Here is a 56,144-nt window from a genome sequence, read left to right on the forward strand (position 1 = left end):
CGGCAGCCCCCTGGCGGGGTCGAAGGGGCAGAGCCCCTGGAGGACGGGACGGGTAGGGGCGGCGGGGGCGAAAAAACTCACGAAGCGAACAACCGCACCCCCCACCCCGCATGCACCTCCGCCCCAATCTCCAACAACGGCGCCGAAGCCGCAGGCAGCACATCAACCCCCGCATCCACGACCCCCCGCGCCACCTCCACCGCCCGATCCGCGACACGATCCATCTCCGGCGCCAACCGCGCCAGCACCCCCGTCGCATCAAACGGATCCAGACTCAGCAACCGCACCGTCGCACTCGCCGCCCCACTCACACTCTCGTACGCCGCACAGTAAGCGGCATCAACAGCCCCCAACCCCGCGGCCCGCGCCGCGACCCCCAGCACCACCGGCTGATGCGCCCCCTTCGGAAACTCCCGCGCCACGGCGTCCAGCTCATCCGACGGCCAGGTGGCCCGAGCGGCCCGCAGCAGCTGCCGCCCCAGCTTGCGCGCAGCGAGCCGCAGCGCCGGAGACGGCGTCCGCGCATCCGCCGCCGCGTCCAGCTCCCCCGGATCGACGCCGAGCGCCGCCGCCGCGGCGAGGGCGGCCGACACCAGCCCCGCCGTGTGCAACCGCCCCCGGCAGAAGTCCTCCAGGCTCGCCGCGCCCGTGACCCGCCCCGCCTTCACCGCGGCCTCGGCCCCACCGGAGTGCGCGTGCCCTCCTGCGGGGAAGCGGCCGTCGGCCAGGACGAGAAGTGCTGCTCGTGACATCACAGACCGCGCCTCAGAAGAGGAAGTACCGCTGAGCCATGGGCAGTTCGGCGGCCGGAGTCGCCTCGACGAGCTCCCCGTCGATGTGCACGGCGAAGCTGTCGGGGTCAATCCGTACGTCGGGCCGGGCGTCGTTCTCCCGCATGTCCGCCTTGGTCACCCCACGCGTCGACTCGATGGCGACGAACCGCTTCCCGAGCCCGAGCCGCTCCGGCAGCCCGTCCTCTATGGCGAGCGGCGCCACGAAATTGAACGAGTTCGAGCCCGGCGCCCGCCCGATCGCCCCGTACATCGGCCGGGGCAGGATCGGCTGCGGCGTCGGAATGGAGGCGTTGGCGTCGCCCATCTGCGCGTACGCGATCTGCCCGCCCTTGAGCACGAGCTGCGGCTTGACGCCGAAGAACGCGGGCTCCCAGAGCACCAGGTCGGCGAGTTTCCCGGTCTCCACGGAACCGACCTCGCGCGCGAGGCCCTGCGCGAGCGCCGGGTTGATTGTGTACTTGGCGACATAGCGACGTACTCGGCGATTGTCCGCCCGCCCGTCGCCGGGCAGCGTGCCGCGTCGCCGTTTCATCACATGCGCGGTCTGCCAGGTCCGCATGACGACCTCGCCGACCCGGCCCATGGCCTGCGCGTCCGACGAGATGATCGAGATCGCGCCCAAGTCGTGCAGGATGTCCTCGGCCCCGATGGTGGACGGCCGGATCCGCGACTCGGCGAAGGCCAGATCCTCCGGCACCGCGGGGTTGAGGTGGTGGCACACCATCAGCATGTCGAGGTGTTCCTCGGCGGTGTTGACGGTGAACGGCCGCGTCGGGTTCGTGGAGCTGGGCAGTACGTGCGGCTCGGAGACCACGGTCATGATGTCGGGCGCGTGCCCGCCGCCCGCGCCCTCCGTGTGGTACGCGTGAATCCCCCGCCCGCCGATCGCGGCCAGCGTGTCGCCGACGAAACCGGCCTCGTTCAGCGTGTCGGTGTGGATGGCGACCTGGATGCCGGTCTGCTCGGCGACGGTCAGCGAGGCGTCGATGACGGCCGGGGTGGAACCCCAGTCCTCGTGCAGCTTCAGACCGAGGGCGCCACCGCGGATCTGGGACAGCATCGCCTCGTGGGAGACGGTGTTGCCCTTGCCGAGGAAGCCGATGTTGAGCGGGTACTGCTCCATCGCCTCCAGCATCCGGGCCAGATGCCAGGGGCCGGGTGTGACGGTGGTCGCCTTGGAGCCCTCGGCCGGTCCGGTGCCGCCGCCGACGAGGGTCGTGATGCCCGCGGCCAGCGCCTCGTCGGCGATCTGCGGGCAGATGAAGTGGACGTGCGCGTCGATGGCCCCGGCCGTCAGGATCCACCCGTTGCCCGCGATGACCTCGGTCTCCGGGCCGATGACCAGGTCGGGATGCACCCCGTCCATGGTGTCCGGGTTGCCCGCCTTGCCGATCCCGGTGATCCGGCCGTCGCGGATACCGACGTCGGCCTTGACGATGCCCCAGTGGTCGACGATCACGGCACCGGTGATGACGGTGTCGGGCGTGCCCTCCGCGCGCGTGGCACGTGCCTGTCCCATGGACTCGCGGATGACCTTGCCGCCGCCGAACACCGCCTCGTCCCCGGCGAGTCCCGGCCCGCCGCTGCGGTCCTCCTCGATCTCGATCAGCAGATCGGTGTCGGCGAGCCGGATGCGGTCACCGGTCGTCGGGCCGAACAGGTCGGCGTACGCGGCACGCGATATCTCAGGCATCGAGGGCACCTCCGGTCTCCCCGCGCAGTCCGGGCACCACGCGGGCGCCGGCGATCGGGACGAGTTCGACGTCGACGGGGATACCGGGCTCGAAGCGTACGGCCGTACCGGCGGCGACGTTGAGCCGCTTGCCGCGCGCGGCCGCGCGGTCGAACTCCAGGCCGGGGTTGGCCTCGGCGAAGTGGTAGTGGGAGCCGACCTGGACGGGCCGGTCGGCGGCGTTGAGCACGGTGAGGCGGGTGACCTCGCGGCCCTGGTTGTAGGCAATCGGGCCGTCGGCGAACAGGATCTCTCCGGGGATCATCGAGGCCCCCTCAGACGATCGGGTCGTGGACGGTGACGAGCTTGGTGCCGTCCGGGAAGGTCGCCTCGACCTGGACGTCGTGGATCATCTCGGGGATGCCCTCCATGACGTCGTCCCGGGTGAGCAGCTTGCGTCCCGATGCCATGAGTTCGGCGACGCTGCGGCCGTCCCGGGCGCCTTCGAGGATGTGCGACGTGATGAGGGCGACGGCCTCGGGGTGGTTCAGTTTCAGCCCGCGGGCGCGTCGCTTCTCGGCCACGTCGGCCGCCACGTGGATCAGCAGCCTCTCCTGCTCGTGCGGGGTCAGTTGCACGTCCCACCTCACATCCTCGCTCCGGGCCGTGCGGGGCCCGGTTGCCGCGGCCACCGGCAAAGTCCCTGGTGGCGTGGAGGGGCAGGCTAGTTGTCACGAGTTTCAAGCAAGTTAACCAAGCTGTGATCCATGACTCGCGGTGCGCTCGTCGCTCATGCTCATCAGCGCCCGCAGACCGTCGCGGAGCACCTCGACCGGGATGGGCCCGAAGAGGGAATGCTGTACGAGGAAGCCCATCACGGCGGCGATCATCGTGCGGGCCACGTGGTCCGGGGCGACGTCCGGGCGCATCATCCCGGCGTCCTGGTAGGCCTCGACGATCCGCGACCAGATCGCGCGCACCGAGGCGTACCCCTCGCGCAGGAGGGCCGCCAGTTCCTCGTTGCGCAGCGTCTCCGTCCAGACCTGGATGACGAGCCGCGGAAAGGCGGGCCGCCCGTCGACGGTCAGGTTCTCCCGGGCGGCGAGTGTCCGGCCGAGGACCGGGACGACGAGTTCGTCCGGCGGCGGGGGCGGGCTCTGCCGTGCGGCATCCTCGAAGGCCTCGCGGACCGATCCGAGCACCTCGCCGACGATCGCGGCGATCAGCTCCTCCTTGCCGCTGAAGTAGCGGTAGACGGCACCCGCGGAGAGGTCCACCTCCTTCAGCACGTCCTGCATGGACGTGGCATGGAACCCGTTGCGGGCGAAGCAGACGGCGGCGCCGTCGAGGATCTGCCGACGGCGGGCGTCGAGGTGTTCCTGGGATACGCGAGCCATGCCTCGAATGTAGAACGAACATTCTTTCTTGACAACGGGCACGCGCAGGCGCACGGTGGTGCGGAGCTTAAAACGAACGATCCTTCTTTTTAGCTCCCAACGGAGGGGGACCCATGTCCACGCCACCCGGCACGCACCACACCCACCCCGACCCCCGTCACCTGATCGCGGTCGTCGTCCTCGTCCCGCTCCTCGCGGCGCTGGCGCTGTGGGCCTTCGCCTGGCCCGCCGCCCGCACCGCGCCGCGCGACCTACCGCTCGGCGTCGCGGGTCCGGCCGCCGCCACGGCGCAGGTCGAGCAGCGGCTGGCGCGACAGCAGGGCGCGTTCGAGATCCACCGTTACGCCGACGAGGCCGCCGCCCGGCAGGCCATCGAGGACCGGACGGTGTACGGCGCGGTCGTCGTCACGGACCAGGGACCGGCGTTGCTGACCGCGTCGGCCGCGAGCCCGACGGTCGCGCAGCTGCTGCAACAGGCGCTCGCGGCCGAGGGTGCCCAGCCGCGCACGGTGGACGTCGTGGCCGCCCCCGAGAACGATCCGCGGGGCGCCGCCCTCACCGCGAGTGTGCTGCCGCTGGCGCTGGCCGGGATCGCGGCGGGGGCGGCCGTTTCCCTGTTCGGGTTGCGCGGCGTGCGGGCGGTGACCGCGCTGGTGGGCGCGTCGGCGCTGGTGGGTGTGACCGCCGCCGCGATCGCGCACAGCTGGCTGGAGGTCCTCACCGGCGACTGGTGGGCGGAGGCCGCCACCCTCGGCCTGTCCACGCTGGCCGTGAGCAGCGCGGTCGCCGGTCTCGCCGCGCTCATGGGCAGGGCCGGGCTCGGCCTCGGCGCGGGTGTGCTGATGCTGCTCGGCAACCCGTTCTCGGGGGCGGGCTCGGCGCCGCAGATGCTGCCCGAGCCGGCCGGGGCGCTCGGCCAGTGGCTGCCGCCGGGCGCGGGGACGACGCTGCTGCGCTCGGTGTCGTACTTCGACGGCGCGGCGGCGCTGGGCCCGGCGATGACGCTGACGTGGTGGGTCGTGGTGGGGCTGGGGGCGGTGCTGCTGGGCGGCGCGCTGAAGTCCCGTACGGCCACCAGCGGAGAATCCGCAGCCGACCGGAGGCCCGCACTGGCGGGCTGACCGACACATACAGCACGTACAGGCCGTGCGCCCCGCGGTAAGGGACGGGGCGCACGGCTCTTGCCTGTTCTACGAGGGGCTGGGCCCGCGTCTTACGAGGGGTTGGGCCCGCGATGTTCCGCCGCGATGCCGAACCGCTGCCGCTCACGACGTGGGGACGCGGCCTCGCGGACGGTGGAGAGGGAGCTGACCACCTGTTCCTCGCCGGGCTGCGGAGTCTCCTCCAGCGCGTCGAGGCGTTCGAGATCGGCGGCGGAGACGAGGGCGACCAAGGGTTTGCCGTGCCGTGTCACGACGACGCGCTCACCGCCGTACACCACCCGGTTGATCAGGTCGGCGAGCTCAGCCCTGGCTTGCGTCACCGGAATCTCGTAGGCCATGCAGCCATTCTAACGTCACGTACGTCCTGTACATTTCTTACAGAGGGCTCCGCGCCCTGGAGCCGGTTTCCGCCGCGAGGAGGGGTTCGCCATGACCCGACCGACCGCTCGTTACGTGCTGCCCGAGTTCACCGAACGCACGAGCTCCGGGCTCAAAACGATGGATCCGTACTCGAAGCTGCTTGAGGAGCGGATCGTCTTTCTGGGCACGCCGATCGACGACACGTCGGCGAACGACGTGATGGCGCAGTTCATGCACCTGGAGCACCAGGCCCCGGACCGGGACATCTCGCTGTACATCAACTCCCCCGGCGGCTCGTTCAGCGCAATGTCCGCGGTGTACGACACAATCCGGTACGTCGGCTGCGACGTGGAGACGATCTGCCTCGGGCAGGCCGGATCGACCGCCGCGGTACTGCTCGCCGCCGGCACCCCGGGCAAGCGATTCGCCCTGCCCGGCGCCCGGGTGGTGATCCGTCAGCCGGCGCTGCCCGAGCCCGTCGAGGGCCAGGCCAGTGATCTCGTCATCCAGGCGGAGGAGTTGACCCGGGTACGCACCCTGCTTGAGGAGATGCTCGTACGACACACCGGGCGCACGCACGCGCAGGTCAGCGCGGACATCGAGCGGGACAAGGTGCTCACCGCCCAGGAGGCTCTGGAGTACGGCCTGATCGATCGGATCGTCCCCAGCCGCAAGGCCACCCGCCCCGCACCCGGCGCGAGGTGAGCCGCGGATGCTGCCACCGGAGCTTCCTCCGCTGCCCGCCCTCACCCGCGCCGAGGGCGAGTTGATCGACCGTTACCTGGAGGTGGCGGACCTGCTGGGGCGTATCAACCCGGCGTACGACGGGGACACGTACCGTGGACTGCGCGCCGCCCAGGCGCTGGTGCGCAAGGCAGCCGAACTGCGCGACGCGCTCGCGCTGATGCACCAGCGGGGTGAGACCGAACTCCACGCCCGAACGCTCGCGCGGGCGCTGCGCGTGCTGGACGGTGAACGACGCACGGCGCGTGTCACCGTTCCGCCGCGCTCCGACAGTTGAGGCACGGTCGGTTCAGCCGCCGTCGACCCGGACCGCGAGGCGACGCGACGGGACGTCCGGGCCGGAGGTGAAACGGACCAAAAGGGCTACCCCCGTCCGGTGGATCCTCAGGTCCTTTTCCGGGGCCCTTGCGGTTGCGCAACGAGGGCTGCCTCTCGGCGGAATGAGACGTTCCGCTGCTGGTCCGAGGTGGCGTGGCGCCCTTGACACCCGTTCGAACATCAGGCTGTCCACCCGAACGGGCGAGTGGTGAGTAACGCCACAAATCCCCGGTTGCGTTGGGATTTTCGGACTTACGTGAGTCAAGATCCGTGACTGACGACAAGCCCCCGCCGCCGCGGCGGGGCGGTCCGGGCGGACGCCGAGTCCTGCCGCCGCCCGGATGACCGGTCGACAGGAGTGGATCGGCAGGAGTGGAGGACCCGAGCACGACGGGTCGCCGGAACGCTTGTTCAGGTTCCGAGCAGCCCTTGGGGTGAAGCCGTGACAACGCGGCCGGGCAACTTCGCCAGCCCGAATCCGACAGGTCATCCTTCACAGGCGGCTGACGAAGGGTTGCGCATGACCGCGCTCAATCGTGTCCCGTCGCTCATGGCCCGGGCCGGTACGGCCTCCGCCCTCACCCTCGCCGCGGTGGGCGGCACCATCGTGGCTCCGGGCTTCGCCTCGGAGGCCGAGGCCGCCACGCCGGCGAAGAAGGCGCTCCAGGTCGCCGCTTCGAAGAAGGGCTCCCCGTACAGGTGGGGCGCCACCGGACCGCGCAGGTTCGACTGCTCCGGGCTGACGCTGTACTCGTACAAGAAGGCGGGCAAGAAGCTGCCTCGTACGGCCGCCCAGCAGTACAACAAGACCCGCCACATCTCGGCCAAGAGCCGCAAGGCCGGCGACCTCGTGTTCTTCCACTCGGGGTCGAACGTGTACCACGTCGGCATCTACGCCGGGAAGGGAAAGATCTGGCACGCCCCGAAGTCCGGGGACGTGGTGCGGCTGCAGAAGATCTGGACGAAGAGCGTCTGGTACGGCCGGGTCAAGTGACCCTCGGGCGGGGCGGTGGCGGCGCCCCGACGGGCCGCCACCGCCCCGCCCGTGACGCAGGCTCAGCCCGCTTCCAGCAGCAGGGTCGCGCCGAGGACCGTCAGCGCGGCGCCCGTGACGCCCTCCAGGGTGCGGGCGGCGCGCGGCCTGCGCAGCCATCGGCCGAGCCGGTCCACCAGTAGGGCCACCGCCGGGAACCACACCAGGGCGAGGGCCACGACGATGAGGGCCAGCAGCAGGGTGCGGGGCAGTGCCGGGGCGCCCGCCGGGACGAACTGCGGCAGCAGACTGAGGAAGGTCACCGGCGCCTTCGGGTTCAGGGCGTTGGTGACGAAGCCCTGGCGCAGCGGGTGCGGCGTGCGCGGCGTCGGCTCCTCGCCGGTGGCGGTACGGGGTCGTCGTACCGACCACAGGGTCCGGATCCCGAGATAGAGCACGTAGGCGCCGCCGGCCAATTGCAGCGCCCGGAACAGCGCGGGTACGGCGGCCAGGACCGCCGCGATACCGGCCACGGCCAGCGCGGTGTGCAGCAGCAGCCCGCCCGTGATCCCCAGCGCGCATGCCACGCCCGCCCGGCGGGAGATCAGGGCGTTGCGCACGACGACGGTGAAGTCCGCGCCCGGCATGGCGACCATGCCTGCGGCGACTCCGGTGAAGGCGATGAGCTGTGCGTCCATGACGTCAGGCTGCCGGAAAAGGGCCTTCAGCAGGTATTTCGAGTAATCTGGGTGAGCCTAAAGCAATGCTTTCATCTTCCCTCCTGTGATCCACCCCGGAGAGACATGTACGACCCGACGCGGCTTGCCGCGCTGGTGGCGGTCGCCGAGGCCGGGTCGATCACCCGGGCCGCCGAGCGGCTCGGCTACACCCCGCCTGCGCTCTCCCAGCAGCTGGCGAAGCTGGAGCGGGAGGCGGGCGCCGCGCTGCTCGTACGGCACCACCGGGGGGCACGGCTGACGGCTGCGGGCGAGTTGCTGGCGGCGCGGGCCCGTACGGTGCTCGACGAGCTGGAACGGGCGCGTCACGAACTGGCGCGACTGACCGGGCTCGCCGGTGGCACACTCCGGTCGGCACCTTCCAGACCGCGGGGATCCATCTGCTGCCGCCGGTGCTCAGCGCGTTCCGCCGGGCGCATCCGGACGTGGAGCTGACCGTCGCGGACTACGAACCGCCGGCCGGGGTCGCGGCGGTGGCCGCGGGCGAGGTGGATCTGGCGCTGACGCACACCTACGAGCCGGCCGATCCGGTGCCGCTGCCCTCGTCGGTCGGTGTGGAGCCGCTGCTCGTCGAGGAGCTGGTGCTGGTGACGGCGCCGGGGCACGCCCTCGGCGGCGGTGGCTCCCGGCTGCCGCTGGCCGAGCTCGCCGGGCAGCCACTGATCAGCATGGCGCCGGACCATCCGGCCCGGCAGGGGGTGGAGGCGGCGCTGGCCCGCGCCGGGGCGGCGCCCTCGGTACTGGTCGCCACGCCGGGGTACGCCCTGGTGTGCGCGCTGGTCAGTGCGGGGCTCGGGGTGGCGGTCGTACCGGAGATGGTGGCGCGCACGTCGGCCACGCCGGTCGGAATGCGACCACTGTCGGAGGGCGAGCTACGCCGCACAATCTCCCTCGCCCACCGCACCGGCGAGACGTCCCCCGCGGCGGACGCCTTCCGCGCCCTACTACGCGGCGCGTTCGGCCGAGCTCAGCAGCCTGGGCGGCCCTGAGGCCTCCGCCTCCGCGCCACTCCCGGCCCGGCAGACCGAACCACCCGGAGCGCGGCCCTGACGTCTTCGCCCCCGCCACGCCATGCCCGGCCCGACAGACCTAACCACCCGGAGCACGGGCCCGAGCTCTCCGCCTCCGCCGCACCTCCCCCGGCCCGACAGACCAAACCACCCGGAGCACCGGCCTGAGGCCTCCGCCCCTGCTGCACCACTCCCAGCCCCGCAGACCAGACGGCCCGGGGCGCGGGCCTGACGTCTCTGCCCCCGCCGCGCCACTCCCAGCCCCGCAGACCAGACGGCCCGGGCCGGGCCACGGCCCAGAGGCCTCCGCCCCCGCCACGCCACCCCGGCCCCGCAGACCTAACCACCCGGGCCATGGCCCAGAGGCCTCCGCCCCGCCACCCCCGGCCCCGGCCCCGCAGACCAAACCACCCGGGCCACGGCCCAGAGGCCTCCGCCGCACCGCCCCCGACCGGCAGACCGACCCACCCGGAGCCCGGCCCTAACGCCTCCGCCTCCGCGGCTCCACTCCCGGCCCGGCAGACCGAACGGCCGGGAGCCCGGGCCTGAGGTCACCACCTCTTCCGCGCCGCTCCCGCCCGGCATACCGGACACCCGTGGCCCGGGCCTGAGGCCTCCGCCTCCGCCGCACCGCCCCCGACCCAGTAGACCGAACGGCCGGGACCGGGCCTAACGCCTCGTCCTCCCGCGCACCGCCTCCGACCCGGCAGACCAAACCACCCCGCCCAAGACCGACGACTCCAGCTGCGCAACGCGCCACGCGGCCCGCCCCGGTGACTCCCGCCCCCTCGCCCCGCAACACGCCCGTGGCCATGAGCGCGAGGGAGCGCCCCGCAGCGCGCCCCACCGCCGCGTGCCCGTCCCGAAAGCTACGGCTCCTGCTTGCCCGCCGTCGGTACCGGCCCCGCCCGCACCGTCCACGGCAGTTCGATGGAGACCGTCTTGCCGCCCTCGCGGGTCGGGCGGACTCTCAGGCGGCCGCCGCACTCGGCGGTCAGCCAGCGGATGATGACCAGGCCGCGGCCGTTGTCCTGCTGGACGGCGGCCGGCAGCCGCTTGGGCAGGCGCGGGTGACTGTCGGTCACCCCGATGCGGAGCTGCTCGTCGCGGTCGAGCTCCATGGCGACGGTGAAGGTGGGTGACTGGCCGGACGTGTGCAGAACGGCGTTGGTGGCGAGTTCGGAGACGATGAGCCGGATCGTGTCGGCCAGCTCCGTCTCCGGTGGCAGGCCCCACTCCGCCAGCGTGCTGACCACGTAGGTGCGGGCGGCGGCGACCGAGGCGGGATCGCTCGGCAGAGTGACGGATGCTTCCAGGTGGTCTGCCATGGCGACGTCGTCCCTTTCCCACGGGACCGCAGTCCGACACGGAGCGGATGGTTCGAGTACGGTCCCGGACTGGTGCTTCGTCGCCAGACTGCCACTCATAGCCCGGTAGCGGCGGCGATCCACCAAGATATGCATATATCTGTCGCTCGAAGCGGTGAACTCTGCGACGGCAGAGCGTATTTGGGCGGCTCGGAAGGAGTAAGGAGTAGCCCATGCAGCACGGTCCCGCGGTCCGCCGCCGGAAACTGGGCGCCGAATTACGCACACTGCGAGGCCGCGCGGGCCTCACCAGCGGTGAGGCGGCCCGTCTGGTGGGCTGGCACCAGTCGAAAGTGAGCCGGATCGAGACCGGCGCCAGCGGCGTGAAACCGGCCGATGTGCGGTTACTCCTGGATGCCTACGGGGTGGACGACGCCCAACTTCGGGACCTCCTCCTGGCGTTGGCGGGCTCCGGCGGCGCCCACGGCCGGGACCACTGGTGGCACGCCTACAAGGGGGTGCTGCCGCCCACCTACCGCGACTTCATCAGCCTGGAGTCGCAGGCCGGCGCCATGCGCACGCTGGAGACCTCCGTCGTCCCGGGCCTGCTCCAGACCCCCGAGTACGCCCGCGCCGTGACCCGCGCCGCGGTGGAGGGCCTGGACGAGGACCGCCTGGACGCCCTGGTGGAGGTACGTCTGGCCAGGCAGGACGTGCTGCGTTCGCACCCCCCGCTGGTGCTGAGCGCGGTGCTCGACGAGGCGGTGCTGCGCCGCGAGGTCGGCGGCCCCGAGGTGATGGCGCGGCAGCTGGAGCGGCTCATGGACGCGGCCCGGCTGCCCCAAGTGCGCCTCCAAGTGCTGCCCTTCGCGGCGGGGGCGCACATCGGCATCACCGGGCCTTTCGTTATCTTCTCATTTTCGAGCACTTCCGATCTGGACGTTGTCGTTCTCGACCACTTGACGAGTAGCCTCTACCTCGAACGGAAAGAAGACGTAGAGGCCTACACCGAGGCCTTCAACGCCCTTCAGTTCTACGCCCTTTCGCCCAAGGAATCGTTGGACTACATCGCCGTGATAGGTGACGGCGTGTAAGGAGGCACCATGACCGCTCTGCCTCGGAACGTACCTTCCAGCACTCAACTGCTCGCTGTGCACTGGCTGCGCAGCAGCTACAGCACCGGCGCGAACAACTGCGTCGAGACGGCCCGGCCGGCCCTTGGCCCGTGGGCCGGACTGCTCGCCGTACGCGACTCCAAGGCCCCGTCCGGACCCGCGCTGCTCTTCTCCCCCGAGAGCTGGGCGGGGTTCACGGCCCACCTCTGAGAAGTCAGTCCCGTAGCGCGCGATGCACGGCCGTGGTTCGCCGACTCATGGTCGCGTGTCGCCGATGACACGTACAGCGCGTTCGATCTGGTCCCCGGAGAGGTCCGCGCGGGCCGTCAGCCGCAGCCGGGAGATGCCGTCGGGTACGGAAGGAGGTCGGAAGCAGCCCACGGCGAGCCCCTCGGCGCGGCAGTCGGCCGCCCAGCGCACGGCGCTCTCCGGGGACGGCGCGCGTACGGAGACGACCGCGGCGTCCGGTCGTACCGCCTGAAGGCCCAGGGCCGTCAGCCGGGTGTGCAACTCGCCCGCCACCGCGCGGGCCCGCGCCGCCCGCTCCGGCTCACCGCGCAGCAGCCGCAGGGCCGCGAGCGCCGCGCCCGCGGCGGCCGGAGCCAGACCGGTGTCGAAGATGAACGTCCGCGCCGCGTTGACCAGATGGTCGATCACCCGCGCCGGGCCGAGCACGGCGCCGCCCTGGCTGCCCAGTGACTTGGACAGCGTGACCGTGACGACCAGGTCGTCCGCGCCCGCTAGCCCCGCCGCGTACGGGGCGCCCCGGCCGCCGTCGCCGAGCACGCCGAGGCCATGGGCGTCGTCCACGACCAGTCCTGCGCCCTGCTCCCGGCACACCTGGGCCAGGGCCGCGAGCGGAGCGGCGTCGCCGTCGACCGAGAAGACCGTGTCGGACACGGCGACGGCGGTGCCGTCGTGCGTCTGCAGTGCCTTGCGCACCGCGTCGGGGTCGGCGTGCGCGACGACCTGCGTGGTGCCGCGCGCCAGCCGGCAGCCGTCGATCAGCGAGGCGTGGTTGCCCGCGTCGGAGACGATCAGCGAGCCGTGCGGCGCCAGCGCGGTGACCGCGGCGAGGTTGGCGGCGTAACCGGAGGAGAAGACCAGCGCCGCCTCGAAGCCGCAGAAGCCGGCCAGCTCGCGTTCGAGTTCCGCGTGCAGTTCGGTGGTGCCGGTGACGAGCCGGGAGCCGGTCGCCCCGCCGCCCCACCTCCGCGCAGCCCGCGCGGCGCCCTCGGTGACCTCGGGGTGCCGGGCCAGCCCCAGGTAGTCGTTGCTCGCCAGGTCCAGCAGCGGCGAGTCGGCCGGGCGGGGACGCAGAGTCCGTACGAGTCCGGCGTTGCGGCGCAGCTCTGCCTGCTCGTCGATCCAGCCGAACGCCATGGGTTTTCGTCCTCCGGTGATTTTGTAGGCAGTGAACAGACCCTAGCGGTACCCATCGCAGCTCAGGGTGTGGCAATACCCACACGTCGAACACCCAGTGTTGTGTGAAGTCTCCTCTTGGCCACAAGCGGTGCGTTAGGACAGGATCAGCTTCCATGGACCTGCTGAACACGCTGGTGGACAAGGGGCTTCGGCGCGAGACGCCGACCCGCGAGGAAGCGCTGGCCGTCCTCGCCACTTCCGACGACGACGTGCTCGATGTGGTGGCCGCGGCCGGAAAGGTGCGCCGCCACTGGTTCGGCCGACGGGTGAAGCTGAACTACCTCGTCAACCTCAAGTCGGGGCTGTGCCCCGAGGACTGCTCGTACTGCTCCCAACGACTCGGCTCCAAGGCCGAGATCCTCAAGTACACCTGGCTGAAGCCCGACCAGGCCTCGCAGGCCGCGGCCGCGGGGCTCGCGGGCGGCGCCAAGCGGGTCTGTCTGGTGGCCAGCGGGCGCGGGCCGACCGACCGGGACGTCGACCGGGTCTCCGAGACGATCCGGACGATCAAGGAGCAGAACGAGGGCGTCGAGGTGTGCGCCTGCCTCGGGCTGCTCTCCGACGGCCAGGCGGAGCGGCTGCGCGACGCCGGCGCGGACGCCTACAACCACAACCTCAACACGTCCGAGGGCACGTACGCGGACATCACGACCACGCACACGTACGCCGATCGGGTGGACACGGTCCAGAAGGCGCACGCGGCCGGGCTGTCCGCCTGCTCCGGTCTGATCGCCGGGATGGGCGAGAGCGACGAGGACCTGGTCGACGTGGTGTTCGCGCTGCGTGAGCTGGACCCGGACTCGGTGCCGGTCAACTTCCTGATCCCGTTCGAGGGCACCCCGCTCGCCAAGGAGTGGCACCTCACCCCGCAGCGCTGTCTGCGGATCCTGGCGATGGTGCGGTTCGTGTGCCCGGACGTCGAGGTGCGCATCGCCGGCGGCCGCGAGGTCCATCTGCGCTCGATGCAGCCCCTCGCCCTGCACCTGGCCAACTCCATCTTCCTCGGCGACTACCTCACCAGCGAGGGCCAGGCGGGCAAGGCCGACCTGGAGATGATCGCGGACGCCGGGTTCGAGGTGGAGGGCACCGACCAGGTGACGCTGCCGGAGCACCGGGCGGGCGGCGGGTGCGGGTCGCACGGCAGCGCCGAGGGTGCCGGGTGCGGGTCGCACGAGGGAGGCGGAGTCTGCGGTTCCGCATCCGTCCCGCAGGCCTCCGAGCCGCGTACGGACCTGGTCGCCGTACGCCGCCGGGGTGCCGGAACGGACCTCGCGCCCAATGCTTGACCTGACCCTGCACGAGCTGCTGGACCTCGACCGGCGGCACGTCTGGCATCCGTACGGCCCCATGCCCGGCCGGCAGGAACCGCTCGTCGTGGAGTCGGCGAGCGGGGTGCGGCTGCGGCTCGCGGACGGCTCGGGCGAGCTGGTCGACGGAATGTCGTCCTGGTGGTCGGCGATCCACGGCTACAACCACCCGGTGCTGAACGAGGCCGCGCGCGAGCAGTTGTCGCGGATGAGCCATGTGATGTTCGGCGGGCTCACGCACGAGCCCGCCGTACGGCTGGCGAAGCTCCTTGTCGAAATGTCGCCCGACGGTCTGGAGCATGTGTTCCTCGCCGACTCCGGGTCGGTGTCGGTCGAGGTCGCGATCAAGATGTGCCTGCAGTACTGGCGTTCGCTCGGCCGCCCCGAGAAGCGACGCCTGCTCACCTGGCGGGGCGGCTACCACGGCGACACCTGGCAGCCGATGTCGGTGTGCGACCCCGAGGGGGGCATGCACGAACTGTGGACCGGGGTGCTGCCGCGCCAGGTGTTCGCGGACCCGCCGCCGGCCACGTACGAGGAGTCGTACGCCGACCAGTTGCGCGAGCTGATCGAGCGGCACGCGGGCGAACTGGCCGCCGTCATCGTGGAGCCGGTGGTGCAGGGCGCGGGCGGGATGCGGTTCCACTCCCCCGCGTATCTGCGGGTGCTGCGCGAGGTGTGCGACGCGCACGACGTGCTGCTGGTGTTCGACGAGATCGCGACCGGGTTCGGGCGGACGGGTGCGCTGTTCGCGGCGGAGCACGCGGCCGTGACGCCGGACGTGATGTGCGTGGGCAAGGCCCTGACCGGCGGCTATCTGACGATGGCGGCGACGCTGTGCACGTCGCGGGTGGCCGACGGCATCTCCCGGGGGGAGGTGCCGGTGCTGGCGCACGGGCCGACGTTCATGGGCAATCCGCTGGCGGCGGCCGTGGCCTGCGCCTCGATCGAACTGCTGCTCGGCCAGGACTGGCGTGCCGAGGTCAAGCGGATCGAGGCGGGACTCCGGGAGGGGCTGGCACCGGCCGCGGACTTCCCGGGGGTGCGGGAGGTACGGGTCCTGGGCGCCATCGGGGTCGTCCAGCTCGACCACGCCGTGGACATGGCGGCGGCGACGCGGGCCGCCGTGCGCGAGGGCGTGTGGCTGCGGCCGTTCCGCGACCTCGTCTACACCATGCCGCCGTACGTCACGGGCGACGCGGACCTGGCACGGATCGGGCGCGCGGTGTGCGCGGCCGCGCGGGAGGGATGACATGCCGATCCTGGTGATCACGGGGACGGGCACGGAGGTCGGCAAGACCGTCACGACGGCCGCGGTCGCCGCGTCGGCGCTGGCGGCGGGGCGCTCGGTCGCCGTCCTGAAGGCCGCGCAGACGGGCGTACGGCCGGATGAGCGCGGGGACGCCGAGGAGGTGGCGCGGCTGGCAGGACCGGTCACGGCTCGCGAACTCGACCGATATCCAGAGCCGTTGGCGCCGGGTACGGCGGCGCGGCGGGCCGGGCGGGCGCCGGTGCATCCGCAGGAGATCGCCGAGGCCGCGGCCAAGCTGGCCACCGAGCACGATCTGGTGCTGGTGGAGGGCGCGGGCGGGCTGCTGGTGCGCTTCGACCCGGCGGGCGGGACGCTGGCGGACGCGGCCGAACTGCTGGCGGCACCGGTGCTCGTGGTGGCCGCGGCAGGACTGGGAACGCTGAACACCACCGAGCTGACGGCACGTGAAGTACGCCGTCGGCGGCTCGATTTGGTGGGGGTCGTGATCGGCAGCTGGCCCACCGAGCCGGACCTGGCCTCGCGCTGCAATCTGGCGGATCTGCCCGAGGTGGCGGACGCGCCGCTGCTGGGCGCCCCTCCGGCCGGGGCGGGGGCGTTGGCGCCGGAGGTCTTCCGGGCGGCGGCGCCCGGGTGGCTGGCGCCGCGGCTGGACGGGACGTGGGACGCGGAGGCGTTCCGGGTGCGGGAGAGGCCTGTGCCATTGAAGGACGCCGGTACGGCGACGTAGGGAGGCTCACGAGCGCGCGGTGCGCGTGGGTGCGAAGTCGCGGGGTGCACGGGGCGCTTTCTGGGGACAATCCCCGTATGGCCCGTCCTGCCCGGGAGGTTTCCATGCCGCTACGGTCCACCGGCACCGGCAAGGTGGCGCGGGATCCCGTGCACCACCCGCTGTTCGCCCGCTACTACGCCCGCCTCAGCGTGGCCGCCGAGACCCGGATGGGAATGGCCGGGGTGCGTGACCGGCTGCTCGCCGGGCTGTCCGGGCGGGTGATCGAGATCGGCGCGGGCAACGGCCTGAACTTCGCGCACTATCCGGGGACAGTCGCGGAGGTCGTCGCCATCGAACCGGAGCGCAGCCTGCGGCAGCTGGCGGTTGAGGCCGCGCTGCGCGCCGAGATGCCCGTCGACGTCGTGCCGGGCGCGGCGGAGGCGCTGCCGGTCAAGAGCGAGGGCTTCGACGCGGTGGTGCTGTCGCTGGTGCTGTGCAGTGTGCGGGACGTGCCGCGCGCCCTCGGTGAGGTACGGCGGGTGCTGCGGCCCGGCGGTCAGGTGCGGTTCTTCGAGCACGGCCGGGGCGGCGGCCGCGCGATGGGCTTCACGCAGCGGGCGCTGGACCGCACGGTGTGGCCGGTGCTGAACGGCGGCTGCCATCTGTCCCGGGATCCGGTCGGCGCGCTCCGGGACGCCGGGTTCGAACTGGGGCCGTACCGGCGGATGCTGATGCCGGAGAAGGGGCCGGTGCTGCCCACGTCGTTCTGCGTGCTCGGCACCGCGTGGCGGCCGCAGCAGTAGACCGGCGCCTCACAGGCTCCACTGGCGCAGCTCGCGCGCGATGTCGCCCACCGACGCATCGCCGCTCTTGACCAGCCGGGCCAGATCGCGCACCTGCTCGGGCGAGGTGACGACCTTGGCGCCGCTGGCGACGAGATAGGCGTACGCGACGGCGGAGGCGAACAGGGCGTTGGAACGCTCCAGTGACGGGATGTGGATCAGCAGCTGGAGCAGGGCCGCGGCGCGGGCGTGGGGCGTGTCGTAGACGGGGACGTCGAAGATCTCGGCCTGGTGGCGCGCGACGGCCGCGACGAGGGCTCCCCAGTCGGTGACCTGGGGGTCGCCCGGCGTCTTCTGTTCGGCGAGCATCAGGAGCCAGGCGAGGTCGATGGTGAGGTCGCTCAAGGGATCAGCGGCGACCTTCGCGCGTGCCCTCACGGTCGGTGCCGAACTCCTCGGCGAACACCGACTCGTACTGCTTCATGAAGTCGGCGGCGGCCTCCACGAAGGTGTGACCGACCTCGCCGGTGTCCTGCTTGACGAGTTCCTCGATGTAGCGGTTGACGCTCATCCCGCGCGCGAGGGCGCGTTCGCGGGCCGCGCGAGCGGTGTCCTCGTCGACGCGGACGTTCAGCTGGGTCTTGGCCATACCTCGAAGCTAGCGCTCGGGCGCTAGCAGGGCAAGGGCGCCTGCACGGCCGGGTGCGTGCCCCTTACACCCGCATCCGGTGCTCGACCTGGGCAGGAGACCGTCTGGGACCTCCGGAGGATACCGGGTGTGCCGCGGATCACATTATTGTCGCGAGGAGCGACCGAGGAGGCACCCTTGTCCACACCTGCTGCGGAGCACGCCCCAGGGCTCGCCTCGGCCGACGGGGTCGCGGCCCGCGCCCGCGGTCTGACCAAGGCGTACGGCTCGGGCGAGACGGCGGTGCTCGCCCTGGACTCGGTGGACGTCGACATCGCGCGCGGGCGGTTCACCGCCGTGATGGGCCCCTCGGGGTCCGGCAAGTCCACCCTCATGCACTGCCTGGCCGGGCTCGACAGCGTCTCGTCGGGCCAGGTGTGGCTCGGCGACACAGAGATCACCGGCCTGAAGGAGCGCGAGCTGACCCGGCTGCGCCGGGACCGGATCGGGTTCATGTTCCAGTCGTTCAACCTCATCCCGACGCTGAACGCGCTGGAGAACATCACCCTGCCCATGGACATCGCGGGCCAGCGGCCCGACCAGAAGTGGCTCGACCAGGTGATCGACACCCTCGGGCTGCGGGACCGGCTCAGGCACCGCCCCTCGCAGCTGTCCGGCGGTCAGCAGCAGCGCGTCGCCTGCGCCCGCGCCCTCGCCTCCCGGCCGGAGCTGATCTTCGCGGACGAGCCGACGGGCAACCTCGACTCGCGCGCGGGCCTGGAGGTCCTCGGCTTTCTGCGCGAGGCCGTCGACGGGCTCGGGCAGACCGTCGTCATGGTCACCCACGACCCGGGCGCCGCCGCCCACTCCGACCTGGTGCTCTTCCTCGGCGACGGACGGCTCGTCGACGAGATGGCGCGGCCGACGGCGGAGGCGGTGCTGGAACGGATGAAGCGATTCGACGTGATCCGCCGTCAGCACGACGACGGCGCCCCCGCCCAGGGAGACTGAAGGACGTGCTGAAGGCGACGCTCAGAAGCTTCCTCGCGCACAAGGGGCGGCTGCTGCTCTCGGCGCTGGCCGTGCTGCTGTCCGTCGCGTTCGTCGCGGGCAGTCTGATCTTCTCCGACACCGTCAGCCGCACCTTCGACCGGCTCTTCGCCTCGACGGCGGCCGACGTCACCGTCAGCCCCAAGAAGACCCTCGACGAGTCGGTGCCGTCCGGCGCGACGGCCACCCTGTCGGCCGACCTCGCCGAACGCGTCGCCCGGGTCGACGGGGTGGCCGCCGCCCGCGCGGAGGTCGAGGTCCAGAACATCACCGTCGTCGACGACCGCAACGAGTCGGTCAGCCCGACGACCGGCGCCCCCACGCTCGGCACCAACTGGAACCCGACCGAGCGCAGCCCCGTGGAACTGACCTCCGGTCACGCCCCGCGCGGGCCGACCCAGGCGCTGCTCGACTCCGAGACCGCCGAGCGCCGTAACGTACGGGTCGGGGACGCCCTGACGGTGATCGCGGCGCCCGGCTCGTTCAAGGTCGAGGTCGTCGGCATCGTCACCTTCACCACCACCAACCCCGGTGCCGCGCTGCTGTTCCTGGACACGCCGACCGCGCAGACCAAGCTTCTCGGCGACCCGGAGGGCGCCACCGCCATCACCGTGGACGCGGCACCGGGCGTCAGCGACGAGACGCTCAAGGAGCGGGTGGCGGCCACGCTCGGCGCCGACCGCTACGACTTCCGCACCGCAGGCGAACAGGCCCAGTCGGACGTCGAACAGCTCGGCGGCTTCCTCGACATCATCAAGTGGGTGATGCTCGGCTTCGCCGGGATCGCCGTGCTGGTGGGCGTGTTCCTCATCGTCAACACCTTCTCCATGCTGATCGCGCAGCGCACCCGCGAACTGGGCCTGCTGCGCGCGCTGGGCGCCGACCGCCGCCAGGTCCGCCGCTCGGTGCTCACCGAGGCGCTGCTGCTCGGCCTGGTCGGCTCGACGCTGGGCCTGGCCGCCGGTATCGGGCTCGCCGCCGGGCTGATCGAGCTGATGGGTGTGCTCGGCATGAACATCAAGTCCACCGAGATGGTCATCGGCTGGGTGACACCCGTGACGGCGTACGTCGTCGGAGTCGGCGTCACCTTCGTCGCCGCGTATCTCCCGGCCCGCCGGGCCGCCGCCGTCTCGCCGATGGCGGCGCTCGCGGACGCGGAGGTCGCCGGGGTGGGCCGGCCGCTCAAGGTGCGCGCGATCGTCGGAGCGGTCGTCGGAGCGGCAGGCGCGGCCGCGCTGGTGGGCTGCGTGGTGGCGTCCGACACGGGCTCGGCGGCGTCCCTGCTCGGTCTCGGGGTCGTCCTGACGCTGGTCGCGGCCGTGATCGCGGGGCCGCTGCTGGTACGGCCGGTGATCCGGGTGCTGGGCGGCTGGTTCCCGGCGCTGTTCGGTTCGATCGGGCGGATGAGCCAGCGCAACGCCCTGCGCAATCCCCGTCGTACCGGCGCCACCGCGGCCGCGCTCATGGTGGGGCTCGCGCTGGTCGGCGGGATGTCGGTGGCGAGCGCCTCGATGACGAAGTCGTTCGACGAGCAGATCGACCAGACGCTGGGCGCGGACTTCGTGCTCCAGAACGCCAACTTCGTGCCCTTCCCGCGGGAGGTCACCAAGCAGGTGCGCGAGACGGAGGGCGTCGGCCTGGTCGTGCGCTCGCAGTTCGCACCGATCGCGGTGAAGCTCCCCGACGGCGACCGGATCGAGACGACGGCCGTCGGCTACGACCCCGAGCTCGACGAGGTCGCCAACATCACCTACGCGCAGGGCGACAGCGCCGCCGCGCTGGCTCCCGGGCGGCTGGCGATGGACCGTGACTTCGCGCGGGACCACGGCGTGCGGGTCGGCAGCGCGATCCCCGTCGAGTTCCAGGGCGGGCGGAAAGCCGATCTGACCGTCGGCGCGCTGACCGACCAGGAGTCCGCCGAGGGCTTCGGTATGCAGGGCGGGATCTACTTCGGGCTCGCCACCCTGGAGCGGTACGCGCCGGGCGCACAGGACTCCGCGCTGTACGTCAACGGCTCGCCCGGGACCGACCCGGACGACCTGCGGGGCAGCCTGGAGGCGACGCTGGAGGCGTATCCGCAGGTGCAGGTGCGGGACATCGCCGACTACAAGCAGCTGGTCCACGACCAGATCGCGGTGCTGCTCTACCTCGTGTACGCCCTGCTGGGGCTGGCGATCATCATCGCCGTGCTCGGCGTGGTCAACACCCTTGCCCTGTCCGTCGTCGAGCGCACCCGGGAGATCGGCCTGCTGCGGGCCATCGGGCTCGCCCGGCGTCAGCTGCGCCGGATGATCCGTCTGGAGTCGGTGGTGATCGCGGTGTTCGGCGCGGTGCTCGGCCTCGCGCTGGGGCTGGTGTGGGGCCTGTGCACCCAACAGGTACTGGCACTGGAGGGCATGACCGCACTGGCGATCCCGTGGTGGACGATCATCGCGGTCGTGATCGGCTCGGCGGTGGTCGGGGTTGTGGCGGCACTGCTGCCGGCGCTGCGGGCTTCGCGGATGAATGTTCTGGCGGCGATCGCGCACGAGTGATGGAATGCCGGGACATGCTCAATTCGGCTCGGCTTGAGGAGAGTTCATGTCGCGCCCGTTCCGCTTCGGCGTCAACCTCGTCAATCCCGCGCCCGCCGCGGAGTGACGCGCCAAGTGCCGCCGGGCCGAGCAGCTCGGCTACGACGTCCTCCTCGTCCCCGACCACCTGGGCATGCCCGCTCCCTTCCCGGCCCTGGTGGCGGCCGCCGCGGCGACCGAGCGGCCACGTCTCGGCACGTTCGTGCTCAACGCGGGGTTCTGGAACCCCGCCCTGCTGGCCCGCGAGGTGGCCACCACGGACGCCCTCACCGGCGGCCGCCTCGAACTGGGCCTCGGCACCGGCTACGTACAGGCGGAACACGAGACAGCCGGGCTGCCCTGGGGCTCGCCCGGCGAGCGGGTGGACCATCTGCGGCGGACGGTCGAGGAGTTGGAGCGGCTGCTCGGCTCCGACGAGCAGCGGCCTCAGCCAGTGCAGCAGCCGCGCGTACCGCTGCTGATCGGCGCGGGCGGCGACCGGATGCTGAAGCTCACCGCCGAGCACGCCGACATCGCGGCGTTCACGGGAGCGGTCCGTGCCCGGCAGCACGACGGGGGCGCTGGCTCCGGTCACGGCCGAGGAGCTCGACGAGCGCGTCGCCACGTATCGGCGGCTGGCCGAGGGGCGCAAGGAGCCCGCCGAGCTGAATGTGCTCATCCAGATGGTGGCCGTCACCGAGGACCGCGAGGGCGCCGTCCGGCCCATGCTGCCGCATGTGCCGCACCTGAGCCTGGAGCAGGCACTGGAGCTGCCCATCCTCCTGACCGGGACCCTGGACGAGATCGTCGATCAAGTGCGGCGGCAGCGGGAGCGGTACGGCTTCTCGTATCTGACCGTGCTGGAGCCCTACATGGAGGCGTTCGCGCCGGTGATCGCGGCGCTGCGCGGCGAGTGACTGTCGCGGTCCTGCGACGACCGGCTCAGTCGATCACTGCCTGTCGGCTGATCACTGCCTGTCGGCTGATCACTGCCTGTCGGCTCATCACTGCCTGTCGCCAAGCTCGCAAGCCATGACTCGCGCCCTGAATACCCGTATCCTCATGGATGCCAGATATGTCCGATAAGCGGCTTATCCAGGGCAAGAGTGAGGCGAAGCGTGGATCGGTTCGGCGGGACACCGATACCGACGGGGAGTGCGACCGGCGGCGCGGGGCCTGTCGTATTCCGGGAGCGGTTTCTGCAGGGTGAGCCGGTCGTGGCGGGTGTGCGAACGCCGATCCTGAACTCGTGGCAGCGCTGCCTGTCCCTGGGACTGTCGCCGGACCAGTCCGACCTTCCCTTCCAGGAGGACTTCGATCCGGACGACCGCATCATCCGTGCGGCCACACCCGTGCTCGACCGGCTGCAGGCCTTGTTCTCCGGCAGCGCGATGAACATCTCCGTCGCCGACGCGAACGGGACGGTCCTGCTACGCCGTTTCGGCGAGGCGTCCCTGGCCAGAAGCCTCCCGGCGATCCAGCGCGTCCCCGGATTCGTGTTCGCCGAGCAGGTCGCCGGCACCAACGGCATCGGTCTCGCCCTGATGGAGCGGCGACTCATCCGGGTCTACGGTGCCGAACACTTCGCCGAGCGCTCCCAGGCCAGCGCCTGCCGTGCCCTGCCCGTCCGCGACCCGCTCAGCGGCCATATCGAGGGCGTGCTGTGCTTCGGCTATCCACGCAGCGCCGAGGATCTGGCGCTGGCCGGCGTGATACACAGGGCGGCCGAGGCCATCGAGCGGCGGTTGCTCGATCAGAGCTCCCGGCGTGAGCGGGCCCTGCTGCTGGCGTACCTGGACAGCGCGGCCAAGACCAGCGAAGGCCTTCACCACCGCGTCGGAGTGGACGAACTGGGCCTTGAGCTGCGCCCCCGTGACCGGGCGATCCTCAGGGAGAAGGGCGCCGAGCTGATCTCCGGCGCGCAGCGCGCCGCCGTCGACGTGTCCCTGCCGGGCGGCCGAAGCGTCACGCTGGTGAGCCGTCCCATGACGAGTGCCTCCGGGGTGGAAGGCGGCGTGGAGGGCATTGCCATCGAGGCCGTTGTCGCAGGCCCCGCACCGCACGGGCGCCGCGTCCCGGGCCAGGCCGACGAGTCACCGGTCTCGCCCACCGAGCCTGCCGCCGCCCTGGGCGACTCTCCGTTCGGGGCCGTGCCCGCCCGGCCTGTCTTCACCGCCCGGACGCCCGGCACCACCCGGACGCCGGTCCGCCTTCCCGACGGCGTGGCCGCCGAGGCCGCCGCGGGCGGCGACGGCGTCCCGGCCGCCGGCGCGGACCACGTGACGGACGATCACTCCGGCTCGCCGATCGCCGCGCGAGGGCTGGTGCTCCTGGGAGAGCCGCACGTCGGAACGTATGCCGTGGCCGCACGCCGCCGTCTGGAGCTGCTGTCCGAGGCGAGCACCCGCATAGGTACCACCCTGGACGTGCGGCGGACCGCCGAGGAACTGGCCGAGACGGTTGTTCCGGACCTGGCCGACTTCGTCACGATCGACCTGCCCGAGGCCGTCCTGCGCGGCGAGGAGTCCGCCGCTCCGCACAGCGACCTGCGCCGTACGGTCGTCCACGGCATCCGCGACGACGGCCCCTTCCTCCCGGTCGGCGACCAGGTCGGCTTCGGCCCGACCGCACCCCAGCTGCGATGCCTGACCAGCGGACAGGCCGTGCTGGAACCCGACCTGAGAGCCGCCGCCGACTGGATCGCCCACGGCCCTGAACGCCCCGAAGGGCTGCCGGCCGACGTCCATTCCCTCATCGCGGCACCCCTGCTCGCCCGCGGCGTCGTCCTCGGCGTCGCCAGTTTCTACCGCGCTCAGGGCTCCGCCCCCTTCGGAGACGACGACCGTTCACTGGCCCAGGAACTCGCCACCCGCGCGGCACTGTCCATCGACAACGCCCGGCGTTACACCCGTGAACGCGCCATGGTCCTGGCCCTGCAGCGCAGCCTGCTCCCGCGCGGGGCGCCCGACCAGGACGCCGTCGAGGTCGCCCATCGCTATCTGCCCGCCGAGCACGACGTAGGCGGGGACTGGTACGACGTCATTCCCCTCTCGGGCACCCGCATCGGCCTCCTCGTCGGTGACGTCGTCGGGCACGGCATGCTCTCGGCCGCCACCATGGGCCGACTGCGCACCGCCGCACGCAGCTTCGCCGAACTCGACTTCCCCCCGGACGAAGTCCTCACCCACCTCGACAACCTCACCGTGCGCCTGGACCGGGAGGACCCTGATACCGGCGGCTCCGGCATCATCGGCGCGACGTGCCTGTACGTCATCTACGACCCGACCACGCAGCAGTGCACCATGGCTCGCGCGGGCCACCCTCCGCCCGCGCTGGTCCACCCCGACGGCGCCGTGTCCTTCCCCGACCTGCCCGCCGGACCCCCTCTCGGCCTCGGGGGTTTTCCCTTCGAGGCCGCGGACGTCCATGTCCCCGAGGGCAGCCAGCTGGTGCTCTACACCGACGGTCTCATCGAGGACCGGCATCGCGACGTCGACGTGGTCCTCGGCCAGCTGCGCACCACCCTGGCCCACCCGGAGCGCACACCCGACGAGACCTGCCGGGCTGTCCTCGAGACCGTGGCGCCCGCCCACCCGTACGACGACATCGCCCTGCTCGTCGCCCGCACCCGGCAACTGGACCCCCAGCGGATCGCCACCTGGAACCTGCCCGCCGACCCTGCCCTCGTCAGCGAAGTACGCACCGAGGCCGTTCGGCAGCTGGCCGAGTGGGGACTCGACGAGGCCGCGTTCGCCGCGGAACTGGTGCTCAGCGAGCTGGTCACGAACGCCATCCGACACGGCTCCGGGCCCATCGGGGTACGGCTGCTCCGCGACCGCGCCCTGATCTGCGAGGTCTCCGACACCAGCAGCACCGCGCCGCATCTGCGCCGGGCGGCCAGCACCGACGAGGGCGGCCGCGGCCTGTTCCTCGTCGCGCAACTGGCACAGGGCTGGGGCGCGCGCTACACCGCGGAGGGCAAGGTCATCTGGGCCGAGTTCGGGCTCGGCGGCGTGTGAGGGGCAGGTGTGGGCCGGCGGCCCGCTGACCCGTTGGAGTCGTTGGCCGCTGACCCGTTGGAGTCACAAAGGACTACGAATGCCTGAAATCATGTGATTCATCCCACTAACATCGCTTGTGAAACTCCGAAAGAACCCGCCAGGCCGACCCCCGGAGATGTCCGTGCACGACGCTCCTCTGGTCCGTATCCGCGGCCTCGTCAAGCGGTTCGGCGGGACTCTCGCGCTGGTCGGCGTCGACCTCGACGTCCACGCCGGTAGTGTCCTCGCCCTCCTCGGTCCCAACGGAGCCGGAAAGTCCACTCTCATCAAGGTGCTCGCCGGCGTCCACCACGCCGAGGCGGGGCGGATCACGGTGGACGGGCACCCGCTCGGAAGTCATGCCGCGTCCCGCAGCATGTCCTTCATCCACCAGGACCTCGGCCTCGTGGAGTGGATGACGGTCGCCGAGAACATGGCCTTGAGCACCGGGTATCCGCGCCGTGCCGGACTGATCTCCTGGCGCCGGACCCGGGAGCGCTGCATCGAGGCCCTGCGCATCGTCGCCGCGGATCTCGACCCCGACGTGCCGATCGCCCGGCTCGCCCCGGCCGAGCGTTCGCTGGTCGCCATCGCCCGGGCCCTGGCGGCGCGGGCCAAGTTCATCGTCCTCGACGAACCGACCGCCCGGCTGCCCGCCGCGGACTGTGCCCGGCTCTTCCGCGTCCTGCACTCCGTACGCGACCGGGGGCACGGCGTCCTCTACGTCACCCATCGCCTGGACGAGGTGTACGCGGTCGCCGACACCTTCGCCGTCCTGCGCGACGGTCGCCTGGTCAGCCACGGCCGGCTCGCGGACCACAGCCCGGACCGTCTGGTGCACGACATCGTCGGTGCGCGACTGACCGAACGCCGCCCTGCCCCGGTCCCCGCAGGCGGCCCGGCCGTTCTGACCCTGGACGGCGTACGGACCGCCGGCGCGGGACCGGTCAGCCTGGAACTCGGGGCCGGGGAGGTGCTGGGTCTGGTCGGCCTCACCGGTGCGGGGCACGTGGATCTGGGCCGTGCCCTCGCCGGCTCCGGGCCCGTACTCGGCGGGCGGGTGCTCCTCGGTGGCCGGCCGTACCGTCCCCGCACGGTCGCCGACGCCGTCGGTCTCGGTGTCGGATTCGTGTCCGGCGACAGACAGCGGGAGGGCTGCGCAACCGGGCTCACCGTACGGGAGAACCTCCTGCCCAACCCCCGCGCGGGAGGCCTGCCGGCACTGCGCTGGATCAGTCCCCGTCGGGAACGCGACGTGGCCGCCGGCGTGATCGAACAGATCTCGGTGCATCCTCGCGACAGCGAGGCCGCCATCGCCGCCCTGTCCGGCGGAAACCAGCAGAAGGTCATGATCGGCCGGTGGCTGCGGGTGAGCCCGCGCCTGCTGATCCTCGAGGAACCGACCGCGAGCGTGGACATCGGGGCCAAGGCCACGATTTACCGCCTGCTCGACGACGCGCTGGCCGCGGGCCTCGCCGTCCTGCTCGTCTCCACCGACTTCGAGGAGGTCGTGGGCGTGTGCCGCCGTGCCCTGGTCTTCGTCCATGGGTCCGTGGTGGCCGAGTTGAGCGGTCCGGCCCTGACCGTCGCCGGGCTCACCCGTGCGGCTTCGGCCGCGCCCCCGCCGGAACGGTGACCAGCCATGACCGCCCCACCTCCCCCACCCCCGCCCCGGCCGCGACCGCACCGACCGAGCCTGCCGGCCCGACTCGGAAGGCCGGAGCGACGACGCGGACCGGGCGGACAGCTCGTCGGTGCCTACGGCCTGTTGGCCCTCACCGCTCTGCTCTTCCTGGTCTTCTCCCTCGTCCTGCCGCACACCTTCCCCACCCGGGACACCGTCGACTCGATCCTGTCCAACCAGTCGGTCCCCGCCGTTCTCGCGCTCGCCGCCATGGTGCCCATCGTGACCGGGGCGTTCGACCTGTCCATCGGCTACGGCCTCGGTCTGGCGCACGTCATGGTGATGCAGCTCGTCGTCAACGAGGGGTGGCCATGGCCGCTCGCCTGTCTGGCGGTGGTCGTGGGAGGGGCGATCCTCGGCGTCCTCAACGGTGTCATCGTCGAGTTCGGCCGCATCGACTCCTTCATCGGCACGCTCGGGGTCGGCAGCATGCTGTACGCCGTGACCGGCTGGATCACCGACGGCGGCCGCATCGTCCCCGGCCCGCAGGGCCTGCCGGCCGCCTTCACCGACATCTACGACTCCACGTTCCTCGGCCTCCCCGTCCCGGCGTTCTACGCTCTCGCCCTCGCGGTCGTCCTCTGGCTGGTGCTGGAGCGGCTGCCGCTCGGCCGGTACCTCTACGTCATCGGCTCGAACCCCCGTGCCGCCGACCTCGTAGGGATCCCGACGCGCAGGTACACCGTCTACGCGTTCGCCGCCTCGGGGCTGATCGTCGGCTTCGCCGGAGTGCTGCTCGCGGCCCAGCAGCAGATCGGCAATCCGAGCGTCGGCCTCGACTACCTGCTGCCTGCCTTCGCCGGTGCCCTCCTCGGCGCCACCGCGATCAAACCGGGCCGCCCCAACGCCCTGGGCACACTCGTCGCCGTCGCCGTCCTCGCCGTCGGTCTCACCGGAATCGGCCAGCTGGGCGCCGACTTCTGGACGGTCCCGCTGTTCTACGGCGGGACCTTGCTCCTGGCCGTCGGCCTGGCCGGCTACTCCACCCGCCGCCGGCTGCGCACCGGCGCCGTCGCGGCCCGCGACTCACCCGCCGTGACGCCGCAGCCCCCGTCCTCCCCGACGCAGGACGGCGGCCCGCCGGACACCGCTCCGTGACCCATGCCACGCGCACCCCCTCTGTGCCCCGCCTCGTCTTCCTGCTCACCCCTCCCCGAGGAGCTCCCGTGCACGGCAACCGCAAGGCCGCCGCCCCCGGCGCCCTCAAGGCCCGATGCGCCGCCACCGCCCTGCTGGCCGCGGCAACGGTCCTGACCGGCTGCGAACGCGGCTCGTCGAGCGGCCCCGGCGACACCTCCGCCACGGGCCCGAGCGGCTGCCCCACTGCCCAGGCCAGGGCCCAGGCAGCCGTCAGAGAGGCGGAGCAGACCGGCCTCCCCTGGAACGGACCGACCACCGGCCCCGCGGCAACGTCCGGCAAGACCATCGTCTACGTCGCCCAGACCATGACCAACCCCGGAGTCGCGGGCGCGGCCGACGGCGTACGGGAAGCGGCTCGGGTCATCGGCTGGAACGTCCGGGTGATCGACGGGGGCGGAACCCCAGCAGGCATTCAGGCGGCGATGAGCGAGGCCGTGGCGCTCAGGCCCTCGGGAATCGTCATCGGCGGCTTCGACCCCAACTCGACCTCGCGCCAGGTCGCACGGGCCAACTCGGCCCGCATCCCGCTCATCGGCTGGCACGCGGTCGCCTCCCCCGGCCCCAGCAAGCAGCCCAGGCTCTTCACCAACGTCACCACCCGGGTCGAGGACGTGGCCGCCATCAGCGCACAGTGGATCATCACGCACTCCGACGGCCATGCCGGGGTCGTCCTCATCACGGACGACTCGATCCCCTTCGCCAGGGACAAGGCCGAGCTGATCAGGAAGGAACTCGCCACGTGCTCGGGTGTGAGGCTGCTGGCGCACGAGAACATCCCGATCCCGGACGCGAGCAGCCGCACCCCCCGGGAGATCTCCTCGCTGCTGGCCCGCTTCCAGAGCCGGTGGACGCACTCGGTCGCCATCAACGACCTGTACTTCGGCGATGCCGCCCCCGCCTTCCGCGCGGCCGGCAAGCCGGGTTCGGGGCCGCCCTTCAACATCGGCGCCGGTGACGGCTCCCCGTCCGCCTTCCAGCGCATCAACAGCAGGCAGTACCAGGCCGCCACCGTGCCCGAGCCGCTGTCCCTGCAGGGCTGGCAGATCGTCGACGAGTTCAACCGCGCCTTCTCCGGCCGGCCGGCCAGCGGATATGTCGCCCCCGTCCACATCACCACGGCGGACAACAGCGACGGCGCCACGACCTGGAACCCACCGGGCTATCAGGAGACGTATCGCAAGATCTGGGGCAAGTGATCCGGAAGATGTGACAGCGGCGTCGGGAACCGCCCGCTCCTGGCGCGATTCCACTTTGCGGAAACCATTCGCCAGGCAGGTCACCGCTCTGTTTTGCTCACCCCATGAGCGATCTTCACATCCGCAGCGCCACTCTCTCCGACGTCGACAGCGTGCTGCGGTTCTGGCGCGAAGCCGCGGAAGGAACGAGCATCAGCGACGACCGCGACGGAGTGGCCCGACTCGTCAGGACGGACCCCGAAGCACTGCTCCTCGCCGAGCGCGAGGGCCTCCTCGCGGGAACCGTCATAGCCGGCTTCGACGGCTGGCGTTGCCACCTGTACCGACTCGCAGTGCATCCGGAGCACCGCCGCCAGGGCATCGGCGGCGCCCTGCTGGCCGCCGCGGAGGAGCGTTTCGTAGGACTCGGCGGGCGCCGTGGGGACGCGATGGTGCTGACCCGGAACGAAACCGCGCAGCACGCGTGGCGTGCGGCGGGGTACTCGCCGGAGGAACAATGGCGGCGCTGGGTGAAGCCGCTGACCGAATCCTGACGTCCTTTGCCGATCCTTTACCCTGGGAGGGCCACTCGGTCCTCCCAGAACCCGACCCATCCTCAGTGAAAGGTGTGAGCGTCCGCCCATGGGCGAGCCTCCCAGTACCGGACATCGCGCGAGCCTCCCCGCCCTGCCGGACCATGGTACGGGGGTGACCCGATGACCGAAGTACTGCTCCTGCTGGTGGCGGTCCTGCTGTCGCTCGCCTGTGGCGCCTTCGTCGCGGCCGAGTTCTCGCTGACCACGGTCGAGCGCAGCGAACTGGAACGCGCCGTCGAACGCGGCGAGCGCGGCGCCTCCGGCGCCCTGAAGGCCGTACGCAATCTCACCTTCCAGCTCTCCGGGGCGCAGCTCGGTATCACCGTCACCAACCTGGTCGTCGGCATGCTCGCCGAGCCGTCCATCGCGCGACTGATCGCGGGTCCGCTGCGCGGTATCGGCATCTCCCGGACCACGGCGTCCTCTATCGCGCTGGTGCTGGGTACGGCCCTGTCGACGGTGTTCCTGATGGTGGTGGGCGAGCTGGTGCCCAAGAACTGGGCGATCTCCTCGCCGCTGGCCGTGGCCAGGCGGGTGGGCAACGCGCAGCGCTGGTTCAGCGCGATCTTCCGGCCGTTCATCACCCACCTCAACAACACGGCGAACCGCCTGGTGCGCCGCTTCGGCCTCGAGCCCGCCGAGGAGCTGGCCTCCGCGCGCGGGCCGCAGGAACTGGCCGCACTCGCCCGGCACTCCGCCCGGGAGGGCGCCCTGGAGCCGGACACCGCCGAGCTGTTCGTCCGCACCCTGAACCTCGCGGACCTCACCGCGGAGAACGTGATGACGCCGCGCGTGCAGGTCGTCGCCCTCGACGCGCAGGCGACCTGCGAGGACGTGGCGAACGCGACCCGGGCGACGGGCCTGTCCCGGTTCCCGGTCTACCGCGGCAGCCTCGACTCGGTCGTGGGCACCGCCCACATCAAGGACATCCTGACCGTGCCCGCCGAGCGCCGGCCCCGAGTGCCGGTCGCCGACATGATGCGCGAACCGCTGCTTGTCCCCGAGTCGCTGACCGTGGACCGGCTCCTCGACCGGCTGTCCGGCAAGCGCACGATGGCCGTGGTCATCGACGAGTACGGCGGTACGGCGGGCGTGGCCACCCTGGAGGACATCGTCGAGGAGGTCGTCGGCGAGGTGCGCGACGAGCACGACCCGCACGAGACACCCGACCTCGCCCCGGTCGGCGCCGACGAGGACGGCCACGCCCTGTACTCGGCGGACGGCGCCGCCCGCATCGACCAGCTCGCACGCGTCGGCCTGCGGCCGCCGGAGGGGCCGTACGAAACGCTGGCTGGTTTCGTTGCCGCTGAGCTCGGCCGCATTCCGATAGTCGGCGACACCGTGCAGGTCGCCGGCTGGCGGCTCGAAGTACTGGACGCCTCCGGGCGCCGGGCGGCACGCGTTCTGCTGCACGCGCCCCTGGACGACGAGAAGGAGGCGCAGGCATGACGGCCGTACAGCTGCTGATCGGTCTGGCGACGCTGGTCGTGAACGCCTTCTTCGTGGGCGCCGAGTTCGCGCTGATCTCCGTGCGCCGCTCCCAGATCGAGCCGTACGCCGAGCGGGGCGACCGGCGCGCGAAGAGCGTGCTGTGGGGACTGGAGCACGTGTCCGCGCTGATGGCCGCCGCGCAGCTCGGCATCACCCTGAGCACCCTGGTGCTCGGTGTGGTCGCGGAACCGGCGATCGCGCATCTGCTGGAGCCGGCGTTCCACGCGATGGGCGTGCCGACCGGTGCGGGGCACGCTGTGTCCTTCGTGATCGCGCTGGCCCTGGCGACGTACCTGCACATGCTGCTGGGCGAGATGCTGCCGAAGAACATCGCGCTCGCCGAGCCGGTACGCAGCGCGCTGCTGCTCGGGCCGCCGCTGGTCGCCCTCTCCCGGGCGCTGCGGCCGGTGATCTTCACGATCAACGCGTTCGCCAACGGGCTGCTGAAGCTGCTGCGGATCGAGACCAAGGACGCGGTCACGGCGAGCTTCTCGGACGCCGAGCTGGCCCGGATGGTCCAGGACTCCGGCGCCGCCGGGCTGATCGACGACCGTGCGCAGGAGCGGCTGCACGACGCCCTCGAACTGGGCCACCGGCCCGTGCGGGATGTCGTACTCCCGCTGGAGCGTGTCATGTATGCGCGCGTGGGTGTCACTCCGGAGGGGCTGGAGGCGCTGTCGGCGCAGTCCGGGTTCTCCCGCTTCCCCGTCGTGGACGAGGGGCGCCGGATCGTCGGCTATCTGCATGTGAAGGATGCGCTGGACGCCATGCCGCGGGACCTGCCGTTCCGGCTGCGCGACATGCGGCCCATCGCGCGCGTGCGGGAGACCACGCCGCTGGACGACGTCCTCACCGCGATGCGGGGCAGCCGTACGCACCTGGCGGCCGTGCTGGGCTCGGACGGGCGGCTGGCGGGGCTGGTGACCATGGAGGACGTGCTGCGGGAGTTGTTCGGGCAGTGGGCGTGAGGCCAGGCAGGTGCCGGGAGGGTGACCGACCGGCGGGTATGCGCCTCGGGATACCATCTCTGACGCCATGCAGACGAACGCCTCTCCCACGTACACCAGCCTGGTCGCGGTCGGCGACTCCTTCACCGAGGGCATGTCGGACCTCCTGCCCGACGGCACCTACCGGGGCTGGGCCGACCTCCTCGCGGCGCGGATGGCCGCCCGCACGCCCGGCTTCTGCTACGCCAACCTCGCGGTGCGCGGCAAGTTGATCGGGCAGATCGTCGACGAGCAGGTGGACGTGGCGGCCGCCATGGGCGCCGATGTGATCACGCTCGTCGGCGGGCTCAACGACACCCTGCGGCCCAAGTGCGACATGGGCCGGGTGCGCGCCCTGCTGGAGGAGGCCGTGGAGCGGCTGGCCCCGGCCTGCAAGCAGCTGGTTCTGATGCGCAGCCCGGGACGGCAGGGCCCGGTGCTGGAGCGGTTCCGGCCGCGCATGGAGGAGCTGTTCACCTGCGTCGACGAGCTGGCCGCGCGGCACGGTGCGGTGGTGGTCGACCTGTACGGCGCGGCGTCCTTGAGTGACCCGCGCCTGTGGGACGTGGACCGGCTGCACCTGACGGCCGACGGGCATCGCCGGATCGCGGAGGCGGTGTGGCAGGCGCTCGGGTACGAGCCCGAGGACCCCGACTGGCGGGTGCCGATGCCGGCCACGCTGCCGCCGGGGTGGGTGACGCGGCGGGTCGCGGATGTCCGGTTCGCCCGGCAGCATCTCCTCCCATGGATAGGACGACGGCTCACGGGCCGCTCCTCCGGGGACGGCCGCCCGCCGAAGCGGCCCGAGCTGCTGCCGTACCCGGAGCTGCTGCCGTACGAGGATCCGGCGTAGGTCCGCCGTGACCACGCGGGTGATCAACCTCAGGGGCCGGATCCACGACTTCGGTCCCCGGCTGGAACTCGCCCCCGCGGACGTGGTCTACGTCGGCCGTCGCTGGACGCTGGGCGGCTGGGACCTGCCCCGGCACCCGCTGTACAACCCGTTCGCCTATGACACCGCCAGGAAGAAGCGGGACGGCACCCGGGCCGAGGTGATGGCGATGTACCGGGCGTATCTGCTGGAGCGCCCGGAGCTGCTCGACCTGGTGCCGGAGCTGCGCGGGCGGACGCTGGCCTGCTGGTGTGCGCCGGAGCTGTGCCATGCGGATGTGCTGGCGGAGCTGGCCGAGTCGGCCGGGTCTGCCGTGTAGCGACCGCCTTGTAGCTTCCGACGAACCCACCCGTGGCGCTGGCCTGCACAAACCGCCAGTAGAATCCGGTTACGTGACTTCTGCGCCCGCCAAGCCCCGTATCCCGAACGTCCTCGCCGGACGCTACGCCTCCGCCGAGCTCGCCACGCTCTGGTCGCCCGAGCAGAAGGTGAAGCTGGAGCGTCAGCTCTGGCTCGCCGTGCTGCGCGCCCAGCAGGACCTCGGGATCGAGGTGCCGGACGCGGCGATCGCCGACTACGAGCGCGTCCTCGACCAGGTCGACCTGGCCTCCATCGCCGAGCGCGAGAAGGTCACGCGGCACGACGTGAAGGCGCGGATCGAGGAGTTCAACGACCTCGCCGGGCACGAGCAGGTGCACAAGGGGATGACGTCCCGCGACCTGACCGAGAACGTCGAGCAGTTGCAGATCCGGCTGTCGCTGGAGCTGATGCGCGACCGTACGGTGGCCGTGCTGGCGCGGCTGGGCAAGCTGGCCGGTGAGTACGGCGAGCTGGTCATGGCCGGGCGCTCGCACAATGTCGCGGCGCAGGCCACCACGCTGGGCAAGCGGTTCGCGACCGCGGCCGACGAGCTGCTGGTCGCCTATGGCCGCATCGAGGAGCTGCTCGGCCGCTACCCGCTGCGCGGCATCAAGGGCCCGGTCGGCACCGCGCAGGACATGCTGGACCTGCTCGGCGGGGACGCCGCCAAGCTCGCCGACCTGGAGCAGCGGATCGCCGGGCACCTGGGCTTCTCGCAGGCCTTCACCTCGGTCGGCCAGGTCTACCCGCGCTCGCTGGACTACGAGGTCGTGACGACCCTGGTGCAGTTGGCGGCGGGGCCCTCCTCGCTGGCCAAGACGATCCGGCTGATGGCCGGGCACGAGCTGGTGACCGAGGGCTTCAAGCCGGGTCAGGTCGGCTCCTCCGCGATGCCGCACAAGATGAACACCCGCTCCTGCGAGCGCGTCAACGGCCTGATGGTGATCCTGCGCGGCTACGCCTCGATGACCGGCGAGCTGGCGGGCGACCAGTGGAACGAGGGCGACGTGTCCTGCTCGGTGGTGCGCCGGGTCGCGCTGCCGGACGCGTTCTTCGCGCTGGACGGGCTGCTGGAGACCTTCCTCACGGTGCTGGACGAGTTCGGCGCGTTCCCGGCGGTCGTGGCGCGTGAGCTGGACCGCTACCTGCCGTTCCTGGCGACGACCAAGGTGCTGATGGCCTCGGTGCGCGCTGGGGTCGGCCGTGAGGTCGCGCACGAGGCGATCAAGGAGAACGCCGTGGCGTGCGCCCTCGCGATGCGTGAGCAGGGTGCCGAGCGCAACGAGCTGCTGGACCGGCTCGCCGCCGACGAGCGCATCCCGCTGGACCGGGCACAGCTCGACGAGCTGATGGCCGACAAGCTGTCCTTCACGGGTGCCGCCGCCGACCAGGTCGGGGCGGTGGTCGGCCGGATCGAGGAGATTGTGAAGCAGCGCCCGGAGGCCGCGGGCTACACGCCGGGAGCGATCCTCTGAGGCGCTTCACCCCGGAGGAGCTGGAGGCCGCCCGCGACCGTCTGGTACCGGACGTGGTCGCGGACGGCCTGCGGGTGCTGTTCTGCGGTATCAACCCCGGCCTGATGACCGCGGCGACGGGCCACCACTTCGCCCGTCCCGGCAACCGCTTCTGGCCGGTGCTGCATCTGTCCGGCTTCACGCCGCGGCTGATGAAGCCGTCGGAGCAGGGCGAGTTGCTGTCGTACGGGCTCGGCATCACGAACGTGGTGGCGCGGGCGACTGCCCGGGCCGACGAGTTGAGCGCCGAGGAGTACCGGGAGGGCGGGCAGCTGCTGTCACTCAAGGTGGCGCGGCTGCGGCCGCGTTGGCTGGCGGTGGTGGGCGTCACCGCGTACCGGGCGGCCTTCGACGACCGCGCGGCGCGGGTGGGGCCGCAGGTACGGACGATCGGCGACACGCGCGTGTGGGTGCTGCCCAATCCCTCCGGGCTGAATGCGCATTGGACGGCTCGGACGATGGCGGAGGAGTTCGCACGACTGAGGGCGGCCGCGGAGGACTGACCGGCTCAGGCGGCTCTTGACCTCAAGCTCACTTGAGGTCCCAGAGTGATCCCCCACCGGCAAACGCAAGGGGCTGAATCCCTCGGTGGCCAGCATCTGCCCGGCGCGCGCCAACACGCCAAGCGCGAGCCGTACCCCGAAGCCGTCGAACAGGCGGAGGCCGCCTCTCCGCCCTCCAAGGCCCAGCCAGATCGGGCCCTTCGGCCCGTACAGCGCCAAGGCGCGCGATCCTGGAGACATGGAGATCGAACTCTGGGTCGTGCCCGACTGCCCCAACCAGCAGCTCGCCGAGGAACAACTGCGGCAGGCGCTGGACGACGCCGGGCTGCCCACCACAGGCTTCACCACCCGAGTGATCGCCGACGAGACCGAGGCCGAGCGGTCCGGCTTCACCGGCTCCCCGACCATCCTCATCAACGGACACGACCCGTTCGCCGAGCCCGACGCCACACCGTCCCTCACGTGCCGGCTCTACCGCACCCCCGACGGTCTGGCCAGAGCCCCCGACGCCGACCTGCTCCGGCACGCCCTCGAAGACGCCCGGCGGAGCTGATCACAGACGGGGACGGCGCCGGTTCCAGATCACCCCGCACCTCGCCCGACGCGGCACCGGGCACGGCTCCGGCCTGGCGTGTACCGCTGGGTCGTGGAAGGAGCGATCACGCTGCTGCACTGGTTCCGCCGCCTGCGTATCCGCCGGGAGATCCGCGACGACATCCATCACGCGTTCGTCACCCTTGGCTGCGCCGTCATCTGCCGGCGACGACTGCGCACTGCGCTTTGTTGAGAGTAAGGGCGGACGATCGCACCAGGGGATGGCCTGCTCGATGCGTCGGAACGCATACGTAGCAGCCGGGCCCGCGCAGCCTCACATCCGGGATCTCAGCACGTCGACCTCACAGCCCGGCGCGAAGGGGTCGAAGCCGTGCTCGATCAGCCAGCGAACTGCCAGCAGGCTTCGTAACGACCACCACGCGTGGATCACGTCGAGGTCGATGTCGGTGCCATAGCCGGCGATGACGTCGTCGAGGTGCTCCTCGTGCCCGAGCGTGAAGGTGGCGAGGTCGTACAGGGCATCACCCTGACCCGCCTCGGACCAGTCGATGATTCCGGTGACCTCGTCGCCGTCGACGAAGAGGTGCGCGATCTGCAGGTCGCCGTGTGTGAACGCCGGAGTCCACGGCCGGAGCGCGGCCTCGGCGACATGGCGGTTGCGGGTGACCAGGTCAGCGGGCAGGACACCGTTCGTCACGAGCAACTTGCACTCGTCGTCGAGTTCCGCCGCCAGCGCGACGATGCTCCGCCCGGCCCGGCCCGGCAGGGGCGGCAGGGGCGCTTGGTGCAGCTTCCGGATGGCGGCGCCCGCCGCGGCCCACGCCGTCGGCGACCCGGTCGACGGCCCGCCGAGGCGCCCAAGCGTCGTCCCCGGGAGTGCGGCGATCGCGAGCACGGGCGGCTTGCGCCACAGGACCTCCGGGGTCGGGACCGGCGCGAGGGACATCGCCTCGACCTCGGCGTCGATGCGCGCCTGATCGGCGTCCACCTTCAAGAACACGTCACCGACGCGCAGAGTCGCGCGCTCGGAATGGGCGACGACGACTTTGACCTCATCCATGGGCGACCAGTATCCCGGGGATGATCGCCGACGTCGCCTCTTCACATCGTCGGGTTGTGGCCGGGTGTCCCCACTGCAGCGAGCGCCGGTGCACGCCGGTGCTTGGTCTCTGCCTCACTGTCGTCCCCCGGGCGGGTGGTACAGGCCGGACACCGCATGGGCGACAGCTGACCGGACATGCTCTGGCCGGGTGTTCATCGCTCGCCTCTGTCCGCTGGACTTTGCGGGCGATGCCGACCCCGGCCAGCCCCCGCGTTCCAGTTCTCGGAGTGAGTGCCGGCACCGACGACCAAATACTCGCCACTCACTCGCTCCAGATGCAGGCATAGACACGTTGAGAAGGAGACACGCATGCCTCTGTCCCGCAAGATCGCGCCGATTGCGGCACTGGCTCTCGCCACACTCGTCCCCGCCGGCATCGCCAACGCCGCACCCGCCCCGGCACCCGAACTGCAAGTCCCCATCGGGCAAGCGGTGCACATCGACCACGTCCTCACAGACACGCACATCATGTCCAGTCATTGGCGGGGCGACGCAGCCTCAAACGTACAGCTGTTTGAGGACTACGACAGCACCCACGGGGCCGGGGAGAAATGGATCTTCCGTGCGACAGGCCTGCGCGATCAGGTCCGCATCGAGAACTCGGGCGGCCAGTACTGCCTGCAACCCGGCGATCCAGCCAACGCCGTGGTAGGGACACAGATCGTCCAGCGCACCTGCAGCACCGGCAGCAAGGCGCAGCGGTGGACTCTGGAGTCCAACGGTACAACCGCTGAATTCACCATTCGGCCGTACGAAGACGACAGCCTGGCCATCACGCCCGCAACCAACGACCGCTACTCCACGCTCCGCCTCGGGCAGACCGACGGGCCTGGACACATCAACCAGCTCTTCCGCATCCGTTACAGCGACTTGTAATCGCCGTACCGTCTCACGCGGGCACTGCCGGGCCCGACGCACCGTCCAAGTGAAGAGCTGCTGTCGGGCCCGCCCAGTCGCCGAGTCCCTGCACCTTCATCTGCTACCGCAGGCTCAGTTGAGATGACTTGTTAGACGTGTGACGCTTCACACGGCACTGGATAACCCGAAAGTCACCACGTGCGGTGCGCAGTCGTCGCCGGCAGATGACGGCGCAGCCAAGGGTGACGAACGTGCGGGGTGATCTGGAACCGCTCAACAAGGCCGCTCACGCGGGGGTGGCCGCCGGGCGGAGGACAAGCCCGTTACACGGAGGCCACCTCGTGCCCAGGGCCAGCCAGTCACTCGGGGTCCACCTCCGTGACAACGGCGAGCAGTCGGGCCGGGTCCGTCTCGTCGCCGTCGGCGACACCTAGCGCGACCCAGCGGCCCGTTCCCGTCGCCTCCCACACGTACAGGTCGTCCGCCATGGCGCTGATGCTCGCCCACGGCTCCGGTATCTCCTCGCCCCGCTCGCCGCGCACCCGGAGGGTGAGCATGCCCCACAGGGGATTCGCCCCCCATCGCTCGTTGAGTCGCTGGGCTATCCCCTCCCTGAAGGCTTCGACGTCCTCGGCCGTGCGCTCCCCGTGCTCGCAGTCGGGGTCCGCTGCTCCCAACTCCGCTATGTAGTAGCCCGGTCCTTCTCGGCCGACGTCCGACCGGCCGTGCTCCGCCGGAAAGGGGCGCGAGCACAGCCGGTCAATCGTGTCCAGGCACCGTGCGATGTTCATGAACCCAGTAAACCCGGCGCCACTGACAATTGGCGGTGCGTCAGGCGTCCCGCCGCCGAACGCTCCACGCACCCGCCACCACAGCACCCGCCGTCCACAGCGCGGTTACGCCGAGCCCGGTCCACGGGCCCAGGCTCCCGTCCCACGTGCTGTGCAGGGCGATCTGGCCGGCGCGGTCCGGCAGGAAGTCGGTCAGGCCGCCCGCGGCGTCCCCGATCACGAAGGACACGACCAGCAGGAAGGGGATCAGGATGCTGAGCGCGCCGGTCCCGCTGCGCAGCAGGGCCGCGAGTCCGGCCGCGAACAGGGCCATCAGCGCGAGGTAGACGCCGCAGCCGAGGGCGCCGCGCAGTTGCTCTCCTGCGGTGAGCCCGTCTGCCGCGGCGCCCATGCCCGCGCGGGCGGCGGCCAACGAGGCGCCTCCGGTGACCAGTCCGACGATGAACACCGGTACGGCGATGGCGGTCAGCTTGGCCGTGAACCAACGGCCCCGCTGCGGCACCGCCGCGAGGGCGAGCCACAGCCCGCCGCCGGTGAACTCGGAGGAGACGGCGAGGGCACCGAAGGCGACGGCGGCGATCTGGCCGGGCACCATCCCGAGAAACGCCGTGAACAGGGGGTCGAACTCGGGGTCGTCGCTGCCGTCCGTGGCCGCGATCGCGGAGAACGCCGTCGTCACGGCGAACAGCGCCACCAGGGCGCCGTACAGCGAGCGCAGGGTGCGGATCTTCAGCCACTCGGCGTGCAAAACGGGAGTGAAGGGCATGGTCAGGCCTCCTGGGGCTGGGCGGTGAACTCGGTCTCGGCGGCGGTCAGATCCAGATAGGCCTGTTCCAAGGTGCCTTCCTGGGCGGCGAGTTCGAGGACGGGCAGCCGTGCCTCGGAGGCGAGGCGGCCGATGTCCTCCACGCGCGCGTGCTGCACGATCCACCCGCCGCCGTCGCCCAGGGCGGCCTCGTAGCCGTGCCGGGCGAGCAGCTCCCGCAGGGCGGCCTCCTCTGTGGTGCGAACCCGGACGCGGGGCTGCACGCGCGCGTGGATGAACTCCCGCATCGGCATGTCGGCGAGGAGCCGTCCCCGGCCGAGGACGACCAGGTGGTCGGCGAAGGACGCGGTCTCGTTCATCAGGTGGCTTGAGACGAGCACCGTGCGCCCCTCGTCGGCGAGCCGGCGCAGCAGCGTGCGGATCCAGATGATGCCCTCCGGGTCGAGGCCGTTGGAGGGCTCGTCGAGCAGGACGACGGGCGGGTCGCCGAGCAGGGCGGCCGCGATACCGAGACGCTGGCGCATGCCGAGGGAGTACGTCTTCACCCGGCGGCGGGCGGCGGTGGCCAGGCCCGTCTCCTCCAGCACCTCGTCCACCCGGCGCACCGGGATGCGGTTGCTCGCGGCGAGGGTGCGCAGATGGTCGCGTCCGGTGCGCGAGCCGTGCGCGGCCTGGGCGTCGAGCAGGGCGCCGACCTCGCGCAGCGGTTCGTGCAGCGTGGCGTAGGCACGGCCGCCAATGGTCGCGGTGCCGGAGGTCGGCCGGTCGAGGCCGAGCACCAGCCGCATGGTGGTGGACTTTCCGGCGCCGTTGGGGCCGAGGAAGCCGGTGACCCGGCCGGGCTCGACGGTGAAGGTGAGGTGGTCGACGGCGCGCCGGGTGCCGTACTCCTTGGTGAGGTCTCGGACGTCGATGCTGGTCATGGCCCCAGCCTGGCCGCCTGCCCGGGGGCCGGACCTCCCCTGTGCGTGGAGATCGTCTCCCCCGCTCGGGTGAGGCCCGCTGTCAGTGGCGGCTGGCACGATGAGCCGATGGTCCGCCTTCTGCACCCGCTGCTGCGCGGGACGACGTACACCCGCCTGCTGCACCTGTGCGTTCCGGTGCTGCTGGCCAGCGTGTGGTTGTTCATCGACATGTCACGGCCGTGGGTGCCCGCGCTGCTGCTGATCCCGGTCGGGCTTATCCCTGCCGTTCGGCGGGGCGAGGGGCTGCAGGCGCGGTTCATGCTGACCCCGGACGAGCCGCACTCGGGGATCTCCACCGCGCCGTCGGCGACTTGGGGCGACCGGCTGCGGACCGTGCTGTGGCTGGAGGTCCGGATGGGCCTGGCCGCGGTGACCGCGCTGATGACCGTGTGGTTGCCGATCGTCGCCGTCGACCTGGCCTCGGCGGCGCTCGGCACCCGGCCGTACGACAACCCGATCCTGCGGATCGTCGAACCCCACTGGGCTTACGCCTTCCTGGTGCCGGTCCCCCTTCTGGCGATGTACGGCGGGGTGGTGGGGCTCGGCAAACTGGTCACCGCGATCGCACGCCGGCTCCTCGGGCCGTCGGCGGCCGAGCGGCTGGCCGACCTGGAGGAACGCACCGAGCAGCTCCTCGAACGGAACCGAATCGCGCGGGAGTTGCACGACTCGATAGGGCACGCGCTGACCGTGGCGGTGGTGCAGGCGGGCGCCGCGCGGGCGGCGGGCGATCCGGCGTTCACGGACCGGGCGCTGGGTGCGATCGAGGAGACCGGGCGGGCCGCGCTGGAGGACCTGGACCGGGTGCTCGGCATCCTGCGCGAGGCGGAGCGTCCGCTGAGCAGCCGTCCGACGCTCGTCGAGGCGGACCGGCTGCTGGAATCCGCGCGCACCTCCGGGGCGAAGGTCGACGCCGAGTTCACCGGACCACTGGCCACGGTGCCCGGCCCGGTGTCCCGGGAGGGCTACCGCATCCTTCAGGAGGCGCTGACGAACGTGCTCCGGCACGCGGGCGGTGTCCCCGCGCGCGTGCGGGTCGCGGTCGCGGACGGCCATCTGGACCTGGAGGTCCGCAATCCGCTGCCGGCGCCGATACCCGGGCCCGGCCGGGGCAGCGGGCTGCGCGGGATACGCGAGCGGGCGGCGCTGCTGGGCGGCCGGGCGCACACGGGCCCCGACGACGGCGACTGGCAGGTGCACGTCGAGCTGCCGCTGGGCTGATCTACGCTGGCCGGATGCCGGTCACCGTTCTCCTCGTCGACGACGAACCCCTCGTACGCGCGGGCCTGCGGGCCGTGCTGGAGGCGCAGCCGGACATCGAGGTGGTCGGGGAGGCTGCCGACGGGGCCGCGGTGATTCCGCTGGTACGGCGACTGCGGCCCGACGTGGTCGCCATGGACGTACGGATGCCGCTGCTCGACGGCATCGAGGCCACGCGCGCGGTGCTGCGGACCGTGCCGGATCCGCCGAAGATCCTGGTGGTGACGACCTTCGAGAACGACGAGTACGTCTACGAGGCGCTGCGGGCGGGTGCCGACGGGTTCCTGCTGAAGCGGGCGCGGCCGGCGGAGATCGTGCACGCGGTGCGGCTGGTCGCCGAGGGCGAGTCGCTGCTGTTCCCGGCGTCGGTGCGGCAACTGGCCGCCGAGCACGGCGACGGAAGCGGTAACCCGGCGGCGCGGGCAGTGCTGGAGCGGGCGCAATTGACCGAGCGGGAGGCGGAGGTGCTGCGGCTGATGACCCGTGGGCTGTCGAACGCGGAGATCGCCGGTCAGCTGATCGTCGGCACGGAGACGGTCAAGTCGCACGTCAGCTCGGTGCTGGCGAAGCTCGGGGCACGGGACCGCACGCAGGCGGTGATCACGGCGTACGAGTCGGGGTTCGTCTCGCCGGGCTGACCCGTCCTCGGCGGACTGGAGGGCTTACGGCACTCGCCGCTGTCCGCGGTGCCGAGTACGATCCGCCAAACACGCGCACGAGCTGGGAGGACGGACGTTGGGGCGGCTGACCGGCGGGGATCCCTCGCTGCTGCGAAGGATCAATTCCGCGGTGGTGCTGCACGCGCTGCGTGCCACGGACTGCGCGACGCTGACGGAGATCACCCGGGTGACCGGGCTGTCCCGGCCGACGGTGGAGGGTGTCGTCGAGGGGCTGATCGAGGCCGGTCTCGTGGTGGAGAAGGCGGCCGAGGAGGGTGCCGCGCGGCGTCAGGGGCGCCCGGCGCGGCGGTTCAGGTTCCGGGCGGAGGCCGGGCATCTGCTGGGGCTGGAGATCGGGCCGCATCGGGTCGCCGCGCTGCTCGCGGATCTGGACGGGCGGATCGTCGGCGCGCAGGCCAAGGACGTCGACGAGACCGCGCACGCCGACGAGCGGCTGGAGCGGCTGCGCACCGCCGTCGCCGAGCTGCTGCGCCGGGCGGGGGTCGCACGGAGCTCGCTGCGGGCGGTGGGGGTGGCGACGCCCGGGATCGTCGAGGCGGACGGGACCGTACGGCTGGGCACGGCGCTGCCCGGCTGGACGGGGCTGCGGCTCGGGGAACGGCTGGGCCGCTCCTTCAAGTGCCCGGTGCTGGTGGAGAACGACGCCAACGCGGCGGCGGTCGCCGAGCACTGGAAGGGGTCGGCGACCGAGTCCGACGACGTGGTGTTCGTGCTGGCGGGGCTGAGCCCGGGCGCCGGCTCGTTGATCGGCGGGCGGCTGCACCGGGGGTACGGCGGAGCGGCCGGTGAGATCGGCGCGCTGCATCTGCTGGGCCGGGAGGTGACACCGGAGACGCTGCTGTCCACCACGGACGAGCCTTTGCACCCGCTGGACGAGCAGGCGGTCGCCAAGGTCTTCGCGCAGGCCCGCGAGGGCGACCAGCGGGCCATGGCCGCCGTCGACCGGTTCATCCAACGGCTCGTGCACGACGTGGCCGCACTCGTGCTGGCCCTCGACCCGGAGCTGGTCGTCATCGGCGGCTGGGCGGCGGGACTGGACGGCGTACTGGATCCGCTGCGGCGGGAACTGGCGCGGTACTGTCTGCGGCCGCCGAAGGTGACGCTGTCGCTGCTGGGAGAGGCGGCCGTGGCCACGGGGGCGCTGCGGCTGGCCCTGGACCATGTGGAGAAGCAGCTGTTCGCGGTGGAGGGCACGGTGACGGCGCGCCGGTGAGAGGCGGCTCGTCGAACGTCCCCACGGACTAGAGAGCCAACTCAAGAGACGTCCGGCGCCTCGAAGGAGGGTCCCTCCGGGGCGCCGTACGAAAAGGGCCTGCGGCGTTCAGGACGCCCGGCGCTGCGGGTCCTCGTGGATCTCCACTCCGCCCGAGTCGCCGAACGTCAACCGGCACGTGTCAGCGCGGTACGTCGCGACGGAGACCGCCGCGGTGCTGCCGGCGGCGTGGAAGCGGGTGGTGACCACCAGGACCGGCGCGCCCGGCAGGCGGTCGAGTTCCTTGGCGTCGTCGGCGCGGGCCGAACCGAGTTCGACGGCGCGGTCCTGCCCCTCCAGCTCCAGGTGCTGCAGCTCGCGCAGCACCGCACGCGCGCGTGCCGGTCCCGACGGTGCGTCGATGGCGGACAGGTCGGGCACCGACGAGGCCGGGATGTACAGCAGCTCGGCGGCGACGGGCTGGCCGTGCGTCGTACGGGTGCGGCGCACGATGTGCACGGGCTCGTCGCGGCCGGTCTCCAGGGCGTCGGCGACCGCGGCCGGCGGGGCCGCGACGGTGCAGTCGACGGCCTGCCAGGCGTCACCGGGCGCGCCGGGCCAGGCGTGCTGCTCAGTGCCGACGGCCACGCCCACGCGCGGCGGGGCGACGGTCGTACCGACTCCGCGGCGGCGTTGCAGCCTGCCTTCCAGTTCCAGCTGTTCCAGGGCCTGGCGGAGCGTGGCGCGGGCGACGCCGAAGCGGGCGGCGAGGTCGCGCTCGTTGGGCAGGATCTCGCCCACCGAGAACTCGGAGTCCAGTGCCTCCGTGAGCACGGTCTTGAGATGCCAGTACTTAGGTTCCGGCACCGATTCCAGCTGCGTGGTCCCCACCCTGTCCTCCGCAATCGCCGTGATCCGGCGGCGTTTTAGCGCCCTTGTTTATTAAAGGTTGTTGTACTTATCTACGACCATAAGGCGGCCCTCACCCTTGGTCAAGACCAATCCTCGGCCCTCGGGTGCTGCACAGGTGGGGTGCGGCCAAGCGTTCATGGGCCGTTCGCGCCACGCCGCATTCGTGACGCAACGGCGTCTATGCGGTGGCCAGTGATCGCAGCTTGTCGGGGTTGCGGATGACGTAGACGGCCTGGACGCGTCCGTCGAGGACGTCCAGCTGGAACACGGAGTCGGGCTTGTCGCCGGACAGGACGAGGACCGCGGGACCGCCGTTGAGTTCCAGGAAGCGATACGACATGTCCGGAATCCCCTTGCGGGCGGCGCCGATGAGGAAGCGGCCCACGTGGTCGGCGCTCTGCAGCACCCGCAGCGGCGCCTGGGCCTTGCCGCCGCTGTCGCCGACGAGGCGGACGTCGGGCGCGAGCAGCGCCATGAGGCCGTCGAGGTCGCCGTCCCCGGCGGCGGCCAGGAACCGCTCGGTGAGGTCGCGGCGCTCGGCGGGGTCGACGTCGTAGCGCGGCCGCCGCTCCTCGACGTGCCGGCGGGCACGGCCGGCCAGCTGCCGTACGGCGGGCTCGGCACGGTCGAGCATGGCGGCGATCTCGGCGTGGGGGTAGCCGAAGGCCTCCCGGAGGACGAACACCGCCCGTTCCAGCGGCGACAGCGACTCCAGTACGACGAGGACGGCGAGGGAGACGGAGTCGGCGAGCACGGCCCGCTCCGCGGTGTCGGGGGCGGTGTCCCCGAACTCGGTGACGTACGGCTCGGGCAGCCAGGGGCCGACGTACGCCTCGTTGCGGGTCTTGATCTGGCGCAGCCGGTCGAGGGCGAGGCGGGTGGTGACGCGGACCAGGTACGCGCGCGGGTCGCGCACGTCGGCTCGGTCGGCGGCGGACCAGCGCAGCCAGGCGTCCTGGACCACGTCCTCCGCGTCGGCGACGCGGCCCAGCATGCGGTAGGCGACGCCCAGGAGAACGGGGCGGTGCTCTTCGAAGACCTCGGTGGCGGTGTCGGCAGTCACCACCTCATCGTTCCAGCCGCTCGGCGGTGACGGGGGCTACCCGTCGGTAGCTGTCGCTGACAAGGTGTCTGCACCAAGTCCGGCCCCGAGTCCTCAGCAAGGAGCTGTATGTCCGCCACCGTCTCCTTCAAGGTCCCCACCCCGCGCGGCCCGCGCAGCATGAGCCTGGCGTACGCGCGCGTGGGCACCGGTGAACCGCTGGTCCTGCTGCACGGCATAGGTCACCACCGGCAGGTATGGGATCCGGTCGTCCCCGTCCTGGCGGTCGAACGGGAGGTGATCGCCGTGGACCTGCCGGGGTCCGGGGAGTCCCCGGCGCTGCCGGACGGCCTCGCGCACGACCTGCCGACGATGACCGCCGTGCTCGCCGCGCTGTGCGAGGCGCTGGGGCTCGAACGGCCCCATGTGGCGGGCAACTCGCTGGGCGGCCTGCTGGCCCTCCAGCTCGGCCGGGACAAGCTCGTACGGTCGGTCACAGCCCTGTCCCCCGCCGGGTTCTGGTCGCAGGCGGAGCGGCGCTACGCCTTCGCAGTGCTCATGACGATGCGGCAGCTCGCCCGACGGATGCCGCCACCCCTGGTCGAGGCGCTCGCCCGCCACGCGGTGGGCCGCACGCTGATGACGAGCACCATCTACGCCCGCCCGGGCCGCCGTTCGCCCGAGGCGGTGGTCGCCGAGACGCTCGCGCTGGCCCGTGCCCAGGGGTTCTCGGAGACCCTCCGCAGCGGCCGGGACGTGCAGTTCACCGACGACATCACCGGGATCCCGGTCACCGTGGCCTGGGGCAGCAGGGACCGGCTGCTGGTGCCCCGGCAGGGAATCCGCGCCAAGTACATGCTGCCCAAGGCCCGGCTGATACGGCTGCCCGGCTGCGGTCACGTCCCGATGAACGACGACCCGGCACTCGTCTCGCGCGTGCTGCTCGACGGCAGCCGGTCTGTCGCGAGGGAGACGCCCTGAGGGCCTCCTTCAGGACGATCACCCGGACCCAGTCCGCGGGTCTACGCCAGCTAATGTCCCGTCCATGAAGCCCGCGAAGCCCTCACAGACCGACGGGCCGGAACACATGGGCTCCGCCGCCTGGGAGTTGCTGCTGCCCGCCGCCTCGGCACCCGCACGCGCGCGTGGCCGCTCGTTGCAGGCCGCGCTGCGGGCGGCGGTCCGTTCCGGGCGGCTCGCGCCGGGCACCCGGCTGCCGTCCAGCCGGGACCTCGCGGCCGACCTCGGCGTGTCGCGCGGGCTGGTCACGGAGGCGTACGAGCAGCTGACGGCGGAGGGGTACCTGCGCAGCGGCCGGGGTGCGGGGACCTGGGTGGGCGACGCCGTACGAGCCGCACACCCGCGCGCGCGTGACCTCGCTCCCCGCACCTGCGGTGCGCGCGCCGACTTCGTGCCGGGGACGCCGGACCTGTCGCTGTTCCCGCGCGCCGCCTGGGCCGCCGCCCAGCGCCAAGTGCTGGCGGAGCTGCCGCACCACGACCTCGGCTACCCCGACCCACGCGGCCTGCCCAGGCTGCGCACCGCACTCGCCGAACTGCTCGGCCGCCGCCGGGGTGTGGTCGCCGACCCGGAGCGGATCGTGGTCGTCTCCGGCGTGACCCAGGCGACGACACTGCTCGCCGTCGTGCTGCACGCGCGCGGGATGCCCGCGATCGGCGTCGAGGACCCCGGCAGTCCGCAGCACAACGGCGTGTACGCCTCGGCCGGGGTCACCTGTGTGCCACTGCCGCTGGACGACGAGGGGCTCTCCATGGGTCCGCTGCGGTCGTCCGGGGTACGGGCCGTGGTGACGACGCCGGCGCACCAGTACCCGACCGGGATCGCGTACTCCGCGCAACGCCGCGCCGAACTGCTCGACTGGGCGCGGTCCGTGGACGGGCTCGTCCTGGAGGACGACTACGACGGCGACTTCCGCTACGACCGGGCGCCCGTGGGCGCGCTCCAGGGCCTCGACCCCGAACGCGTCGCCTATATGGGCTCGGTCAGCAAGTCTCTCGCCCCGGGGCTGCGGCTCGGCTGGGTGCTGGTCCCGGAGTGGCTGGCCGACGACGTCATCGCCCGCAAGCGGGCCATCGACCTCGGCCATCCCACCCTCGACCAGGCACTGTTCGCCCGGTTCCTGGAGCGCGGCGGCTACGACAGCCAGCTGCGGCGCTGCCAGCGCGCGTACCGCGAACGGCGTGACGCCCTGGTGGCCGCGCTCGACGAGCACTTCCCCGGCGCCGAGGTGTCCGGGATCGCGGCGGGACTGCACGTCATCGCGACACTGCCGGAGTGGTACGGGCCGCAGGAGCGGTTCCTCGCGCGCGTGGGAGCGGCTGGGGTTGCCGTACGGGCGCTGTCGGAGTGCGTGTACGCGCGTGCGGGCGCCTCGGGGGATGGGGACGCGGCGGTGCGGCTTGTGCTCGGGTACGCGCATGTGTCGCCGGGGCGGATTCGGGAGGGGGTGCGGGTGATGGCGGAGGCGGTACGGGGTGAGTAGGGGCGTACGGCGGCTTTTGGGCATGGCCTTGGGCATCCAGCGCCGTAGCCCTGCCCCTCACCCGTCACCACAGCCCGCCAGTCACATCAGCCCCCACCGCCACTCCGCTCCCCGTGTCCCCGCGGCCCGTTGTTCACTCCTGGTTTGCGTGTGCGCTGCGGCGTCCCAGTAGTTCTGGCATGACAACTGGCCGGATTCCGTCCTGTCCTGGAGGCACCACCTATGTCACACCGACCCTTGCCCGGCCGCCGCAGTGTCCTGCGCGGCTCTCTCGCCGCGTCGGCGGCGCTGACTCTGCCCGTCGGTCTCGGCGCGGCGCCGGCCCTCGCCCTGTCGGGGCGCCCGAAGGCGGGCTGGGGCGTGCAGACGGGCGACGTGTCCGCGCACTCCGGGCTGGTGTGGGTGCGCTCCGACCGCCCGGCCCGGATGATCGTCGAGACCTCCGCGACCGAGTCGTTCCGCAACCCGCGCAGGTGGTACGGCCCGCTACTCGGCAAGAACTCCGACTTCACCGGCACGACCCTGCTGCGCGGCCTGCCGTCCGGCGAGCAGATCCACTACCGCGTGCTGCTGGCCGACCCGGACGACCCGCGCCGTACCGGAGAGCCGGTGACCGGCACCTTCCGTACGGCGCCCGCCCGGCGGCGTGACGGCGTGCGGTTCGTCTGGTCCGGCGACCTGGCGGGCCAGGGCTGGGGCATCAACCCGGAGCTCGGCGGCTACCGGATCTACGACGCGATGGCCGCCCTGAACCCGGACTTCTTCATCTGCAGCGGCGACAACGTCTACGCCGACGGCCCGATCACCGAGACCGTGGCGCTGCCCGACGGGCGGACCTGGCGGAACATCACCACCGAGGAGAAGGCGAAGGTCGCCGAGACGCTGGCGGAGTTCCGCGGCAACTTCCGCTACAACCTGCTGGACGAGAACCTGCGCGCCTTCAACGCCCAGGTGCCGTCGATCATCCAGTGGGACGACCACGAGGTCACCAACAACTGGTACCCGGGTGAGATCCTCACCGACAGCCGGTACACGGAGAAGAACGTCGACGTGCTCGCCGCGCGTGCCCGGCAGGCGTTCTCGGAGTACTTCCCCATATCGACGCTGCGCCGCCCCGACGGCCGGGTCTATCGGGTGCAGCACTACGGTCCGCTGCTGGACGTGTTCGTCCTGGACATGCGCACCTACCGCAACGCCAACTCGACGGACGACCAGACCACCGACCCGCAGGGCATCCTGGGCCGCGAGCAGTTGCAGTGGCTCAAGCGGGAGCTGTCCCGGTCGCGGGCGGTGTGGAAGGTGATCGCCTCCGACATGCCGCTCGGCCTGGTCGTGCCGGACACCGGGGACGGCAAGCCGAACATCGAGGCGGTCGCGCAGGGCGACCCGGGTGCCCCGCTCGGCCGTGAGCTGCAGATCGCCGAGCTGCTGCGGTTCATCAAGCACCGGCGGATCACGGGCACGGTGTGGTTGACGGCCGACGTGCACTACACCTCGGCGCAGCACTACCAGCCGTCGCGGGCGGCGTTCACGGACTTCGAGCCGTTCTGGGAGTTCGTGTCCGGCCCGCTCAACGCCGGTGCCTTCCCGGCGAACGCGCTCGACAACACGTTCGGTCCGGAGCGGGTGTTCGTGAAGGCGCCGACGACGGCCAACGTCTCGCCCGCCGAGGGCTACCAGTTCTTCGGCGAGGTCGACATCGACGGCGACACCGCCGAACTGACGGTCCGACTGCGCGAGCAGGACGGCACCGTGCTGTTCACCAAGGTGCTGCAGCCGGGCCGAGTGGGTCAGTAGCTCCCGTACCCTCGTGAACGTGTGCCGCGCACCGGCGTCATCCCCCGGTGCGCGGCACGGTCGTATCGGCCTCAACTCCGCTGCTGTCGCGGCGTTTTTGCAGGTCAGAGCCGATTGTCAGTGGTCGCCTCTACGGTTTTCCCATGACGCGATCTTTGCAGGCCGTGGCCTATCGGCGACCCTCCGTGCTGGTGTCCGCGGCGGACGGACAGCGCCTGGGTCTGGAGACCTCACGAGGTGCGACGCCTTCGGGCGTGCGGGACCATCCGCAGTTCTTCGCGGGCTTTCTGACGGCGCCTCAAGTAGCTGCGGCAGGGCTGCTGGCGGTGGCGGACGTGGCGGCCGCGCGGTACTACCAGCGACAGCTGCGCGCCTCGCTCGACCCGGTGGTGACGGGCAACGGCGACCGGCTCCGCTTCGAGTCGTTCTCCGGCTGCGGTGGGGTGTATGCGCGCCTGGACGTCCTGGAGGCGGGCCTCGACGGCGGCGTGGTGGGGCACGGGACGACGAACGTCGACGTCAACAACCCGCTGCGCGAGGCCCTGTCGAGGATCGGCTCGACCGACCCGCTCCACCTCAGGGTCGGCCCGGACGAGCTGGCGGTGACGACGCTGGACGGCCCGGTCGTGGAGAAGAAGGTCCCGCTTCCGGATCGCTGGCTGCGGGGGTTCGCCGAGGCCCAGGTGATCGCCGCAGGATTCGACCTGCGGGCGGAGCTGCCGGCCGCCGAGGCGGTGCGGTTTCTGCGGTCGCTGCCCCGTGGTGGCGGGCGCGGTGCGTCGGGCGGCGCCCGCTGGGTGGTGCCGGCCGGTCGCGGGCTGCGGCCGAGCACCCGGGCCGTGCCGGGCGCGGTGTGTCTGCCCGGCCCGGAGCGGCTGATCGCGCTCCAGCGGGTGCTGCGGCACGCGACGGCCCTACGTGTGTACGGCCCACCGGTCACGGGCGGCGCCGCCGCCACGGCCGCCGCATGGGAGGTAGTCCTGCCGGGCATGCGGCTCACCCTGACGCTGTCTCCCGACGCCTCGCGCGGGTTCTCCGGCGAGGGTGGCGTCCTCGACGCGCTGGCCGCCGACGAGGCCGGCGAGGACGCGGAGCTGATCTCGGTGCTGCTGGCGTGGGAGCCCCGTGTCGACGTCTGCGACCTCGCGACCGCCTCCGGGCTGACCGCCGAGCGCGTCCGGGCGGCCCTCGTCCGCCTCGGCACCTCGGGGCGCGTCGGATATGACGTGGCGGAGGCGGCCTATTTCCACCGCGAACTGCCCTACGACGCCGAGCGCGTGGAGCGGCACAACCCGCGTCTGCGGTCCGCCCGCGCGCTGGTGGCGGCGGGCGCGGTCGCCCTGGACGGCGCGGTTGCCACGGTGACGGCGGAGGACGGGCATGTGCACCGGGTGCGTGAGCAGGCCGGGGTGCTGAGTTGCAGCTGTCTGTGGTGGGCGAAGTACCGGGGCGGGCGCGGGCCGTGCAAGCACGCGCTGGCGGTGCGCATGGTGCGGCGCGGGACGGCCGTGGAGCAGGTCGGACAGACGGAGCGGGTCGACGGGGGTGTGCGATGAGTGCGCTGATGGAGTTGGTGCGGGCCGGGCGTACGGCCGAGGTGGTGAGCCTGCTGGACGGCATGACGGATGCCGAACGGCGGTCGCACTTCACCGAGTTGAAGGTGCTGCGCAAGGAGTTGCGGGCGGCGCCCTGGGAGTCGGACGCGCGTCGCGCGTATCCCGCGCTGCATGTGGCCGGAGCCGCGTGCCAGACGGGTGCGGCGGGGGTGGCGAGCTGGGTCTCCGCCGCCGACCTGCGCTGGTCGGGGGTCTCGCCGGGCGTGCTGCTGCACATCCTGGGCGACCGGGAGACCGACTGGCTGGCGGATGTGACGCACCGGCTGGCACAGCGTCCGGTCACCGCCTGGGTGCCGTACGAGCTGATGGCCGGTCTGGTACGGCTCTGCGGCTGCCCGGTGCCGACCACCGACGCCTATGTCCGGGGCTGGGTCGACCACCTGCGCGGCTCGTGGCAGCGCGGGGGCACACTGCTCGACCGGTTGCGGCAGGACCCGCATCTGCGGGAGCTCGCCGCCGCCCTGTTCGAGACGGGCGACATCGGCAGCCGGCTGCAGTGGCCGAACCACGACGGGCCGGACAGCTGGACCGGCGCGCTGGCGCAGCTGACCGTCGAGGGCGCCCTCGACCGCGGAGTGACGGTCGACGCGTGCGTGGCCCGGCTGCTGCGGAGTGGTACGGCCGCGGATCAGCGGGTGTTCCTGCGCCTGTTGAAGTGCCTGGGGCTCACCCGGGACGAGGAGCGGGAGCGGACGGCCGACTGGCTGGCGCTGGCCTCGGACGCGACGTCGACGGTGGCCTCGTACGCCCAGTCCGTCCTCGGAGGCCTGGCCCTGGACGGTGAGCTGGCGCCCCACCACCTGGCGGAGATGTCGGAAGCGGTGCTGTTCCGGACCGAGAAGAAGCTCGTGCGGGCCCAGCTCGTGCTGCTGGGCAAGGTGCTCGCGCGGGACGCGTCCGCGGCCGGGGAGCTGCTGCCGGCCATCGCGCGGGCATTCGGGCACGAGGACGCGGAGGTCCAGGAGCGGGCACTGAAGCTGGTCGAGCGGCACGTCAAGAAGCTCGGCCCGGTTCAGGCGCGGGCGGAGCTGGCCATGGCCGCCGAGCAGTTGATTCCCGGCCTGCGCGCCCGGGCGGTCGGGACGCTGGGCGCGCCGCCCGCGGATCCGGATCCGTTGGGCTACGAGGAGCTGCTGCCCCCGGCACCGCAGCCGACGCGTCTGGCACCCGCCGCCGCGTCCGCCGTGGAGCTGGCCGAGGAGGTGGGGGCGGCGCTGGCCTCCGAGCCGGGTGTGACCGGCTTCGAGCGGGCCCTGGACGGCCTGGTCCGGCACGCGTACAAGGACCGTGACGCCCTGCTGGCAGCACTGGAGCCGGTGATCACCCGGCGCTGGTGGGACAGCGCCGACAGGGCCGTGTCGGGCGACCGCTTCGCCGGCTCGTACGGCGCCGTGTCCCATGCCGCCGACGGCCTCGACCTTCTCCTCGCCACCCTGCGCGGCAGGATCCCCACGGCCACACTGCACGCGCGCGTCCAGCGCGGTTCGACCTCCCGCGACTGCGTGCACGGTGCCCTCTTCCGGGCGTTCGAGTGCCGCCTGTGGGAGGTGGCGCACCGGATGCGCACTGATCCGCTGCCCTTCCTGCTGTCCACCCCGACCTGGAGCACGGGCCTGCTGGAACCGGCCGAGCTGGTCGAACGCCTCGACACCTACCGGCGGCTGGGGGCGCGGGTCGCGGCCACCGACTTCGCGCAAGCCCTGCTGCGGGTGCGCCGCGCGGACCGGGAGGCGGCAGAGTCGGCGGCCCGGCGGGCGGCGGCACTCGGCACGCAGGAAGGGACACGGCTCGCCGCCTGGCTGACCTCCGAGGTCCCCGCGCTCCCCACCGCCCGGCGGCGGACGTCGGGGCCGCGCGTCCTGGTCGAGCTCGGCGAGGTCCTCGACCTGCAAAACGACTTCCCGGCGGAGTTCCGGCCGCTGGGCAATCCGATGAGCGTCTTCCAGAAACGGGCGTGGTGCTACCACTGGGACGACGACATACGGCAGCACTGGTCGGCCCTGCTCCCGGAACGGCGCGAGCTGGTGGCGGCGCGGCTGCTGCAGGATCTGTCCGACCTCGCCGTGGACGACGCCCAGGGTGCCGCCGCCGCGCTGCCGCCGCTGGCCGAGTCCGGCGGCGAGGCGGGCGAGGCCGTCCATCTGGGCCTTGCCTACGGGCTCGGGGCGCGGCATGAGGAGGACCGGCTCGCCGCCGTGGACGCGCTGCTGGTGCTGGCCGCGCGCGGGCAGTTGGACGCGGCTCGGCTGGGCGCGGACCTCGGGCAGCTGGTCCAGAGCGGCGCGGTGAAGACGCAGCGGCTGGCCGAGTCGGCGCGAACGGCGGCGGCCACCGGCGCCAACGCCACCATCTGGAGCGTCCTGAGCCGGACGCTGCCCGTGCTGCTCGCCGATCTCACGACCGGCGGGGCGGCCGCGCCGGCGCGGGGGCTCGGGGAGCTGCTGGCGGTGGCGGCCGAGTGCGCCGAGCGGTCCGGGGCGCGCGGCGATCTGCCGCACCTGGCGCAGGCGACGGCCCGGCGTGGCTCCTCGCGTCTGGTGACGCAGGCGCGTCGGCTGCGTAATGCGTTGGTCGAGGAGGTGGCCGCATGACGTAGGCCGCCTGGTACAGGGCGATGGCTGGGCAGGCGCGTCGTCGCAGGCCACGCATCCGCAGCACAACAACAGTAGAAAGAGCAACAAAAAGGGCAGATCCACGCTTTACCGATCAGTCACAAAGCGTTCGTGATCACGCAACACCCTTCCTTCACAGTGGGTCCATGAGTCGAGACATGTCTGATGTGACCCGAGCGAAACACGGCCGCCCGGTGCACCACTGGCGACGGGACGTCGTGGAACTCGCCGCGCTGTTCACCGCCGTCGCGGTGGCGGACGCCGTGGCCAACCTGATCGGCCACGGCCCCGACGGCCCAGCGCTTCTGGTGATCTCCGCGATCGTCCTGCTCGCCACGGCGACCTTCCACATCTGGTGGTCACGCCGCCACGGTCACGCACCGCCGACCAGCGATACCGGCGCCCGGCCGCCCTCCCCGGAGCGGCAGGCCGGGCCGTCCGCGCCGACCTCGGCGAACCCGGAGTCCGAGTCCGGGCAGGGCACGCTGTGGCGGATGCGGACGACGGTGAAGGACGAGCCCGGTTCGCTGGCCGCGCTGTGCACGGCGCTGGCCGGGCACCGGGTCGACATCCTCAGCCTGCAGACGCATCCGCTGGGTGACGGCACGGTGGACGAGTTCCTGCTCCGGGCTCCTGCCGGGCTTGCGGCCTCCGAGCTGACCCGGGCGGTGTCCCGGGCGGGCGGTACGGGCACGTGGATCGAGCGGGCCGACGCCCACGACCTGGTGGACGCGCCGACCCGCGTCCTGGGCCTGGCCACCCGTACGGCGCTGGACGCCGCCGAACTGCCACTCGCACTGCGGCAGTTGCTCGGCCGGTGCACGATCCGTTCGCTGCCCGCGACCCCGGTGGGCGGCGGTCGCGCGAGGGACGGCGTGCCGGTGGAGGGGGTTCTGGAGGACACCGTGATGCGGCTGCGCGCACCGGAAGGCGGAGTGATCACCGTGGAGCGGCCGTATCTGCCGTTCACGCCGACCGAGTTCGCGCGGGCGCGGGCCCTGGTGGAGCTGGACGCGCGGCTCGGGCCGCGCGTCCCGGGCGGCCAGGACGAGCTGACGCTGCCGCAGGGCAACGCCATCACCGTGCGCCGGGCCGACACCGGTGACCTTCAGGCCGCGAAGGAGATGCACGACCGGTGCTCGGCGCGCACCCTGTCCATGCGCTACCACGGGCCGGTCGGGGACGCCGACCGCTACCTCAACCACCTGCTCAGCCCGCGCTTCGGCCGGACGCTCGCCGTACAGACCGCGTCGGGCCGGATCGTCGGGCTCGGCCACCTGCTGTGGGACGGGGACGAGACGGAGGTCGCGCTGCTCGTCGAGGACGAGTGGCAGCGCCGGGGTATCGGCGCCGAGCTGCTCGGCCGCCTGGTGGCGATGGCGGTCGAGGCGGGCTGCGAGAGCGTGTACGCCGTGACGCAGTCCTCCAACACCGGCATGGTCGCCGCGATGCGCGGCCTTGGCCTGCCCCTCGACTACCAGATCGAGGAGGGCACCCTGGTGATCACGGCCCGGCTGGACGCGACGCCGGTTCGTCCGGGGCTGCCGTACGACGAGGAGCGGCTCGGCGAGCGGATCGTGCGGGAGTGAGGTGACCGACGGGTCGGGGGCGGCACGGTGGTGGACACCGGGCCGCCCCCGAGCGGTCCCGGAGCCATCCCCGAGCGGTCCGCGAGCCATTCCCGCCGAGCGGTACCGGAGCGGTCCGCGAGCCGTCCCCGAGCGGTCCCAGAGCAGTCCCCGAGCGGTCCCAGAGCGGCCCCTGGGGCTACCCCCGAGCGGGTCCCCGAGCCCGCC

The 56,144-nt window shown here is 72.1% G+C and carries 52 protein-coding genes and 2 pseudogenes; 37 read left to right on the plus strand and 17 right to left on the minus strand.

Annotation, left to right across the window (positions count from 1 at the left end; translation table 11 throughout):
* Nucleotides 1-77: 77 nt before the first annotated feature.
* From SSP24_RS16220 to SSP24_RS16240, 5 genes are all read right to left on the minus strand, one after another.
* Entirely contained in the window at nt 78-752 is a 675-nt protein-coding gene (locus tag SSP24_RS16220) for an urease accessory protein UreF (RefSeq protein WP_141310262.1), read from the minus strand.
* A 13-nt stretch (nt 753-765) separates the two neighbouring features.
* Nucleotides 766-2,487: an urease subunit alpha gene (locus SSP24_RS16225; RefSeq protein ID WP_141310263.1), complete on the minus strand. Its 1,722-nt coding sequence runs from the start codon at nt 2,485-2,487 to the stop codon at nt 766-768.
* Entirely contained in the window at nt 2,480-2,791 is a 312-nt protein-coding gene (locus SSP24_RS16230; RefSeq protein WP_141310264.1) for an urease subunit beta, read from the minus strand. The genes SSP24_RS16225 and SSP24_RS16230 overlap by 8 nt, the downstream gene beginning before the upstream one ends.
* 10 nt (nt 2,792-2,801) lie before the next feature.
* Nucleotides 2,802-3,104 carry an urease subunit gamma gene (locus tag SSP24_RS16235; protein ID WP_141310265.1) on the minus strand — a complete coding sequence of 101 codons (303 nt, stop codon included), beginning with the start codon at nt 3,102-3,104 and terminating at the stop codon, nt 2,802-2,804.
* Between the two features lie 111 nt (nt 3,105-3,215).
* Nucleotides 3,216-3,863 (minus strand): TetR/AcrR family transcriptional regulator, encoded by a 648-nt coding sequence (locus SSP24_RS16240; protein ID WP_141310266.1) that lies wholly within the window; start codon nt 3,861-3,863, stop codon nt 3,216-3,218.
* A gap of 113 nt (nt 3,864-3,976) precedes the next feature.
* Between SSP24_RS16240 and SSP24_RS16245 the strand changes: the two genes are divergently transcribed.
* Complete coding sequence (locus SSP24_RS16245; protein ID WP_141310267.1) at nt 3,977-4,984, plus strand: ABC transporter permease; 1,008 nt, start codon at nt 3,977-3,979, stop codon at nt 4,982-4,984.
* A gap of 92 nt (nt 4,985-5,076) precedes the next feature.
* Here SSP24_RS16245 and SSP24_RS16250 read toward each other — a convergent pair whose 3' ends face one another.
* Nucleotides 5,077-5,364, minus strand: coding sequence for a type II toxin-antitoxin system Phd/YefM family antitoxin (locus SSP24_RS16250; protein WP_141310268.1), 288 nt, complete (start codon nt 5,362-5,364; stop codon nt 5,077-5,079).
* A 91-nt stretch (nt 5,365-5,455) separates the two neighbouring features.
* On the opposite strand from SSP24_RS16250, the gene SSP24_RS16255 reads away from it, so the two are divergent.
* The 3 genes from SSP24_RS16255 to SSP24_RS16265 all read left to right on the plus strand — a co-directional run bounded on the left by SSP24_RS16255 (nt 5,456) and on the right by SSP24_RS16265 (nt 7,442).
* Nucleotides 5,456-6,091: an ATP-dependent Clp protease proteolytic subunit gene (locus SSP24_RS16255; RefSeq protein WP_141310269.1), complete on the plus strand. Its 636-nt coding sequence runs from the start codon at nt 5,456-5,458 to the stop codon at nt 6,089-6,091.
* A 7-nt stretch (nt 6,092-6,098) separates the two neighbouring features.
* Nucleotides 6,099-6,407 carry a hypothetical protein gene (locus tag SSP24_RS16260; RefSeq protein ID WP_141310270.1) on the plus strand — a complete coding sequence of 103 codons (309 nt, stop codon included), beginning with the start codon at nt 6,099-6,101 and terminating at the stop codon, nt 6,405-6,407.
* A gap of 561 nt (nt 6,408-6,968) precedes the next feature.
* Complete coding sequence (locus SSP24_RS16265; protein WP_141310271.1) at nt 6,969-7,442, plus strand: C40 family peptidase; 474 nt, start codon at nt 6,969-6,971, stop codon at nt 7,440-7,442.
* A 62-nt stretch (nt 7,443-7,504) separates the two neighbouring features.
* Here SSP24_RS16265 and SSP24_RS16270 read toward each other — a convergent pair whose 3' ends face one another.
* Nucleotides 7,505-8,119 (minus strand): LysE family translocator, encoded by a 615-nt coding sequence (locus SSP24_RS16270; protein WP_141310272.1) that lies wholly within the window; start codon nt 8,117-8,119, stop codon nt 7,505-7,507.
* A gap of 105 nt (nt 8,120-8,224) precedes the next feature.
* On the opposite strand from SSP24_RS16270, the pseudogene SSP24_RS16275 reads away from it, so the two are divergent.
* A pseudogene (locus SSP24_RS16275) lies at nt 8,225-9,147 on the plus strand (LysR family transcriptional regulator).
* 890 nt (nt 9,148-10,037) lie between these two features.
* On the opposite strand, the gene SSP24_RS16280 reads toward SSP24_RS16275, so the two are convergent.
* The gene (locus tag SSP24_RS16280) at nt 10,038-10,496 is read right to left on the minus strand and encodes an ATP-binding protein (RefSeq protein WP_141310273.1); all 459 of its coding nucleotides are present in this window, start codon (nt 10,494-10,496) and stop codon (nt 10,038-10,040) included.
* A 212-nt stretch (nt 10,497-10,708) separates the two neighbouring features.
* Here SSP24_RS16280 and SSP24_RS16285 point away from each other — a divergent pair, with 212 nt between their 5' ends.
* Nucleotides 10,709-11,569 (plus strand): helix-turn-helix domain-containing protein, encoded by an 861-nt coding sequence (locus tag SSP24_RS16285; RefSeq protein WP_141310274.1) that lies wholly within the window; start codon nt 10,709-10,711, stop codon nt 11,567-11,569.
* A 9-nt stretch (nt 11,570-11,578) separates the two neighbouring features.
* Nucleotides 11,579-11,800: a DUF397 domain-containing protein gene (locus SSP24_RS16290; protein WP_141310275.1), complete on the plus strand. Its 222-nt coding sequence runs from the start codon at nt 11,579-11,581 to the stop codon at nt 11,798-11,800.
* Between the two features lie 45 nt (nt 11,801-11,845).
* On the opposite strand, the gene SSP24_RS16295 is transcribed toward SSP24_RS16290, so the two are convergent.
* Nucleotides 11,846-12,973, minus strand: a complete 1,128-nt coding sequence (locus tag SSP24_RS16295) for an 8-amino-7-oxononanoate synthase (RefSeq protein WP_141310276.1) — start codon at nt 12,971-12,973, stop codon at nt 11,846-11,848.
* Between the two features lie 155 nt (nt 12,974-13,128).
* On the opposite strand from SSP24_RS16295, the gene bioB reads away from it, so the two are divergent.
* The 4 genes from bioB (at nt 13,129) to SSP24_RS16315 (ending at nt 17,107) form a co-directional block, all read left to right on the plus strand.
* A complete protein-coding gene (gene bioB / locus SSP24_RS16300) occupies nt 13,129-14,301 on the plus strand; it encodes a biotin synthase BioB (protein WP_141310277.1) in 1,173 nt (390 codons plus the stop codon).
* Nucleotides 14,294-15,574, plus strand: a complete 1,281-nt coding sequence (locus SSP24_RS16305) for an adenosylmethionine--8-amino-7-oxononanoate transaminase (protein WP_141310278.1) — start codon at nt 14,294-14,296, stop codon at nt 15,572-15,574. Before bioB ends, SSP24_RS16305 begins: the two co-directional genes overlap by 8 nt.
* Nucleotide 15,575: 1 nt before the next feature.
* Nucleotides 15,576-16,322, plus strand: a complete 747-nt coding sequence (gene bioD / locus SSP24_RS16310) for a dethiobiotin synthase (protein WP_141310279.1) — start codon at nt 15,576-15,578, stop codon at nt 16,320-16,322.
* A gap of 104 nt (nt 16,323-16,426) precedes the next feature.
* Entirely contained in the window at nt 16,427-17,107 is a 681-nt protein-coding gene (locus SSP24_RS16315; protein WP_141310329.1) for a class I SAM-dependent methyltransferase, read from the plus strand.
* A gap of 9 nt (nt 17,108-17,116) precedes the next feature.
* Here SSP24_RS16315 and SSP24_RS16320 read toward each other — a convergent pair whose 3' ends face one another.
* Together SSP24_RS16320 and SSP24_RS16325 are read right to left on the minus strand one after the other, a co-directional pair.
* Nucleotides 17,117-17,491 carry a fic family toxin-antitoxin system, toxin component gene (locus tag SSP24_RS16320; protein ID WP_141310280.1) on the minus strand — a complete coding sequence of 125 codons (375 nt, stop codon included), beginning with the start codon at nt 17,489-17,491 and terminating at the stop codon, nt 17,117-17,119.
* Nucleotides 17,492-17,495: 4 nt separating this feature from the next.
* The gene (locus tag SSP24_RS16325; protein ID WP_141310281.1) at nt 17,496-17,735 is read right to left on the minus strand and encodes a toxin-antitoxin system HicB family antitoxin; all 240 of its coding nucleotides are present in this window, start codon (nt 17,733-17,735) and stop codon (nt 17,496-17,498) included.
* Nucleotides 17,736-17,912: 177 nt separating this feature from the next.
* On the opposite strand from SSP24_RS16325, the gene SSP24_RS16330 reads away from it, so the two are divergent.
* From SSP24_RS16330 to SSP24_RS42855, 16 genes and pseudogenes are all read left to right on the plus strand, one after another.
* A complete protein-coding gene (locus SSP24_RS16330) occupies nt 17,913-18,725 on the plus strand; it encodes an ABC transporter ATP-binding protein (RefSeq protein WP_141310282.1) in 813 nt (270 codons plus the stop codon).
* A gap of 5 nt (nt 18,726-18,730) precedes the next feature.
* Nucleotides 18,731-21,298: an ABC transporter permease gene (locus SSP24_RS16335; protein ID WP_141310283.1), complete on the plus strand. Its 2,568-nt coding sequence runs from the start codon at nt 18,731-18,733 to the stop codon at nt 21,296-21,298.
* Nucleotides 21,299-21,344: 46 nt separating this feature from the next.
* Nucleotides 21,345-22,233 (plus strand): annotated as a pseudogene (locus SSP24_RS16340) (LLM class F420-dependent oxidoreductase).
* A gap of 201 nt (nt 22,234-22,434) precedes the next feature.
* Nucleotides 22,435-25,335 (plus strand): SpoIIE family protein phosphatase, encoded by a 2,901-nt coding sequence (locus SSP24_RS16345; RefSeq protein WP_373306743.1) that lies wholly within the window; start codon nt 22,435-22,437, stop codon nt 25,333-25,335.
* Nucleotides 25,336-25,492: 157 nt separating this feature from the next.
* Complete coding sequence (locus SSP24_RS16350; RefSeq protein WP_141310284.1) at nt 25,493-26,992, plus strand: sugar ABC transporter ATP-binding protein; 1,500 nt, start codon at nt 25,493-25,495, stop codon at nt 26,990-26,992.
* Between the two features lie 6 nt (nt 26,993-26,998).
* A complete protein-coding gene (locus tag SSP24_RS16355) occupies nt 26,999-28,138 on the plus strand; it encodes an ABC transporter permease (protein ID WP_141310285.1) in 1,140 nt (379 codons plus the stop codon).
* A gap of 68 nt (nt 28,139-28,206) precedes the next feature.
* Entirely contained in the window at nt 28,207-29,376 is a 1,170-nt protein-coding gene (locus tag SSP24_RS16360; RefSeq protein WP_141310286.1) for a substrate-binding domain-containing protein, read from the plus strand.
* Between the two features lie 104 nt (nt 29,377-29,480).
* Nucleotides 29,481-29,909 carry a GNAT family N-acetyltransferase gene (locus tag SSP24_RS16365; RefSeq protein WP_141310287.1) on the plus strand — a complete coding sequence of 143 codons (429 nt, stop codon included), beginning with the start codon at nt 29,481-29,483 and terminating at the stop codon, nt 29,907-29,909.
* Nucleotides 29,910-30,071: 162 nt separating this feature from the next.
* Complete coding sequence (locus tag SSP24_RS16370; protein ID WP_141310288.1) at nt 30,072-31,400, plus strand: hemolysin family protein; 1,329 nt, start codon at nt 30,072-30,074, stop codon at nt 31,398-31,400.
* Nucleotides 31,397-32,410 carry a hemolysin family protein gene (locus SSP24_RS16375; RefSeq protein ID WP_141310289.1) on the plus strand — a complete coding sequence of 338 codons (1,014 nt, stop codon included), beginning with the start codon at nt 31,397-31,399 and terminating at the stop codon, nt 32,408-32,410. The genes SSP24_RS16370 and SSP24_RS16375 overlap by 4 nt, the downstream gene beginning before the upstream one ends.
* 67 nt (nt 32,411-32,477) lie before the next feature.
* Nucleotides 32,478-33,281 (plus strand): SGNH/GDSL hydrolase family protein, encoded by an 804-nt coding sequence (locus SSP24_RS16380; protein ID WP_141310290.1) that lies wholly within the window; start codon nt 32,478-32,480, stop codon nt 33,279-33,281.
* A 7-nt stretch (nt 33,282-33,288) separates the two neighbouring features.
* On the plus strand, nt 33,289-33,639 hold the full coding sequence (locus SSP24_RS16385) for a DUF4326 domain-containing protein (RefSeq protein WP_141310291.1): 351 nt from the start codon (nt 33,289-33,291) through the stop codon (nt 33,637-33,639).
* 73 nt (nt 33,640-33,712) lie between these two features.
* The gene (gene purB, locus SSP24_RS16390) at nt 33,713-35,155 is read left to right on the plus strand and encodes an adenylosuccinate lyase (protein ID WP_141310292.1); all 1,443 of its coding nucleotides are present in this window, start codon (nt 33,713-33,715) and stop codon (nt 35,153-35,155) included.
* The gene (gene mug / locus SSP24_RS16395; protein ID WP_141310293.1) at nt 35,152-35,697 is read left to right on the plus strand and encodes a G/U mismatch-specific DNA glycosylase; all 546 of its coding nucleotides are present in this window, start codon (nt 35,152-35,154) and stop codon (nt 35,695-35,697) included. Before purB ends, mug begins: the two co-directional genes overlap by 4 nt.
* 238 nt (nt 35,698-35,935) lie before the next feature.
* Entirely contained in the window at nt 35,936-36,250 is a 315-nt protein-coding gene (locus SSP24_RS16400) for a DsbA family protein (RefSeq protein ID WP_141310294.1), read from the plus strand.
* A 93-nt stretch (nt 36,251-36,343) separates the two neighbouring features.
* On the plus strand, nt 36,344-36,484 hold the full coding sequence (locus SSP24_RS42855) for a hypothetical protein (RefSeq protein WP_167529602.1): 141 nt from the start codon (nt 36,344-36,346) through the stop codon (nt 36,482-36,484).
* An 81-nt stretch (nt 36,485-36,565) separates the two neighbouring features.
* Here SSP24_RS42855 and SSP24_RS16405 read toward each other — a convergent pair whose 3' ends face one another.
* Nucleotides 36,566-37,312: a phosphotransferase family protein gene (locus SSP24_RS16405; RefSeq protein WP_141310295.1), complete on the minus strand. Its 747-nt coding sequence runs from the start codon at nt 37,310-37,312 to the stop codon at nt 36,566-36,568.
* Nucleotides 37,313-37,663: 351 nt separating this feature from the next.
* Here SSP24_RS16405 and SSP24_RS16410 point away from each other — a divergent pair, with 351 nt between their 5' ends.
* Nucleotides 37,664-38,230 (plus strand): RICIN domain-containing protein, encoded by a 567-nt coding sequence (locus SSP24_RS16410; protein WP_141310296.1) that lies wholly within the window; start codon nt 37,664-37,666, stop codon nt 38,228-38,230.
* A gap of 341 nt (nt 38,231-38,571) precedes the next feature.
* On the opposite strand, the gene SSP24_RS16415 is transcribed toward SSP24_RS16410, so the two are convergent.
* Genes SSP24_RS16415 through SSP24_RS16425 form a run of 3 tightly spaced genes read right to left on the minus strand, consistent with a single transcriptional unit; the run spans nt 38,572 to nt 40,692 of the window.
* On the minus strand, nt 38,572-39,003 hold the full coding sequence (locus SSP24_RS16415) for a hypothetical protein (RefSeq protein WP_141310297.1): 432 nt from the start codon (nt 39,001-39,003) through the stop codon (nt 38,572-38,574).
* 40 nt (nt 39,004-39,043) lie between these two features.
* Entirely contained in the window at nt 39,044-39,769 is a 726-nt protein-coding gene (locus tag SSP24_RS16420) for an ABC transporter permease (RefSeq protein ID WP_141310298.1), read from the minus strand.
* A gap of 2 nt (nt 39,770-39,771) precedes the next feature.
* The gene (locus SSP24_RS16425) at nt 39,772-40,692 is read right to left on the minus strand and encodes an ABC transporter ATP-binding protein (RefSeq protein ID WP_141310299.1); all 921 of its coding nucleotides are present in this window, start codon (nt 40,690-40,692) and stop codon (nt 39,772-39,774) included.
* A gap of 108 nt (nt 40,693-40,800) precedes the next feature.
* Here SSP24_RS16425 and SSP24_RS16430 point away from each other — a divergent pair, with 108 nt between their 5' ends.
* The 3 genes from SSP24_RS16430 to SSP24_RS16440 all read left to right on the plus strand — a co-directional run bounded on the left by SSP24_RS16430 (nt 40,801) and on the right by SSP24_RS16440 (nt 43,887).
* Nucleotides 40,801-41,955: a sensor histidine kinase gene (locus tag SSP24_RS16430; RefSeq protein WP_141310300.1), complete on the plus strand. Its 1,155-nt coding sequence runs from the start codon at nt 40,801-40,803 to the stop codon at nt 41,953-41,955.
* Between the two features lie 14 nt (nt 41,956-41,969).
* Nucleotides 41,970-42,632 carry a response regulator transcription factor gene (locus SSP24_RS16435; RefSeq protein ID WP_141310301.1) on the plus strand — a complete coding sequence of 221 codons (663 nt, stop codon included), beginning with the start codon at nt 41,970-41,972 and terminating at the stop codon, nt 42,630-42,632.
* Between the two features lie 97 nt (nt 42,633-42,729).
* A complete protein-coding gene (locus tag SSP24_RS16440; protein WP_141310302.1) occupies nt 42,730-43,887 on the plus strand; it encodes an ROK family transcriptional regulator in 1,158 nt (385 codons plus the stop codon).
* Nucleotides 43,888-43,995: 108 nt separating this feature from the next.
* On the opposite strand, the gene SSP24_RS16445 is transcribed toward SSP24_RS16440, so the two are convergent.
* Nucleotides 43,996-44,757 (minus strand): GntR family transcriptional regulator, encoded by a 762-nt coding sequence (locus SSP24_RS16445; RefSeq protein ID WP_141310303.1) that lies wholly within the window; start codon nt 44,755-44,757, stop codon nt 43,996-43,998.
* Nucleotides 44,758-44,956: 199 nt separating this feature from the next.
* The gene (locus SSP24_RS16450) at nt 44,957-45,841 is read right to left on the minus strand and encodes an RNA polymerase sigma-70 factor (protein WP_141310304.1); all 885 of its coding nucleotides are present in this window, start codon (nt 45,839-45,841) and stop codon (nt 44,957-44,959) included.
* Between the two features lie 108 nt (nt 45,842-45,949).
* On the opposite strand from SSP24_RS16450, the gene SSP24_RS16455 reads away from it, so the two are divergent.
* The 6 genes from SSP24_RS16455 to SSP24_RS16480 all read left to right on the plus strand — a co-directional run bounded on the left by SSP24_RS16455 (nt 45,950) and on the right by SSP24_RS16480 (nt 55,937).
* Nucleotides 45,950-46,801, plus strand: a complete 852-nt coding sequence (locus tag SSP24_RS16455) for an alpha/beta fold hydrolase (protein WP_141310305.1) — start codon at nt 45,950-45,952, stop codon at nt 46,799-46,801.
* A gap of 64 nt (nt 46,802-46,865) precedes the next feature.
* Complete coding sequence (gene pdxR, locus SSP24_RS16460; RefSeq protein ID WP_229865600.1) at nt 46,866-48,323, plus strand: MocR-like pyridoxine biosynthesis transcription factor PdxR; 1,458 nt, start codon at nt 46,866-46,868, stop codon at nt 48,321-48,323.
* A gap of 222 nt (nt 48,324-48,545) precedes the next feature.
* Nucleotides 48,546-50,120 (plus strand): alkaline phosphatase D family protein, encoded by a 1,575-nt coding sequence (locus SSP24_RS16465; RefSeq protein WP_141310306.1) that lies wholly within the window; start codon nt 48,546-48,548, stop codon nt 50,118-50,120.
* Nucleotides 50,121-50,263: 143 nt separating this feature from the next.
* Nucleotides 50,264-51,676, plus strand: coding sequence for an SWIM zinc finger family protein (locus tag SSP24_RS16470; protein WP_141310307.1), 1,413 nt, complete (start codon nt 50,264-50,266; stop codon nt 51,674-51,676).
* On the plus strand, nt 51,673-54,327 hold the full coding sequence (locus SSP24_RS16475) for a DUF7824 domain-containing protein (protein WP_141310308.1): 2,655 nt from the start codon (nt 51,673-51,675) through the stop codon (nt 54,325-54,327). Before SSP24_RS16470 ends, SSP24_RS16475 begins: the two co-directional genes overlap by 4 nt.
* Before the next feature lie 179 nt (nt 54,328-54,506).
* Entirely contained in the window at nt 54,507-55,937 is a 1,431-nt protein-coding gene (locus SSP24_RS16480; RefSeq protein WP_229865608.1) for a GNAT family N-acetyltransferase, read from the plus strand.
* Nucleotides 55,938-56,144: the final 207 nt, after the last annotated feature.

Origin of the sequence: Streptomyces spinoverrucosus (genome assembly GCF_006539505.1) — a bacterium.
GTDB classification, from domain to species: domain Bacteria; phylum Actinomycetota; class Actinomycetes; order Streptomycetales; family Streptomycetaceae; genus Streptomyces; species Streptomyces spinoverrucosus.

Coding starts and splice junctions, on each gene's coding strand:
- bioD (WP_141310279.1), top strand. CDS start 15,576: ATGCCGATCCTGGTGATCACGGGGACGGGCACGGAGGTCGGCAAGACC.
- SSP24_RS16355 (WP_141310285.1), top strand. CDS start 26,999: ATGACCGCCCCACCTCCCCCACCCCCGCCCCGGCCGCGACCGCACCGA.
- SSP24_RS16260 (WP_141310270.1), top strand. CDS start 6,099: ATGCTGCCACCGGAGCTTCCTCCGCTGCCCGCCCTCACCCGCGCCGAG.
- SSP24_RS16410 (WP_141310296.1), top strand. CDS start 37,664: ATGCCTCTGTCCCGCAAGATCGCGCCGATTGCGGCACTGGCTCTCGCC.
- SSP24_RS16295 (WP_141310276.1), bottom strand. CDS start 12,973: ATGGCGTTCGGCTGGATCGACGAGCAGGCAGAGCTGCGCCGCAACGCC.
- SSP24_RS16250 (WP_141310268.1), bottom strand. CDS start 5,364: ATGGCCTACGAGATTCCGGTGACGCAAGCCAGGGCTGAGCTCGCCGAC.
- SSP24_RS16380 (WP_141310290.1), top strand. CDS start 32,478: ATGCAGACGAACGCCTCTCCCACGTACACCAGCCTGGTCGCGGTCGGC.
- SSP24_RS16405 (WP_141310295.1), bottom strand. CDS start 37,312: ATGGATGAGGTCAAAGTCGTCGTCGCCCATTCCGAGCGCGCGACTCTG.
- bioB (WP_141310277.1), top strand. CDS start 13,129: ATGGACCTGCTGAACACGCTGGTGGACAAGGGGCTTCGGCGCGAGACG.
- SSP24_RS16480 (WP_229865608.1), top strand. CDS start 54,507: ATGTCTGATGTGACCCGAGCGAAACACGGCCGCCCGGTGCACCACTGG.
- SSP24_RS16220 (WP_141310262.1), bottom strand. CDS start 752: ATGTCACGAGCAGCACTTCTCGTCCTGGCCGACGGCCGCTTCCCCGCA.
- SSP24_RS16415 (WP_141310297.1), bottom strand. CDS start 39,003: ATGAACATCGCACGGTGCCTGGACACGATTGACCGGCTGTGCTCGCGC.
- SSP24_RS16230 (WP_141310264.1), bottom strand. CDS start 2,791: ATGATCCCCGGAGAGATCCTGTTCGCCGACGGCCCGATTGCCTACAAC.
- SSP24_RS16325 (WP_141310281.1), bottom strand. CDS start 17,735: ATGGCCAAGACCCAGCTGAACGTCCGCGTCGACGAGGACACCGCTCGC.
- SSP24_RS16470 (WP_141310307.1), top strand. CDS start 50,264: ATGACGCGATCTTTGCAGGCCGTGGCCTATCGGCGACCCTCCGTGCTG.
- SSP24_RS16455 (WP_141310305.1), top strand. CDS start 45,950: ATGTCCGCCACCGTCTCCTTCAAGGTCCCCACCCCGCGCGGCCCGCGC.
- SSP24_RS16245 (WP_141310267.1), top strand. CDS start 3,977: ATGTCCACGCCACCCGGCACGCACCACACCCACCCCGACCCCCGTCAC.
- SSP24_RS16430 (WP_141310300.1), top strand. CDS start 40,801: ATGGTCCGCCTTCTGCACCCGCTGCTGCGCGGGACGACGTACACCCGC.
- SSP24_RS16435 (WP_141310301.1), top strand. CDS start 41,970: ATGCCGGTCACCGTTCTCCTCGTCGACGACGAACCCCTCGTACGCGCG.
- SSP24_RS16400 (WP_141310294.1), top strand. CDS start 35,936: ATGGAGATCGAACTCTGGGTCGTGCCCGACTGCCCCAACCAGCAGCTC.
- SSP24_RS16420 (WP_141310298.1), bottom strand. CDS start 39,769: ATGCCCTTCACTCCCGTTTTGCACGCCGAGTGGCTGAAGATCCGCACC.
- SSP24_RS16465 (WP_141310306.1), top strand. CDS start 48,546: ATGTCACACCGACCCTTGCCCGGCCGCCGCAGTGTCCTGCGCGGCTCT.
- SSP24_RS16315 (WP_141310329.1), top strand. CDS start 16,427: ATGCCGCTACGGTCCACCGGCACCGGCAAGGTGGCGCGGGATCCCGTG.
- SSP24_RS16475 (WP_141310308.1), top strand. CDS start 51,673: ATGAGTGCGCTGATGGAGTTGGTGCGGGCCGGGCGTACGGCCGAGGTG.
- SSP24_RS16265 (WP_141310271.1), top strand. CDS start 6,969: ATGACCGCGCTCAATCGTGTCCCGTCGCTCATGGCCCGGGCCGGTACG.
- SSP24_RS16280 (WP_141310273.1), bottom strand. CDS start 10,496: ATGGCAGACCACCTGGAAGCATCCGTCACTCTGCCGAGCGATCCCGCC.
- pdxR (WP_229865600.1), top strand. CDS start 46,866: ATGAAGCCCGCGAAGCCCTCACAGACCGACGGGCCGGAACACATGGGC.
- SSP24_RS16255 (WP_141310269.1), top strand. CDS start 5,456: ATGACCCGACCGACCGCTCGTTACGTGCTGCCCGAGTTCACCGAACGC.
- SSP24_RS16350 (WP_141310284.1), top strand. CDS start 25,493: ATGTCCGTGCACGACGCTCCTCTGGTCCGTATCCGCGGCCTCGTCAAG.
- SSP24_RS16375 (WP_141310289.1), top strand. CDS start 31,397: ATGACGGCCGTACAGCTGCTGATCGGTCTGGCGACGCTGGTCGTGAAC.
- SSP24_RS16370 (WP_141310288.1), top strand. CDS start 30,072: ATGACCGAAGTACTGCTCCTGCTGGTGGCGGTCCTGCTGTCGCTCGCC.
- SSP24_RS16425 (WP_141310299.1), bottom strand. CDS start 40,692: ATGACCAGCATCGACGTCCGAGACCTCACCAAGGAGTACGGCACCCGG.
- SSP24_RS16290 (WP_141310275.1), top strand. CDS start 11,579: ATGACCGCTCTGCCTCGGAACGTACCTTCCAGCACTCAACTGCTCGCT.
- SSP24_RS16240 (WP_141310266.1), bottom strand. CDS start 3,863: ATGGCTCGCGTATCCCAGGAACACCTCGACGCCCGCCGTCGGCAGATC.
- SSP24_RS16305 (WP_141310278.1), top strand. CDS start 14,294: ATGCTTGACCTGACCCTGCACGAGCTGCTGGACCTCGACCGGCGGCAC.
- SSP24_RS16365 (WP_141310287.1), top strand. CDS start 29,481: ATGAGCGATCTTCACATCCGCAGCGCCACTCTCTCCGACGTCGACAGC.
- SSP24_RS16225 (WP_141310263.1), bottom strand. CDS start 2,487: ATGCCTGAGATATCGCGTGCCGCGTACGCCGACCTGTTCGGCCCGACG.
- SSP24_RS16270 (WP_141310272.1), bottom strand. CDS start 8,119: ATGGACGCACAGCTCATCGCCTTCACCGGAGTCGCCGCAGGCATGGTC.
- SSP24_RS16285 (WP_141310274.1), top strand. CDS start 10,709: ATGCAGCACGGTCCCGCGGTCCGCCGCCGGAAACTGGGCGCCGAATTA.